The following is a 57671-nucleotide window of genomic DNA, read 5'->3' as shown; positions in this document are numbered from 1 at the left end:
CAGCCACCGCCACCAAACCCGAAAGAGAAGTTACACTCACTTGCCATCGCAAGTTCGGCTGTTTCACCAGCGGCTAGAGTGACCATCGGGCTGTAATCTTTGGCTTCACCTTCTTCCACTAAGCGAGAGATTAATGGTAGTCCACCATCTTTACTTTGTGTTTCGACCATTTCGCCGGTAAACCAGTCGAAATACTCAGTTGTGGTTGTCTTACCATATTGGACCGGATTAAACAGAATAATGGGTTCACCAAGGTTTGCTAAAGCGTCGCGGTCGGTGCCAAAAAGCCAGCCTTGGTTTTGGTCAAAGTCCTCTAAGCTCGCCATGTTTTCGCCATGATATAAGTCATCGAGACAGTATTGTGCGACAAAGTTTTGGCCATGACCTGTGACATACGTGGGTAAGCTAGATTTTGTGTAGCGGCCATAATGATCGGTCCAGTCGTACTCTTTGTTAAAATCAATGTAGTAGGAATGTGGCTGACCATTTTCATCAACTTCAATAAAACCACTCATGACCATTTGAGTCGCTTCATCCCATGCATAAGGATCGCCATTAACTGCTTTATCGAGTTCGTTGTCGATAACAAACTGCTCTTGGTAAGTACTCCAATAGACAAGTGCTGCACCCGCTTTATCAAAATGGTTCGCCATCCCGACATCATTCGGTTCAAAGAAGCGGCCAGCAACAACCATTTTTTTACCTGACGAACACATCGCTTCATCATAAATACCACCAGCAACCGTGTTGAGCATATTACCTTTGGTATGCTCTTTGCCGACATTGATGTTGGGTTGGTGTTTCATGGCAGGAAACACGGCAAATGTTGTTTCTGTTTCACTGTCATTGGTAAATTGCTGTGCATATGCACCAGCTGTTTCGCTAAATTTTTGAGTAAACTCAGTACCGTATATTTCTTCATACGTATCGAAATGACGGGTGATAGACGTTTTCGCGCGTGGTTTGGCAAGCCAATTCACACTCAGTGTTGGTCGTTCTTCAGCCATTAATTGCAGCTGGCCTGAAAGCTCGATTTTTTGCCAATTTTCAATCGTTAAATCACTGCCCATTTTCATCGGCCAATTAGCCAGCTTGGTGTAATCAACAACCATAGTGACTGGGAAAACGACCGTTTGTCCTGCAGGGACACTGATATTGGCTGGGTGCTCCCAAGTCAGGGCCATGTCGCCATCTTTGCCCATGCTTGTTAGGGCAACATCGTATGTGACGGTTTCTTCTGAAAGGTTTTTAAGCTGTACTTGTTTGGTATAACGCTGCGTGCCAGTGCCCTCTGAAAAGCCAAAACTGAGGTTAGGCTGATATGAGCCTTTTTCCCACACAACCGCTGCAGAAGCTAATGCGTCTTCAAGGTTTTCAGCGCCGCTACCAATAAGCGTTAATTCACCTTGCTTGTTGTTTAGATCCATGACTTTGTTGTTGGCTGTATTCATGAGCAATGCTTTGATTTCAGTCATCGACAATGAAGGGCGTTTTGATTTTAATACCGCAGCGGCGGCAGCCATGCGGGCAGCAGCCATGACAGTGTCAGATTGGGTGTCCATTTCATCACCACCACCGACAACGGCGACTTCGATATCTTCAGCGTAGCTGACCATATCAGGTTTACTGAATGTTGATGCACCACGAACTGGGCCATATGGAGTCTTTTCTGTGACCATCATATTGCCTTCTTCGTCAGCAACCATGCCACCAACTGTTAATGCACTCGGCGCGGCGCCGCGCCATGTCATATTAAAACTATTGTCGTACCATTCTCCGCCATTACCAGCATTAACTACCACTAAGCTACCTAATGCCGAAGCCATTTCAATTGCATAAGCTTCAATCACTGCACCTGATACGCCATCATCATGCTCAGCATAAAATGCATTACCACCTAATGCATCGACGACAATGATGTCTGCTCGATCGTCAAAACTGCCATCTTGATTTGGGTCAAGAGCGTATTCTAGAGCCAACATAAATGTGCTTGAAGTTTCTGATGACAAGCTATAGCCGTAGCCATATGGATCTGACACATTTGAGGTTTTATACGCTGCAATTTTGGCTGCAGGCGCTAAAGCGTGAACAACGCTGGCAAGTCGAGTACCGTGGCCTGTATTGTGTGTCGCGCCGTCGTAATCACGGGTAAAATACACATTTTGGTCGATTGGATTTGGATCTAATCCCCAGCCTGCATCACTGGCTAAGTCCATCCCTTCAACAACCACATCGGTTGGAAACCCATCAAATGCATTAACGGCATTCTCCATTGCTGTTGCATAGGATTCATCGCTGCCATCGCCGCCAAGTCCTGTATGGGTATAATCAACACCACTACCAATGATGGCAACTTTAACGCCTTCACCCGCTGTCATGTCGTCAGAAAATGCTGGCGCAGAAGCTGGAGTGATAGAGTTAATCGAAGGACTTGTTGCTGTACGAAGTGCATTTGTTGGCACGCTAATAGGTGCTGCAGCCACAACCACGGCTTGTACACCATCAAGTTGTTTAATTTTTTCAATATAGCTGCTGTCGGCTTGTACTCGAATAAAGTTACCTACGAGTTTAGAACCAGGAAGCGTCTTGATATTGCCATCAAGTGCCATGATGTTATTAATCACTTGCTGCTGGCTTGCTTCTATTTGTTGTAGGCGCTGGGCAAATTTACTTTTGTTGTTGATAGTTGCTTTAGTTAACGACCCTTTATCAGATAAGTAAACATATAAGGTCGCATTTTCGGTTTGTTGAGCTGAGGCTGAGTAAGGTGACAACACATCAGACTGACTGGCAACGACGCTAGCTGCTGGCATCATTGAGGCGATTGCAATGCACGTCGCTAGTTTTGACTTGGTAAATGACATAGGGTTTCCCTTCAAATTATTGTTTTATATTTTTGCTTAACTTCATTTCTTTTTATTTCAAATAGAGTTGCCGCACTCTTAGGCTCATTGAGTCAGAATTCCTCTGCTCAATACTCGTACATAGGTTTTCATTGAAACCACCACAAAGCTCAAGCAAATGGGCGTTGATTTTGTTTCTTTTATCTTTCAATAATTTTTCATTTACTTAATAAACAATAAGATAGCATCTGTTTTTTATTGTTTAATTTGGAGAGTGCACCATAAAACTGTCATGAAGCCCTGTTATGGAGTTAAAAGAGAATATATCGCTAAAGTTGGATACATTTAGATACAGTTTGTTTTTGTAAGTTTATGATTAAAAAGGAATTGAAATAAAAGTGAAGCTTAAATGAAATGGAATAGTCGCTGTATATTTGCCTCAGATTATTATCTTCGAGTATCAAGGTTACAGACATCGTTATTGCTGCGAAATGTTGTCGTTAACAGCATGATTTATTGCCAAGCAATGGCTAACGAAAACAGATAAAGACGCGATAGATAATAATTAGAACGAGGAAGATATTGTGACATCGATATATAAGAAAAGCTTAATTGCAGCAGCGCTAACGCTGGCATTTAGCCCTAACTTGCAAGCGAAAGTGGTTGATACCCGAGGTCTTGATACCGATAGTGGTCAGCGAGGATACCAACCAACGACCAAGAATCCACGTCAAATTGATAACCTTTATATGGTGTTATTAGATGACCAGCCCCTAGCGACTTATCACGGTGATAAAGGGGATCTTAAGGCCACAAGCATTTTAGCTAACCCATCAAATTCCCGAGCTAAAACAGGCGTGCTGAATGTTAACAGTGCAGTGAGTCAGCAATATATTCAATACCTTAATACCCAGCGTAGTAAAACATTGTCTCTGGCGAAATCAACATTGAACCGCCAATTGGCTGTGCATGACGAGTATCAAATTGCCTTAAACGGTTTCAGTACTGAGTTATCAGAAAAAGAAGCACAAATGCTGGCCTATGTTGCGGGTGTAAAAAGCGTTCAAAAAGTCGAACTACGTCATTTGAATACTGACTCTGGKCCAAAGCATATCCAAGCGCCAAGTGCTTGGGATGGCTCAGCAACAGGCGTTTCTAGTATGGGTGAAGGCATCATCGTCGCAATCATGGATACAGGGATTAACCATACAAGTGCTTCTTTTGCTGATATTGGTGGTGATGGTTATGACCACACAAACCCACTTGGAGAAGGTACCTACTTAGGTCATTGTAGTGATTCTGATTTAGCGCATTATTGTAATGACAAATTGATTGGTATTTGGGCGCATGAAGCGCTTTTAGACGACTATACCCCAGAAGGGGACGACCGAATTGGTATTGACCATAATGGTCATGGCTCTCATGTGGCTTCAACCACAGCAGGTAACATCGTTAAAGATGTGACGGTTTATAACGCCGTTGGCGAAGAAGCTGAATTTAGCTTTGGTCAAATTAGTGGTGTTGCCCCTCATGCCAATATTGTGTCTTATCAAGTATGCGCCGCCGATGCAGGATGTTGGCCTGATGTCACTGCATTAGCGGTTGAGCACGCAATTGAACATGGCGTTCAAGTTATCAACTATTCAGTCGGTGGTGGCGCAAGTGACCCATGGAATGATACTGATGCATTAGCATTTCTTGCTGCGCGAGAAGCAGGTATCCATGTTGCGGTCGCAGCAGGTAATGACGGCCCTGGCGCTGAGACCGTTGGTTCACCGGGTAATGCGCCTTGGCTTACCACCGTCGCCGCTTATACACATGATCGTAGCTTCACAGACAAGGAAGTCACCTTTACAGGCGGTGATTACGATCTTGAGCCATTAATAGGTAAAGGCGCAACAAGCGGTATCTCTGGCGAAATCATTAGTGCTGCAGATTTAGGCATGGCAGGCTGTCTTGAGCCTTTTGACGCTGACACAGTAACCGGAAAAATTGTTGTATGTGAGCGAGGAGATATAGCAAGGGTAGCTAAGGGGACTAATGTTCGTGCTGGTGGCGCTGCTGGTTTAGTCTTGATTAACTTAGAGGGCGGCGCTGAGACAGTCGATGCTGATTTACACGTCTTACCCGCAGTACATTTAGATGCTGATCAAGGTGCACTACTGACGGATTGGTTATCGTCTGGTTCTGATCATACTGTGAGTTTTAATGCGTCAGTACTTGAAAGCGATCCTGCTAAAGCAGATATTGCGGCGGAATTTACCTCACGAGGCCCTGAGTCAATAATGAACCGTTGGCTTACACCGCATATTTCTGCTCCTGGCGTTGAAATTTATGGGGCGAATACAGAGTACCAACCGTGGCGAGATACTGGAGATAAAACAGAATCTCCGACGACCTTTATGAGCGGTACTTCTATGGCGAGTCCGCATATTGCTGGTGTATATACCTTAATTGCTGCTTTAAAACCGGAGTGGACACCGGCTCAAGCTCAATCTGCTTTAATGCTCAGTGCTGAAACAAACACATGGATGGAAGACGGTGTGACGCCATCCAGTTTATTTACAGGTGGAGCTGGCAGCGCACGTGTCGCAGATGCATTAAACGCTGGCTTGGTGATGGATGTATCGCATGAAGATTATACGTTAGCAGATCCTAGTTTAGACGGCACACCCGAGTCATTGAACCTACCTTCAGCATTAATGAATAACTGTATGATGGCCTGTTCGTGGACAAGAACATTCACAGCAACAGCATCGTCAACATGGACTGTGGGCGAGTTATCTCAAACCCCTGGTTTGTCTATCTCTGCAACCCCTTCAAGTTTTACCCTTGCAGCTGGCGAAAGTATTAGCTTAGATATCACTGCAGCCATTGGTGAAGGCTATGCGTCAGAATATGGCATGGGATATTTAGTATTAACGCCAGAAAATACCGCGCTAACTCCCGCCAAGATGCCGGTAGTGGGGAGCTTTGTTGCTGGCAGTATGCCTGAAATAGCGCAGTTAACCACAGGGCAGAATAAAGGTAGTGCTGCGATTTCTGGCATTAAGACCGTCGGCTCAAGTGATATTCAGGTTGGGGTCTTTGAGTTAGCTGAAGTTGAAGTGATTGAAACAACCATACCTCGAGACGACAGCGATACATCGAACTGGCCAACGAATGTGTATAACGATAGCAGTAAGTATTATTCGCAATTAGTGAACATTACGCCGAACACTAAGCGTCTTATTGCACGTGTTAAACATACCAGTTCACCGGATTTAGACTTATATATTGGCCGTGATAGTAACTATAACGGTAAGCCTGATAATGCACGGGAAATGGATCCTTTAACGTGTATGAGCGCAACAGAAACGGCTTATGAGTTATGTGAAATCAATGACCCAGATCCAGGTTCTTACTATGTCACAGTGCACAACTATGGTGATACGTCTGCGCCGTCAGATGTCGAAGATGATGTGGTGATTGAACTCGCTGTCATTGGCAAAGATGATGAAAGTGTAACTGTTGACTTTAAATCTGCTGTGGCAGCCGATGAGGATATTGGGTTAGTCCTTAACTGGGATAAAACACTTAAATCTGACACGCTTTATACGACTGTAGTTGAAATTGGTACCGGTGTGGATGCTGCAGATAACGTGGGATTAATGCCAATTGAGTTATACCGAAAAGCAACCTATGCCCAAAGTCAGCTGGATGTCGAATCAGCAGATACTGGCGATATGATCACATTATCTATTGTGCTTGCAGACAATGACACTGATGAGGAACGCACCTTATCAGTCACTGCTCAGTTACCAGTCGGTTTGGTTATCGAAAGCGACAGTCATCAAGGGAGTGTTGATGGTGAAATGGTTTCTTGGGAAGTGGTGCAAGCGGCCAATGAAGCTGAACAAGAGATTGTCGTGGAACTTGATACACAAGCATTGGTGATGAGCCAAGACTTGGTATTCAGTGTCTCGCATACTCTTAATGAAGTGAGTCATACTGAAATGCTAGCGCCTGTAATGTTAAGTGGTGTACCTGTTGCCAAAATCAATGGTGAACAATCCATTTCGCTGACAGCTGATGAAGGCACGACAGTGAGCTTATCTGCAAGTGATAGTACCGCGCCTAATAGTGATGATGAGTTAACTTATGCTTGGAGCCAAGTGTCAGGCCCTGTGGTGATCTTCGCAGATGCAATGGCCATGGATACCGATGTAACGCTGCCAGCGGTTGATGCTGATGCCAGTGCCGTGATTGAGCTAACGGTCAGTAATGGTGTTAAAACAGCGGTAGCTGCAACAGCAACTATTGCTGTGACTGCTGAAGTGATAGCACCAGAGCCTGAACCTAAGTCTGATTCAAGCGGTGGTGCAATGGGATTATGGTTATTTGTGCTGGGCTTGTTAGGCCTTAGACGCAGAAGTTAATCTCAGCGCATCTTTATCTAAATTCTAAACTTTATATTTAAGCCGCTTCAATGATGAAGCGGCTTTTTATTTGTGTACGCTTTATGTGATTTTATCTATAAATTTGTCAGATTAAGTCTAGATTAATTGAGCTTAATCATCTTTTTTAGCTGGTTTTTATCATATTGTATGTCTTATTGGTTTTAACGTGTTTTGAATAAATAAGAAAAATAATATGAAGCTAAAACATAAGTTTAATCTCATTATTGTGCCAGCGGTTGTGTGTGGTTTTATGTTATTGGCAACACTGACTATTTACTTTAGTTTGACCACCATGAAACAAACGGCTGAAAATACAGTAAGTGGTAATAGTGCATTGCTGCAAAAGAACATTGATAGTTGGTATCAGCATAACCAAGGTATTATTAGCGCACTCATTCGCAGCCCATATATACGTGAAACGTTACAAGCTAATAATGCTCACATTGACAATCGCATCTCGACAGGCAATAACGTCTCGCAGGTTGCTGAGCAACTCTCTAAGCACTTTGCGGCCTTAGCTTCTGAATTTCAATTTAGAAACCTCGCTTTACTCAATAAACAAGGTGTCGCCATCGCAGCAAGTAATCAGCAGCGTATTGGCCAAAGCTATCAGCAGCTTCCTTATGTTAACGCTGCATTTAACCAAGCAGATATTGTTATCTCTAACCCGAGAAAAAGCCGAGTAGACGGTAAGTTATTGGTCACTTTTGCGAAACGGGTTCAAGGTGAAGGGGTGTTATTTGCCAGTATCCCACTGGATAATTTTTACCATGACTTTGTTGATATTAGCCAACATGATGAGCATAGCTATGCGTTTATTTTATCAGCGCAATGTGAGCTTATTGCTCACCCATTAATAGACAGTCAGCGAACGTTTGCGTCACACCAAGCATTGTGCAAACAACAAGGTGGCATCGTTGATTTTGAAGAGAATGGGGTCGCGTATCTTGGCTCAATCAGGCAACAAGCCAGTACGGGGTGGATCATTGTCAGTGCTACCGATAAAAAAGTTATGGCCGCAAGCCAGTCTCAATTAATACTGCTGAGCAGCATTGTGGCCTTAGTTTCATCATTATTGATCACAGGGCTTATTTTAGGGTTAGTGAATGCAATAACCAAAGGGTTAGGGACAATGGTCACCGCAGTCGATGATTTATCGGTAGGAGATAGTAATCTGACCCACCTTGATGCCAAAAAGTGGCAAGCATTATTACAACGCACTGATGAGCTAGGCCATATGAGCCAGTCAATGAAGCAATTAATTGAGATGCAAAAGCGCCAAGTTGCTGCGGCTGAAATTATCGCATCTGGTGACTTAACTTGTCAGCCGTCGGTAGCCGGTGAGCGAGATCTGTTAGGGCATGCGTTGGTTGAAATGGTGCATAACCTCACCTTGTTGACGGTATCGGTAAAGCAAAATACCCAGCAAATTATCAGTGCGACAGAAGATCTGAATCATCACAGCAACAGTCTGGCACAAAGTGCCACTGAGCAGCTAACGTCAGTAGGCTCGATCAGTGCAGCGTTGCAAGAAATAGACAGCCAGATCCATTTAACAGCTAACGCAACAGAAGAAATGAACCAAAAAGGTCAATCCGCTTATTTAGCTGCTAAAGCTGGTAATGATCGAATGCAAGCCTTGAGGGTCGCTTTACAAGATATTCATGTTTCAGGTGAACAAATTGCCACTATCATGCGAGAAATTACCCAGATTGCTGAACAAACTAACTTAATTGCACTTAATGCAGCCATTGAAGCGGCACGGGCAGGAGAGTTTGGTCGAGGGTTTTCTGTGGTGGCAGATGAAGTGAGAAACTTAGCAAGTCGCAGCGCTGAAGCGGCTGATAAAACGGTGAAGTTAGTGCAAGTGTCGTTAACTAAAATGGATGAAGGAAATCTCGTTGCAGAGCAAACTGGCATCGCATTCAACGATATTGTGGCTCACATGAGTTATTCAGCAGAGCAGCAAGATTTTATCGCTCAGGCAAGTAAGGAGCAGGCGTTAGCAACGTCGGAATTAACAGAAGGCTTGGCGCAAATAGATGAAGTTGGCCAACAAGTGGGTATAATTGCTAATGAAGTCTCTGAACAGTCTCAAGGACTGTCGCACTTAAGTACCAATTTAAAAGCTGCGAGTGATAAATTTACTATAATAGAAACTCACTAATGGAGTTATCGATATAACTCAGGTGATGTGATTGTGGCTGGCTCCAATCTACCTCTATGAAAGTGCTCGCTAAATTGGCATAGGTACAGGTAAAGCAACAATCATATCCCGGTGTATATCGGTCGCGGCAAAAGGACTTATTGCCATGAAAGTGTTTCTTAATGTTTTCTTATTTCAGTTTCTTTGTATGTTCATTTGGCTAATACCTGTCGCTGGTGCGATGGCAAAACCCTATTCTTTTGTTGGTATCCAAGGGCTAGCAGAGCAGGAAGTCGGTGCCAGATTATTTGATGGATTTTGCAAAAAGTACCAATTAAATTGTGAAATTGAAATGTTGCCTGCAAGCCGAGCTGAGCTTAATGTGTGCGAAGCTAAAAGTGCCGGTGAAATCATGCGCATATGGGAATATGGCATTGATAATCCCGATCTCATTCGCGTTCCCACTCCTTATTACCACTTAAAAACGGCATTACTGGTTCGCAGTGATAATCGCCTCAATATTTACTCGCTAAAAGATATCGTCGATGTCAATGTGGGAGTGATCCGTGGTGTTAAACATACCGAACAAATTGACGTAAACCCAGATAAGCTATTAAAAGTGGCGTCTACTGAACAACTCATGCAGCTTTTAGTTAAAGGTCGTATTGATGTGGCGGTGACCAGTCGTTTAGATGGTGCAAGTACATTGAATAAGATGAATATCGACAATGTGATGATATTGCCTGTAGAGCTACAAACTTACCCCTTATATGTGTATCTGAACAGCGAATATGCCCATTTGGCTCCTATATTGGATAGCGCCATTAACGACAGCATTAACGCTGGATTAATGGAGCAATGGCAGGTAGTCGCTGAACAATCCGTGATATCAAAAATTCATTAGCTTTTTCACTCATTCATTGGTTATGCTGACGTTATACCGTTAAAAACGTGAACTAACTGAACATATTACGGGGTGATAGCTTATGTTGAATAAAATGATAATTGCGTTGGTATCGTTAATGTTATTGGGATGCAGTGCGTCAGAGGCAAGCAAACAAAAAGCTGCACTTTATCAATTTGATGAGCTGACTGAAGTCACCAGTATTGATAACTTTAGGATGGACGGTTGGCGAACTATGGACAATCGCACAGTGTTTGTTGATAGTCGACCAAAACAAACTTACCTCATTGTGTTAAGTGGGGTAAATACGAATTTAACGTTTGCAAAGGCCTTGGTTATTACATCTCGCATGGGTAAGGTGACAGTTGGGTTTGATACCGTATCAACTGGCGACGCTCCGCAATTTAAAAGTCAAATTAAGAAAATTTATCAAATCGATAGCAAGGAACAAGAACAGCAAATTCGTGACAAGATTGCTGGATTTGAAAACATCAAATAAGCCTTTCAGCTGTTAATGTTCAACAAGGGAACTGGTGTACTCAAGTTGAGTCGCAGAGGTTAAATAGTGAAGATCTTATTAAAAACGGTTTTTTACTTGAAAACGCCATTCCCAGTCATCGACTTTCTCCCCACTGGTAAAAGGCACGGCTAAATCAATATGACCTACGCTACCATAGCTTGATTTTGAGGAGAAAACTCGCGCACCAATGCCGACACTGCCTATAGGGGAGCTGACCTCGTTGTTTTCATCAGGTCCGCCAAAGGCTTGCCCTATATCAACAAAGGTTGCCCAACCTAATTCAGCTAATTGGTAAAGGTTGATGTTGGGATAATACCTAACTTCACCTGTGAGTAACCATTGATTATCACCATATTGGTAATCATTGGGATACCCCCGAACTCCAGTGTCATCACCTAAAGCAAAAGGTTTATCAAGGTAATTGTTTTTCGAGATTGCCAGCCGAGTTTTAGCGTAGGCAGTCCATTTAGGATGAATTTTATAAAAGTACTCAGCTTGAGCGCTAACATTATAAAAGTCTTTTTGGCTGGTATTGATGCTAGCTTGGCCACTGAAATTGAGTAACAGTAAGTCTTTTTCTAGTTGATAACCTCGGCTAGAGCTAACATTAAAATGGTAGCCGATATTATTCCCCTCACTAACATCATTGGTTTCAAAACCAACTCGAGCATAATGGCGCCAGCCTAAATTAAAATCCTCATTATTGTTGATCAAGTGAATATTGGTAAAAACCTGATAGTCATCTTGCAGGTATTCATAACCTATCCAAGGGTAAATAAAATCTCTATTTTGAGGTAAAGGGCCATCGGGGAACGTGTCACTGGCTGCAAATTGATGTTTATCCTGGGTAACACCGAGCGTTACTCTTGAAAGATCTGCGTCTGTTTTATTTAATAACCAACCAAAAGACAAGGCGGCATAATCAACGTTATGTTCGAATTCATTAACGTCTTCACCATTTTGTCTCAAAGTATCAATACGTTGATCTGTTAAGTACTCTGCAAAATACTGATCCTTTGTGTCCAATGAGTAAAAAGGCTTAGTAAAGTACAAGTGGGTTGCTTGGCCATCACTGTTGTCATAAATATTGGCAGATACAGTGGCATGTTGAATAATTTTGAGTGGGGCGGTAACGCCAAATTTATAACCCGTTCTATCAGCATTAGATTGATACTTAAGGCGAGTTTTAATCCCAAGTCCCATTAAGTTATCTTCTTTAATCCCGACTGAATATTTGGTTTCACCGCCACTCGAACTCAGACTAAATGTGGGGAGTAGCGACCAGTTATCCCAGGTTTCAACCACCACGGTTTGCTCATCGGAGTCCGCATCGGGCGCTTTCTGAGCAACATATATTTTTGCATCACGTAAGTAAGGTTCAGCACGCAATAACCGTTGTGCTTCTGCAAACGTTTTTTGAGTGACTTGTTCACCCTCTTTAAAAGTGAGCTTGTCGAGAATGGTGGGTTCAGTGGTATTAATGTGTAGCCAATTCGCCCAATGATGGATAAAAAAGGCATCAGGGTCACTTTCGTCAAAAATAGCATTACTCTGCACGATAATGTTATCAACAGTAATGGTGTTATTTTGATTTGCTGTCTCACGGTCTTTATCGCTTTGATTGGGTACAGTTAGCGGTGCTTGTGAGGCTAATGCAAGCACGGGAGACATCATGATGACTAACATAAAGCTCCAAGCGCAATGGGTAAGCTTTATTGATGCGTTCGTTGTTTTTATTATGGTTACCTATACTTATTTTAATGGCCACAAATGAGAAGTCTTGAGTGCTATGTATAATTGAATTAGCTAATTAAGTTATTGACCTAATAGTAATTAATCATTGCACGATCATTTTTAGTGCAAAGGTTTAGTGGCTAAGATTAAGTATGGCGGGTATTTGAAATTTCGCAGATTATTTACAAAAATTATTGGTTTGACTGAGAGAGTCAATAAAAAAAGGAGCCTCATCATGGCTCCTTTTGGGTATCAGGGGAGATAGTAAGCAAGGTTTAGAAGCGACCGACAATACCGATACTTGCGCCAAAGCCATCTACATCAGAATCAAGTACTTTAGATACTTCAAAAGTTGCAGAGAAGGCGTCTGACATACGCAACCAGTACGCTGTCTTAGCTGCAAAATCATTATCTGAACCGTCGTCAACATATCCAAGCCCAACAGACCAAGCTTTAGTCACATACCAGTCAGCATTCAAATTGAAGATGTCGTCATTGTCAGTGTGAGTCCACATAGCACCTAAATCGATGCCTGTTGTGGTTTCAAAGGCTAGAAAACTGCGAATTTCAGCACCGTAGAATGACTCAAAATCATCACTGCCATCGACATAGAATGCCGCGACTTTCGAGCTGTCATTGAAGTAGTAACCCGCATCGAATTGATAAAGGTTGCCACTGAAATCGCCGATTTCAAAGCGATTGTATTCAGCACCAACAAACCATTTTGAGTCAAATACATAAGTTCCATCAATACGAATTGTGTCAGTATCTGCATCATCAAACATTGAGTAACCAGCACCAATATTAGTGGTTTGCGCTAAAAAACCATTCAATGCATATGGGCCATTATCTTGTGATACTGGCTTGATGTAGTAGCGGTAGTTTAGATCCCAAATACCATCGCCGAATTCTTCAGTATTAGCTGAATATTCAAGACCAGCTTCGTGTTGAAACGGAGCATCTTGTGCTGCGATTGCAGGAAGTGCGAATAGACCAGATAGTAGTGCTAAAGCGGTAACGTTTTTCATCAATCATTCCTTTATTTGATTATTATCGCTAGGTGATTCAAGCAAATAAGGACATGGAGATATCAAGGTAGGTTGATTCATCCATTGAACCTGAATTACGGCCTAACATCATAGTCGGTGCCGCATGCTTTCCTAGCGGCGCAGAAGGTAATACAAATCAGAATAAAAAGAAAATAAAAAATACGAAATAACATAAAATTAATTATTTATCATGATGTTATTACGTAATAAATAGTGTATTTGACTGGTTGAGACATACTTTGAGGTAAGGGAAGGTCAAACCGTGTGCTCCTATATTAATAGGGATGACATGCTTTGACCTTAACGCTGAGATTAAAGGCTACGTTTAGGAGGCACAATCACGTTTGCAAAAATTAAACCTGCAATAAGCGACATAAAAATTAAAAATACCTGTGTGCCTAAATGAGCCTGGTTTAGCATGGTCTCACCTGAGATCATTGCATTTAAACCAATATAAGTTTTACTACCAGGAACCAAAATAACAATACCTTGAAGCAGTGCAATTGATACGGGTGCTTTCATCCAACGAGCATAAAGGTTTGAATAAATGCCAACAGCCAGTGCGCCAACAAATATACCAATTGACTCCCCTAGGTAAAGACCGCCTAACATAGCCGAGAAATACGCCACAATACCTGCGCAAATTCCCCAAGGTGAGTCTTTGATACGTGCTTTAAAAATGATAACCAACGCCATAGACAGTAATGGAACGGCTGCCCATGAGGCATAGCGAGGGAGTAAATCGGGTTCAATATACACAGATTCACCAAACATCACTTTACCCAAAGTCATGCCGAGTACAGCACCAAAATACAATTTAAAAAGCAGCATGATCGCATCCATGATCCTTGCTGTGCCTGATATTAAATCTCGAGCGGCAAGCTCAGCTAAACCAAGGGTGAGCGCTAAACCAGGGATAAAAATAATGATCCCTGACAAGATGACCACGGGTATAYTGATGCTGGGATCAACCACCGCTGCAATACCACAGGTTAAAATCGCGCAGACTACAGCCGCTAACGGTTCAAGCATTTCAGCGACACGTTTAGATTTTTCTGCCCAAAATACCAATCCATAAACTAGCAAGCCCAGCATGCCAGACCAAAAAACATCGTTCCAGCTGGTATCCATTAGCATCGCAAACGCGCCAGCACTTACCCCAAAGGACAATAACGTTAGCCCATGACCGTAAGGGTTAGGTTTATTGGCAATTTCTTCTAAACGCTCGAGTGCTTCACTCAGGGTACGTTGCCCTGTACTAAGTTCTTCAACCAAATCAAAGGTGCGCGCCAAAGAGCCTAAATCCAAGTCACCGGGTTTAACCCTGGCAACATGGTTATATTCTTGTTCGGTATCGTGCTGCAAGACGAAGGTCATTGAGGTGGGTGATATTAAAAAGTATCCCTCAATTCCTAAGGTCGAAGACACCGTTTGTAAGTGGGATTCAAGACGGTAAGCGGGCGTACCGAATTTATGCAGGGCTTTGCCTAATTTTATGATAAATCTGCGTTTTTCAATGAAGTTGTCATCGTTCATTAGGCGTGCGTCACTCTAGTTAACATGGGTAGTAGGTCAATGGCGCGAATAGTAACCGAAATGAGGTTGGCTGAATACCTAAAAAGCAGCAAAAAATTGTTAAAAAGTTGATAATTCCATTTTGTTTCAATGTGTATAGAATGAATACTCGATTGTAGTCACTATTTGGCTAAATGCCGTAAAAATAATAAAAAGGAAATATCACACATGTCATTGATGATCTCAGGGTTTTACGCAAGTGTCACTGCACTGTTAGCCATAGGTTTATCAATAAGAGTGATCAAGCAGCGTCGACTGAATAAGGTTGGGGTTGGCACTGGCGGCAATGCTGATTTAGCGTTAGCAAAGCGTGTCCATGAAAACTTGCTAGAAAATGCGCCCCTTGCATTGATTTTATTTATGTTGGCAGAGTTTAATGGCTTGCCCGCAGCAATATTGCATTGCTTTGGTACTGTGTGGATTGTCGCAAGGTTATTACATGCTATTGGCCTCACTTTAGGTAAAGGTGGCGTTCACTTTGGCCGAACGTGGGGAGTATTGATGACTTGGGTAGTAATTGTGGGCTTAGCAATTGTAAATATTGGCTTTTTTATCGGCCTATAATTTTGTTAAACGTAATAATTTATAAAGTCATTGTTTTTAATAGGGTTATATCCCTATCTTAAAACAATAAAAACACCATAAATGATGTTTTTTTAGTCACACTTGCTGTGGTGTAACTGCTATACTCCGCCTCCAGAAAAAAGTTGGCTGGGTTGGACTAAACTTGATGTAGTGCAACCCACCAAATTGATGATGTTTTAATGTAGGCAAATTTCATGCAAGTTGAATCCACGTTATTTAATTACCCTAGATACTGGGCCGAGTGCTACGGCACAGCGCCGTTTCTTCCTATGTCTCGTAAAGAGATGGATCAGCTTGGTTGGGATAGTTGCGACATTATCATTGTCAGTGGTGATGCTTATGTCGATCACCCAAGCTTTGGCATGGCTGTTATTGGTCGTATGCTCGAAGCACAAGGTTTTCGCGTGGGTATTATTTGCCAACCTGATTGGTCGAACAAAAACGACTTTATGAAACTGGGTCGTCCCAATCTATTTTTTGGTGTGACAGCGGGCAACATGGATTCAATGATCAATCGCTACACGGCAGATCGCCGTATTCGTAGCGATGATGCTTACACTCCAAACGATGAAGGCGGTAAACGCCCTGATCGCGCAGTCACCGTTTATACCCAGCGTTGTAAAGAAGCCTTCAAAGAAGTGCCTGTTGTGATTGGTGGTATTGAAGCCAGTTTGCGCCGTATTGCTCATTATGACTATTGGTCAGATAAAGTGCGTCGCAGTGTTATTTTTGATGCCAAAGCCGATATCCTAATTTATGGTAATGCCGAACGTCCGCTGGTGGAAGTCGCTCACCGTATTGCTAACGGTGAGAAAATGGCTGACTTGCACGATATTCGTGGTACCGCAGTTATTCGCCATGAGCCATTGCCTGGCTGGAAAGGCATGGACTCACGTAAATTGGATCAACTTCATAAAATCGATCCTATTCCCAATCCTTATGGTGCAGATGATGTTGGCTGTGAAAAACTGTCAGGGCCAACTGATAAGAAAATTTTTGATAACGATGCGCCAAAAGCTATCAGTGTCCAGCCGCCAAGACCCAAGCCATGGGAAAAAACTTACGTACTATTGCCAGCCTATGAAAAAGTCGCTGATGATAAATATTTATACGCTCATGCATCACGTATTTTGCATCAAGAGCAAAATCCAGGCTGTGCGCGTGCGTTATTTCAAGCCCAAGGAAATCGCTCTGTTTGGGTCAATCCGCCAGCTTGGCCATTGAATACTGACGAAATGGACGCAGTATTTGATTTGCCGTATCAACGAGTGCCGCACCCAAGTTACGGTAAGGCGAAAATTCCTGCATATGACATGATTAAAACCTCGATTAACATTATGCGAGGGTGTTTCGGTGGTTGTTCATTCTGTTCGATTACAGAACACGAAGGGCGCATTATTCAAAGTCGTTCTCAAGAATCCATTATTAAAGAAATCAAAGATATTCAAGAAAAAGTACCCGGTTTTACTGGGGTTATTTCAGATCTAGGTGGCCCAACGGCGAATATGTATCGTCTTGGCTGCACGAGTGTAAAAGCGGAAACAACGTGTCGTCGTTTATCCTGTGTTTATCCAAGTATCTGTGGTCATTTAGGGACAGATCATAAACACACCATTGATTTATACCGAGCAGCACGTGACGTCCCAGGCATTAAAAAGGTACTGATTGCCTCTGGAGTACGTTATGACTTAGCCACAGAAGATCCACGCTATGTTAAAGAGCTGGCTAAACACCATGTTGGTGGCTATTTAAAAATTGCCCCAGAGCATACCGAAGATGGCCCACTCAGTAAGATGATGAAGCCGGGTATGGGCAGTTATCATAAGTTTAAAGAGTTATTTGATTTTTACTCTAAAGAAGCGGGTAAGAAGCAGTACTTGATCCCGTACTTTATTTCTGCGCATCCTGGGACTACAGATGAGGACATGTTGAACCTGGCGTTATGGCTTAAATCAGAAAAGTTTAAGCTAGACCAAGTTCAGAATTTTTATCCATCGCCAATGGCTAATGCGACTACCATTTATCACACTGAGCTTAACTCACTTAAAAATGTGAAACACAGCAGTGAAGAAGTGACTGTACCGAAAAAAGGTCGTCAACGTCGCTTACATAAAGCATTGCTACGTTATCACGACCCAGCAGGTTGGCCGCTTATTCGTGAAGCACTTGTTGCCATGGGCAAAGAGCATTTGATTGGCCACGGCGTCCAGCATATTGTTCCGCCAGAAGCACGTAATGAGCGCAAAGGCTATGGTGGCAAGCAAGGTGCTAAAAACCGTGGCAGTAAGAGTGACGACAGTAAAAAAGCTTTCACCCGTTTTTCTGGTAATCAGTTTGATGATAGAAAGTCATCAGGCAAGAAACCCACACCTGCGAATAAAGCCAAGTCAGAAGGCGGCACTAGTGGAAGCGGGAAGTCATCTGATAAGGGTAACAATGCAGGCAAAGGCAAAACTGGCTGGTCACAAAAGAAAAAGCCGTTTAGCGCTAAAGGCACTGGTGGCGCAGGCCAAAAGCAAGGAAAACGCCCTGCGAGAGCGAAATAATATAAGGCATGGCTATTGTTAGCTCTTTGACTTAACCTTGTTACATTAAAACCGTCTTTATAGACGGTTTTTTTTCAGGTTTAATTAAACAATCACTGTTAGTGTGATGTGTGAATAAAAATAACGAGATCGATACTAAAAGGAATAATAATGAAAAAAATATTGATCGCTGGTGTAATCAGCAGCATGGCGCCTGCTATTGCAATGGCACATGCCCCTAAAGACAACCCACAACATCAATATTTTGATGCAATCGCTGCTTATTGCGGTAAAGCGTTTGCCGGTGAAGTCACTGCAGGTAATGAAGCAGATTCAGCATTCAGTAATAAAGCATTAGTGATGCATGTTCGTGAGTGTAGCGATACAGAGCTTAAAATTCCTTTTCATGTTGGCGATGACCATTCACGTACTTGGGTGATTACCAAAACTGAAACAGGCTTGCGTCTCAAGCATGACCATCGCCATGAAGACGGCACTGAAGATAAAGTGACTATGTATGGCGGCGATACTGCTGATATGGGCACTGCTACTCAGCAGTCATTCCCAGTTGACCAAGAGTCGATTGATAACTTTAATGAAAACGGTTTAACGGCGTCAGTAACTAACGTGTGGCACATGTATATTGAGCCAACCACATTCACCTATCGTTTAACGCGTGAAAACCGCGACTTTAGAGTGGACTTTGATTTAACCAAGCCTGTGGCATTACCGCCAACGCCTTGGGGTCATGAGTAATTGTCGCTGAACCCATAAGCTGACATAGTAAACCCATATGTTGACATAATTAACCCGTAAATTGACATAGAAATAGGCTTTGTAGCTTAGTTACAAAACCTATTTTATTTATTATCAATTACTTATTTGTAAAATAACCCATAAGTTGACAATGTTTTTCCTTGGCGTACACTTAATGTTCAAATATCGCATGGAATTTGAACATGTACATTCGAAATTTACGTAAGCCTTCACCCAATAAAAACGTTTTTAAATTCGCGAGTGCAAAAGTGATCGAAACGGTAATGTGTGAGAGCACATTGGAGTTCGATGCATGTTTCCATCATGAATATAATGAGACTATCGAGGCTTTTGGCAGTCAGCCTGAAGGGTTTTATTACTATTTTGAGGGTAAAAGATTACCTTATACACCTGACGCGATACTTCGCTATATTGATGGAACAACAAAGTTTCATGAATATAAGCCTTACAGCAAGACATTCGATCCTGTTTTTAGAGCAAAGTTTTTCGCTAAAAAAGACGCTGCACGAGAGCTTGGAAGAGAACTTATTCTAGTTACAGATAAGCAAATTCGTGTAAATCCTATCTTAAATAATCTCAAGTTATTGCACAGATACTCCGGTATCTATGGTGTGACCGATATTCAACGTGAGTTGCTCCAGTTGATTCGAAAGTCAGGTAAGTTGCAACTTCATGATATTGCAAGTGAATATAAATTTCCGATAGCAGAAACCCGCTCCTTTCTCTATTCGTTAATCAATAAAGGCTTGATAAAAGCAGATTTAAATCAAGATGATCTTTCTTGCAATCCATCTGTTTGGTGTAATGGATGATGGACTTTGAAGATGAATTTACTGAGTCTACATCCGTCAAAAAGCCAGCCTCCCCAGCTCAATATGTCAAACTAGTTGATTCAGAATTAGTTAAACGTGATCTTGATACTTTCCCCGACTTCCTTAAAGAAAAAGCTCTCGATAAATACAAACTAATTAGTGTTATAGAACTGGAAAATTCTGGAGGTTGGACTCAAAAAAAACTAGACCCAATTCTTGATAAGCTGTTTGAAGGTAATACTGAAAAACGACCTAATTGGCGTACCGTAGTTCGTTGGCGGAAGAGTTATATTGAAAGTAATGGTGATTTAGCATCCTTAGTAGATAAGAGCCACAAAAAAGGGAATAGGTCTAAGCGAACTGAAGGCGAAGAAGTTTTTTTTGAACGGGCGTTACTTCGGTTTTTAGATGCAAAAAGGCCCAAAGTGACAACAGCTTACCAGTATTATAAAGACGCCATCACCATTGAAAATGAAAACATTGTTGATGGGCAAATCCCTATTATTTCTTATAAAAGTTTCAACCAAAGAATTAAGTCACTGCCACCTTATCCGATAGCTGTAGCTAGGCATGGTAAGTTCAAAGCTGATCAGTGGTTTGCATATTGTTCTTCTCATATACCGCCAACTCGGATTTTAGAAAGGGTTGAAATCGATCATACTCCACTTGATTTAATCCTTCTCGATGATGAACTTTTACTTCCTCTCGGAAGGCCCTATCTGACTCTAATCGTTGATGTTTTTAGCAATTGCGTTTTAGGCTTCCATTTGAGTTACAAAGCTCCCTCTTATGTTTCTGCGGCTAAAGCTATTGTGCATGCGATAAAGCCTAAAACTCTTAACGATGTTGGAATAGAGCTTCAGAATGATTGGCCTTGTTATGGAAAATTTGAAACCTTGGTTGTTGATAATGGAGCTGAATTTTGGTCAAAGAGTTTAGACCATGCTTGTAAAGAAGCAGGTATAAATATTCAATATAACCCAGTTCGTAAGCCATGGTTGAAGCCGTTTGTTGAGCGTTTCTTTGGCATGATTAACCAATACTTTTTAACCGAGATCCCAGGAAAAACGTTTTCAAATATTCTAGAGAAAGAGGACTACAAACCTGAAAAAGACGCCATTATGCGCTTCTCAGTATTTGTCGAAGAGTTTCATCGTTGGGTTGTCGATATTTATCACCAAGATTCAGACTCTCGTGACACACGTATTCCAATAAAGCAGTGGCAGCATGGTTTTGATATATACCCACCGTTGCAGATGACAGTGGAAGAAGAAAAACGTTTTAATGTGCTGATGGGGATTACTGATGAAAGAACATTAACTCGAAATGGCTTTAAATTTGAAGAGTTGATGTATGACTCAACTGCATTAGCGGATTATCGTAAGCACTACCCGCAAACCAAAGACACAATAAAAAAACTCATAAAGATAGATCCTGATGATCTGTCCAGTATCCATGTTTATCTAGAAGAGTTGGGTGGGTACCTAAAAGTGCCTTGTACAGATACTACTGGTTATGTCAGTGGCTTGAGTCTTCACGAACATAAAGTCATAAAGAAAATTAATCGTGAAACAATACGCGAGAGTAAGGATAACCTTGGTTTAGCTAAAGCTCGAATGGCAATTCATGCTCGAGTACAGCAAGAGCAAGAACTCTTTAATAAATCTAAAACTAAAGCCAAACTTCCTGAACTTAAGAAAAAAGCTCAACTAGCTGATATCAGTAACACAGGTCAAGGTACAATTAGGCTTGAAAAAAGTGACACACTTTCAGCAATACCCAACAAACCTGAGCCTAATATCAGTGATATTCTCGATAACTGGGATGATGATATAGAGGGATTTGAATGAATACCTTAACTGCTCACCAGATGGAGCAATTGAGAAAATTCAGTGATTGCTATGTGATGCATCCTCAGGTCAGCGTTATTTTTAATGATTTCGATGAGTTAAGACTAAATCGAAACTTTCAGTCAGACCAGCAGTGTATGTTGTTGATCGGAGATACAGGTGTAGGTAAAAGTCATCTGATTAACAACTATAAAAAACGAGTGTTAGCTAGTCAAACATATAGCCGTACTTCTATGCCGGTATTAGTTACCCGGATCTCAAGTCATAAAGGCCTTGATGCGACTCTGAGGCAGATGTTAACTGATTTGGAATCATTTGGCAGCCAACAACGAAAAGGGAAGAATTATAAAATAGATTTGAAAACTCAATTGGTTAAAAATTTAGTTAGAGCGAATGTAGAGCTACTTATTTTCAATGAATTTCAAGAGTTAATAGAGTTTAAAACACCTAAAGAGCGTCAAACAATAGCTAATGAATTGAAATTCATTAGCGAAGAAGCAAGAGTTCCAATTGTCTTAGTTGGTATGCCTTGGACTGAACAAATCGCTGAAGAACCACAGTGGTCATCTCGCTTAATACGTAGAAGAAGGCTTGAATATTTTAGTCTCCAAAAAGACAGTAAATATTATCGTCAATATCTAATAGGCTTAGCCAAGCATATGCCTTTTGATGAGCCTCCCAAGATTGAAGATAAACATATTGCTATACCATTATTTGCAGCCTGCCGAGGTGAAAATAGGGCATTAAACCATCTACTATCAGAGACATTAAAACTTGTAATGGTAAATGGTGATCGCAGTCTTGATATTAGGCATTTAGCTCATACTTATAGAAAACTTTATGAGAGTCATGAAAGTGAGGCAACTTCGATTTTTGTTAACCCATTTCTTGAGCCGCTAGATAAGGTGCTTATTTCAGAAGTTGTTAAGCCATCCCGATATAACCCCAATGCGATGACTCCTGAAGATATGTTGATTCCTCGTGAGTTTTCAGAACCATTCACACTAGCTCAACTACTCAGTAAATGAGCATCAAACATCCTTACTATTCGCTCTTTGTATCCACCTAATAAGGCTAAATTATAGTGATTTTCTTGTTCAATATCTGACAAGTATGGTGGCGTATTCTGTTCTGTTAATCTCGATAAATCAGATATTTGAAGATTGACACTTCCCTCATGGTCAATTTCGGTAGAGCTTGAATTATCTGATAATGCTAAGTTTATCGGTTGCTGTTCTTTTTGGTTAAAAATTACAGCCATTTCTGGTAGGTCTTGTCCTATACGATAAGCAAAATCAGTAAGATTTGCTTCAGCTAAGGTAAATAGCCAAGCTTGTTGAGACTCATTGGAGGTGACTCTCAATATGCGGCCTAACACTTGGCGGTAATGCATTTCGGTTTTAATTCTACTTAAATGACAACAGACTTGCAGTCGTGGAATATCAGTTCCTTCAGAGATCATCCCAACGCTCACTATCCATTGAATATTGTTTTGCCTAAATTCCTCAATCGTGTGTGAAGGGTGCTTTAATTTAGAGGTGACAATACAGGCTGTTTGCTGGAAGTCTTTAACGAGAGTTTGATATAGCTGCTTAGCATGCTTAATCGAAGAGGCAACAACTAACCCGCCAGCTAGTGGTGATTTATCACGTATTTCTTTTAGTTTGCTGACACCTTGTTTCAACATGTGATGATTAATCTGTTGATTATTAATTAATGCTTGATAGCTAAAGCTCGAGCCTTCTAGTAACTCAGTTATTGAAGCAAACTCTTTTGACTCTTGGCTGCAGTCTAATTTAATTTTTTCATTGTCAATTAATGCTATTGAAGGATGCCTGCACACTCCATCAGCAATAGCTTGGTTTAATCCATAGACAAAATCACAATGTATGGTGTTATCGGGTTCAGTAAATCTTGATAACACGATAGGAGCAGCATCTGACCGCCAAGGCGTGCCAGATAAAGCCAATGTATATTTGGCTTTGTTTTGAATATTCACTAAAACCTCTTCGCCCCATGCGTTGGCATTATGAAGTTCTATGCCTTTTAAGTGGTGAACTTCATCCATAATAACCAAAACATTATGAGTACTAAGAAGCTGCCAAAAGTCAGGTGATAATGAAGGCATAGATTGATATGTGTAAACGCTGCCAATTGCTCCCATTAAACCATCAAAACGTTTTTGTAATCTTCTAGAGAACGTTATTCGAATGCTTTCATTTACTTCTGAGGAGGGTGAGAAGCATAAAACAAAATCAACTTTCCCCATTTCAATCAGCCTAGCTGCTAACTCAGCAGCCATAACCGTTTTTCCTGCTCCAGGAGTGGCTAAACACATAAAGTGGTTCTGTGTTTTGTAGGTCTCTAGTGCCTTTTTAACGCAATCATGCTGCCATTGCCTTAATTTCATAAAGTTAATTCTCTAGCGTGTTGATGCAGGCTTCTACTGCTTTAATTTTACCAACCATCGATGAACTTTGATTTCGGGCATCCATATAGCGAGAGTACAGGTTGAGCTTTGTTTCAGGAAACTCACTAAAAAGCCTTTTAAACTCTTCCGCTTCACCAATATGTCCCAGTAAATCAATCTGGTATTGGTTAAGCGTGGCTTTTAGTTTTTGTAACTTAGAGCAGTTGTTAATCATGGGCTTTTTTGAGACAGGCTTACGTGGAGTGCTTGCACAAAGACAGCTTTCATCAAATAAGGGCGTTTTGATAAATAAGACTTTTTTGCCATCAATATGTTTTTTTATGAAGTGAGCATTACAGAGTTTAGTCAGCGTTCGGTGTACTAACTGACTAGCATCTTTATTTTTTGTGTCAGGAAGCTCTTTTATGAACATTATTTTCAACTCAATAGCAGTAAATTGAGTTAATGTTTTACTTTTTAATATCTGTATAAGTAATTTGTGCATACGGATGTTTAATTTAGTCACGGATTTTACCAATTATTAATTATTTCAATGTTTAACGTGCCATTCCGTGACATTTTTATTATTTTTCTCCACTACAAAATTCCTTCATACAGCTCTAGGTTTAAACTAATTTTGCCAAAACTTGACAACTAAGCTTAAAAAGCTAAGGATTCCTTAGTATACCTTAAGTGAAAAAACTAAGACAATCTAAGTTATCTAGGAACAGACAATAATGAACTCGTGTCAGAAAAGCAGATTAATCCACTGCCGCTTAGGCTTAAGCAGGCAAGAAAAGCGATGGGCATCAGCCAAAAACAACTGGGCATTCTATTAGGGATGGAGCCAGGTACGGCGAGCGCACGAATGAACCATTATGAGAAAGGCAAACACACCCCTGATTACACCACGCTAAAAGCGATGGCGGATGAACTAGGTGTGCCTGTAGCTTACTTTTTTTGTGAGTCAGAAAGCACAGCAGAGTTGCTGTGCTTGCTTGAGAAGATGACAGAAAAAGAAAGAGAGTTGCTAGTTAAAAAGGTGAAAAATGAATGAATGCCATTTTGAATTAATAAATGGCACCACTCTGGTTTGAACTTGCTGGCTAAAAAAAATTGTTATTATAGGTTTTTAACAATAGTAAGAGCATAAAAATTACGGGTTTGTAAAATTAATAGCCGTTAACTTGAAAAGATTCCTGCTGCAATAGGGTGGATACTTTCAGGATGAAGCAACTGATTTGATTTAGCCTTTAACACTTCTGAACTTTTGACTTTTGCAACTTGAAATAACTCCTTTAAGTCATTTCTATTATTGTCAAAATATAAAATATCATCAGTTTTAAGCCAGTCACAGAAGTCTTGTGTATTCAATGCTGCCTCTTTACCTTGGTCAACTTGAAACGCTACTAATTCTTGTCGCTGTCTAAGACCGAGAGTATTTTGCCACCTTAAATATGAACATATAATAGCGCCTTCAAGTTGAGGCGTGCTGCCAATAGAGGCTGTGAGTCCACCGAATTCATATGATTTAGCTTTTTTAAGTAAGTACTTAAAAAGGAAGTTATCAAGATCCATCATCTCACAATTTCCACGACTTGCATGAATAGTACGGTCAAAAGTAATCTGCCATCTGGTTCTTCTTACACCTAGTTCAGTAGCAATAGGTTCATTTAGCTTAATTTGCCAGATAAGGTTTTTATGGGTTTTATCTACAACTTCGATATCCAATAAGTTAAACATTCCAGCAGCAAAAAACATTACGTGTTCCGATGTGATATTCAGCTCTTCTTTAGCCTCTTTAGGATCAAACCCCGCAGCAAATTCGAATAACTCTCGCTGTTTACTTGCTGAATTTTTTGCTTTTTCTAACGCTTCTTCTATACGCTCTCTTGTGCGAGTAATACCGTCACTAGTCGCTTCTAACAATATATCTCCTACATCTACAAGGTCTGCTACTTCACCCATTATGTCCTCACTTAAACGTTCATTGTATTCTCCACTCAATGAAGATAAGTCTCCCACAACTTGGTCAATTCTTTCATGCATTAGCTCCATGATTTGATCATCCATCGATTCAGGAGAATAAAGGTTAAAGACTACTACACGATGTTTTTGACCATAGCGATACAAGCGCCCAATGCGCTGTACCAATCGCATTGGATTCCAAGGCAAATCATAATTAATCATAATGTGACACTTATCTTGAAGGTTGATACCTTCACCACCGGCTTCCGTAGAAATTAAGAACTGACCTGAATCTTCAAAGTTTCTGATTGCCTCTCTGCGAACCTGATGCCTCATTGAGCCATTAATCAAATCAACACAGCCATCTCCATACTGATCCTCAAGTGCTGCTTTTAGATACTCTTGCGTAGAGCGATACTCAGTAAATATTAATATTTTCTCAGATTTGTTACTTGCCAGTATCGATGGGACCAAAACCTCTTTAAATTCCTTTAGCTTTGGATCACTTAAAAGTACTTGTTCACTCTCTGCAATTAGAATATCTAGTTGTTCCAGCTCACCGTCAAAAAACTCTTTTCCCTGAGTAGTCAGCTGCTGCTCTTCTGCTTCACCAGAATAGCGTTCATCCTCTATTAATAGCTCATCAACACTAACTGCATGAGACTCTTCAATAAGTCTTAGTTTTCTATTATGAAGTGCTTTATTGATCGCTTTTGCACTGGATGCAGCTAACTTTCGGTAAACAGTCATAACAAACCCAATAGCATTACCTGCTTGCCCCATCTCACTGGCTGTTTGGTAACCTTTTCTTAGATATGATTGAAGCGAGCGATCAAAATCTTTCAATGCTTCATCATGCGTAACACGTATTGCTTTTGTGGTTTTACCTTTGAAAATAAAGTTACCTTCTAAGTCGGTTACATCTGACTTATTGTTTCTAATGATCATTTCAGACAGAATTTCAGGGTTTAATGCTAATGTTTCAATCTCTTCTTTTCTATCTGGATTTAGTAGCATCAATAAGCTTTGAAACTTATCTGGTTTTCCTTGGTGGGGAGTAGCACTTAATAGCACCATAGCTTTTGTTTTGGCTCTCAAAAAATTAGCAAGTTGGAATCGATTCGAGGCATCGTATTTCATCCCATACTGCCTTCGGCTAAGGCGATGGGCCTCATCAAAAATAACAAGATCCCAATTCTCTGCTCGTAGTAACTTGTCTAAATGATTATCGTCTTTGAACCTATCAATCGATCCAATCACGTGCTTATACATTCCCCATTCGCGCCCTTCATCTATATTGAAGTTTTCGCCATATATCCGGAATTCACTTAAGCCAAATTTATTATGGAGCTCTTCTTTCCACTGTGAAGTCAATCCTGCTGGCGTAATTAACAACACTCGATCAGCTTGACCTCTTTGCTCTAGAGCTTTGAGTAGCATTCCCGTTTCGATAGTTTTGCCTAAACCAACATCATCGGCAATCATCCAGTTGAGGTGGCCTGAAGCTAGGATATGGTGAACTAAATGTACTTGATGCGGTAAAGGGTCAATATCTAGGCGGGATAGTGAACCAGTATTTTCATTCCAATTCTCAATCGCGTGGGCTAGGATCTTAAGCTTAAATTTTTCGGGTGCCGTTAGATCGCTAAAGTCATTGGTACAAAATCGGTGTTCTACTCCTTTTATCCAAGACAGTCGTTCGAAAGGTAGCCAGCGAGTAATTGATGATTCTGAAAAGTTGACTAATACTTGATGAAATCCAGCGACCTCTCTGGTTTTGAGAACAATTCCCTCTTCTAAACATAACTCTACTTTAGACCCCGGGGTATGTTGTACCTCCATGCCTACCATGAAACCAGAGCCTACAGATGAAGCTGAAACTAATGTCTGACCATACTCACGGTTCTGCCAATTGACCTTTAATTTAATTCCATCAATGTTTTCCAAAACTTGACGCACAAGACCGCGACCATATTTTTCGTGTAATACCCAGCAACCTCTAACGGGTTTAAGTCTTTTTTTCACATGCATGGTCTATTCCTCATTGTTCTATTATGCTTTTTGGATCCAAAGTTCTGATAAGCAGTCCTCTGTATAATCGTCACTCAGGAAAGAGTTTTTACAAACAAACTTACTAGTTAAATCAATGCCCATGTCTTTAAGTGATGACATTTCATCGGAGTGAGGAAGGTATGACCACGGTGCATCTAAACCGTCAGAAAACTCAGGCAAAGTAAAGCCTTGAAGCATCGAATCCATATTTCTTCTTTGTAGTCGATAGCTAAATAAATAGTGATTAAAAGCGGGGAAACAGCGTCTCAGAATAGTATGCCCGTACCAATACTCAAACTCAGTTTCTAAGAAATCATATATTTCTTCAAAAACAGGTAAACCATCAAACAAACGAACTAATCGTAAAGCTTGTTTCCAACTACAGTGTTTATAGGTTGAATCTGCACTCTCACCGCTAACCCAGGCTTTTGAAAATGTAATCCAATATCGTGAGCTATCCTTCCATAAAGTCTTAACTTCAAAGGCTAGTTCTAATTCTTCTACTGTTGCACCAGACTGTACTTCTTTTATCAATGTGGCTTTTGTGTTGTGCCAACCAGGTCCGCTGAAAACAGAAACTAAAAATGGTAATTCACTTGAATGCCAACCAAGCTCAATAATGCAGTCCACAGCTACAAAACGAGCTCGATCCTCAAAAGTAAGAATATTTTCTAAAACAATATTATCTTCATTGTTATCTACATCATTAGTTGGTTCATCATCAACCCATAAATCATAAATTTCTAACTCATTGTTATCAGTTGAAAATAATTCATCCTCGGGAACATCTTTTGAGTAAATAAATGTAGCATTCTCTATGCCATCATCTGAATGTTCTTCATATATTTCATCGTAGAATCCATCTAGCTCCACCTCTACATCATTTAAAACCTCTACATCATCTAAAACCTCTACAGGTTTCTGCAGTTTTTCATTTTCTAGTTCGGTGTTGTTCGTGAGGGAGTTAGTACTTAAAATGGGTTTACAACTTTCTGGTATTGTAATTTCAACTTGCTTTAAAGGTGAGGAAGATGTATCGCTCAAGTCGACTTCATCCTGCAAATCATGTGGCTTGAGAGGGACATGTTTTTTCTTAGAACGATGATATATCTTAGCTTCTACTTCATCAGGAGAGGGGGGAACCTTTCTGTTCAAACTCAATATTTTTCTAGTTGATTTTCTTTGCAGAGTACTAGGGCTTTCAAAACTGTATTCAGCATCTTCTAACTCACAGGATTTATCTGCTAAAAAAGCAAAGTCATTTTCATTGGGCAAATCTAATTCAGAATGAATAACTGATGACGCTAAATTATTAAAAGCCGCTTCAGTATATTCCTTTGCTTTGGCATGGTTTCCAAGTTTGTAATGAAGGCTGCTCAAGATGCTAATTAATTTCTCTGAGTATGGCTTTTCGATATACGCTTGCTCTAATAGCTTAGTAGCCAGCTTAATCTCACCTCTGTCGACTAAACTTGCAGCCTGTTTTAGTATATCTGCTTCGCTCAAAATGGATATCGGTACTGTTTCATTCACCTAAATTACCACCATTTATAATCAAGAATATTCTTGCTCCCTTTGTTGAAAATAGGAACAAAACTAAATAACTCTTCTATCCCGCACCAAGAATTAATATCAAATTAATTTGAGAGGTGAAACAGGCTCATTAACAACTCATTACGGATAGCTTATGCACTCTGACTTTCTTCAACCACCGCATTGCCATTCACTTCACGAATAACACTAAACAGTTCTACTACAGTGCCCTCATCAAAGAAGCCGTAGGCGCTTTCGCCGTGGTTATCGGTAAACGGTGGTGCAAACAACTGTGACATATCTAAGATGCCGTTATTAACTAAGTAGTCGATCACTTGGTCAATAAATTGAATCTGCTGGGCGTTGTAAGACTCTTCATCGAGGAAGCGACTGAATGCTTCTTTGGCGGCATTCATATCTAAACCAATTAATTCTCGAATGAATTCCCCTAGCGGTTTTTCCTGTAAGATTTTCTCTTTATAGGTATCAACATCATTCATGCCGCTAGCGTCCAATAGCAAGCCTTCTAGGACGTCTAAATCGACTTGAGTGATGGCTTTATTACGCTTGAGCTTCTGAATCGTTAATTGGTCTTGATGGTCTTTAATGTACAGCTCAATCTTCTTACGGTACTGCGCTAGATCGACGCTTGGGCTGCTATAAACCCCCGTTACGTCACGGATACCTTGAAACTCATCTTCAAAGTTGGTGTATACCTTCTCTTTTTGCTCTTTATCCAAAGCAAACATCAAGTTTCGTAATCGGCGGCGCACATCTTCTAGCGTACTTAAATGAATATCCTGCCAAAACTCTTGTGTCTGAATATCTTGTAGTAATTGAAGTTGCGCTTGTACCGCTGGAATTGTCGATTTGGCTTCTAGCTGTTCGGCAAACTCAATCATACGAACTCTGCTAGTTTCAGGCAGCATGCCTTTTTCTAATAGTGCTAATTGCATGGTAAGCACTAAGTTATCGAATCGATGGGATAAATGATTAAGCTGCTCATCTGGATTGAAGGCTTCCGCTTCCGTTGGTAGCGCCGAAATTTGGCTCTCTAGGTCGGTAAACTTAGTGTCATCGATATTATCCCAGTGATCACGCTCTAAGAACGGCTCTACCGTTTGACGCTTCGGTCTAACGATGAAGTTATCAAGGTTCATACCTGAGACTAAGTGATGCAGCATATCCAGTTGATAGCTGTTTAACTCGGCATAACGCTCATGGTCTTCAGGGCTGTGCTCTTTAAACTCTTCGTTCTTCAATTTACTGTTAAGCAGCGTACTAAGCAGGACACGCTTCTCGAACACTTGCTGAGTCACGGGTTTTGCCGCGCCAACTGGTAGACCTTCTGGGTTCGCGTCGAAGTATTCAAAGTTCTGACAGTAATCGAATACCTTAAAGGTTGTCTTGTCATCATTCGGGCCAAAGAGGTCTTTACACAAACGTGTGCCTCGGCCAATCATTTGGGTGAATTTCACTTTTGAACGGATGACTTTGAAGAATACAAGGTTAACCACCTCTGGCACATCAATACCGGTGTCGAGCATGTCTACTGAAATTGCGATGCGGCAAGTTGGGTTCTTGGGGTCAAACTCATCAATTTTGTTCTCGTCACCACCAAACTCATCAATCAGGCTTTGTGCGTAGGTCTCTTTAAAGGTAATGACACGAGCAAGCTTACCTGACCATTTGGGGTAATTCTTGTTAAACATCTTCTCTAGGAAAATGGCATGATCATTATTGGCAGCAAAGACGATGGTTTTACCGATCACATCACCGCCTTCAACGTGAATACCACCATGCTCATTCTTACTCATCAGTTGAGCAAACATTTTCTCTGCGGTGTCTTCATTGAACAGGAACTTGTTTACTTCAGAGGGTAACACTTCCTCTCTGTCGGTCAGCTCTGCTTTGTTTTCCCACTCTTCCTGCTCATCTTCAGAAAGCTCTTTAAACTTCACTCCCTCACGCAAAAACTTGGTGGCGACTGAAATTTTTGTTGGCGGTACTAGGTATTTTTCATCGTAGGCTTTTTCATCTTCGTAGGCGTAGGTTGGCATGCCTTTTTGCAGGTCAAAGATGCCATAGGTGTCTTTTTCTACTTCATCTTTTGGCGTTGCGGTTAAGCCTACTAAGAAGCCATCGAAGTATTCGAATATTTGTCGATACTTGGAATAAACCGAACGGTGCGCTTCATCGACAATAATCAAATCAAAATGACCTACACCAAATGGGCGCTCATCGGCTCCTCTGTCTAGCAGGTTCTTCATGGTTGGATATGTCGAGAAATACAAACGGCTGTCGATGTTATTCTTGCTCTGACCTGAATCGAGAATAGAACAGCTAACGCGAGGCAGTAGCTTAACGAAGTTCTTCTTGGCTTGGGAGAGCAGCGCATTTCGATCCGCTAGGAACAGTACGTTCTTAACCCAATCGTTTTTTACCAACAGATCAACAAGGCTTATCACGGTACGGGTTTTACCTGTACCTGTTGCCATCACAAACAAGCCTTTGCGCTCGTGTTCTACTTCAAAGTCTTGTAACAGTTTAATAATGGCTGATTTTTGATAGTGACGATTGGTAATGTCATTGCTAATAATGAGGTTGGCACTGGGCGTTATTTTTTCAGAAGTATCTTCTTCAAAAAATGGCTTACGCTCGCTGTGGCGCTTAATCATTAGTTCAAGCTCAGCTTTGGTGTAAAACCCTTGCACCTGACGTGGTGGATAAAACTTGTCATCCCATAACCACGTCTCATAGCCATTGGTGTAAAATATTACCGGACGGACACCATACTTTGTTTGTAAACAATCGGCATAGAGCTTGGCTTGTTGCTGGCCGTCTTCTGGTGAGCGACTGGTTCGTTTTGCCTCTACCACCGCTAAGGCTGTGCCATTATCGCCCCACAATACATAATCTACAAAACCGTTGCTCTTGGGGTTGGCATCGCTGATTGGCATAGTAGTGACTTTGTATTCTCTATCACGGCTATCTTTAAGTGGCCAACCTGCCTCATCTAATAAAGCATCAATTAAATAATAGCGAGTTTCTGCTTCGTTATAGTCATGCTTGTCTTGCTGGGTTTCTGCTGACTTTTTGGCGCTAGCAATTTGTTTTAATAAATCTTCATTGGCAGCCTTTAAGTCAGCGTTTTCTTTAAGCTGTAACAGATAGGCTTCACGCTCAACTTTGTCATCTTTAGCTAGTTGTTTTTCAAGCTCTTGAACACGCTTAATGCTGCTCATGGCTTTGGTGACTAATGTGGCATCGATGGCAATTTTTTGCGGTATTAAGGTTTCATCAAAGGGGTTGATAATAAACTGGCTGCGTTCCAGATTTGGGGTATAGCTACGAATAAACCAATACAAAACGTGGTGTAGCTCTTTTACCGCTTGCAAAGCATCACGTTGTGGCAGCGTTGTTTTACTGTGTACTGCTTCGTTACCCACTTGGATAATAAGCTTAAGCTTAGGGAACAGGTTAGTGGTGAGGTTTTGTTTAAAGCCTTTGTCATGAATCAGCGACATCAAAGTGGCATCATGACGAGGGCGGGTAAGCCAATTATCAATGTCAAATACGGTTTCAACCATCAGCTCCAAGGCATTACGAGCATAAAACCCTGCAATGCGTGGATCGGACTTGATGTTACTCTCAGCATTTTTAGCACGAGTTTGAATCTCGGCGCAACGCGTCGTGTACACATCATTACCGCCGTTAAGGGCAACATCCATAAAGCCGAAGTTGCTCGTTGAACCGTTCACCGTATCTGACATTGAAGTTCCTTTTTACATCATCATTCTTACTGATAAGAGTTTTAGTATTCGTTATAGGTTTAGTTCGCCTTTGAAGGCTTTTTGCATGAGAGCGTTAAATGATTGTTCATAGTCATACGCTGCTTTATTATTTAGTAAGATATTTTGCTCTATAGTTTTAATAATTAACTCAAAGTCGTTTTGCAGCGTACTAGGCGGAACCCCGACCTTGATAGACTCTAACTTTGTAGGAGATGTATGTTTAACCTTTGTGCCTGTAGATGATGAATGAATCGCTAATCGAACAGACTTATTGTTAAAGAGATATGAATAAAAAACTGTATTTTGCTCATCATCTTTAAATTTAACTAAACCTAGTCTTTGATTGTGCAAATACTTATTTGATTCAGGGACTAAGATAGAGCTACCAAGTAAGCCAGCTGCTTGTTCCGTCATAGCTAGTAATAGAGCATCTTTTTCTAGTATGTAGCCAGTTGGGATATCACCAGAATAGTATTTCTGCTTTTCACCACGATCCCAATAGCCACCTTCTTCTTTAAAGTTACCAGGGGTAAGCAGAACATAGTCTCCTTCTGATGTGAAATATTCGCTTTTAAAGGCATAACCATGATTAACAGATAACATCTCGCTTAATTCACGCTTATCCCAACCCTTAGGGTTCGTCACCGGATCACCAAACATGTCAATAAACACTGACTGAGCGAGGCTGTTTAGCTCTTGCTCCATTTGCTGGCAGTCTTTACGAAGTTGGTCGGCTTTTTCTAGCACCGCTGCGATTTGCTTTTGGGTTTCTAGTGGCCAATCAGGAACATCAATATCTAATATTTTCTTAACTGATAAGTGTTTAACTGTAACAAAGGGGGTATCGTCCCATATTTTTTTTAGCCTCAAGGGCAACAGATAGTAGAGAAACTCCTTACACATTTTGGTTGGATCAACTTCGATCTTACACACTCGCTGATTTAATAATGCTCGCCCACCACTCCAATACTCTGTATTGAAATCTCCATCCATCCCAACTAAAACATCACCATCTGCTAGGATAAATTTGTCATCGTATTCTCCTGAATAATAAGTATCAGAGTAACCTCGAACAACATCCCGAATCCTGACAATTGGCATTCCTTCTGTTCCGAATAAATTCGATTTAAAGGCGAAACCAGATAACACATTACATAAAGATCCTAGTTTCACAGTCTTCAAAGCAACTTCTCCAACTCAACTACACCCTTCGCCATCTTTTCTTGCAAGGTTTTAATTCGTTTCAGGATGTCTTGTGGCGCATCATATTGCACTTCTTCGTACACGACTTCTTTGTACCGATTCAGGCTTAGGTCAAAGTCGTTACTGGTAATGGCATCAACTGGCACCATAAAGCTCTGCTCTGTCTTTTTGCGTGTGTATTCAGGGCTTTCGCTGTTTGGTGTGTTGTCTTCATTGGTTAGGGTGTTAAAGCGTGCAATGATATCGGCGATGTTGCTTTGCTCGTGCGTAGCCGTTTCACCATCCTTGAAAAGCTGTGTACGTTTATCATCTAACGAGAAACCGTCAGCCTGCATGTCGTAGAACCAAACGTTATCTGTACCGCCACTGTTGGTTTTGGTAAAGATAAGAATCGCGGTACTCACCCCTGCATAGGGCTTGAATACACCAGAAGGCAACGAAATAACCGCTTCGAGTTTCTGTTTAGATACGATTTGCTCACGAATGGCTTTATGCGCTTTAGTCGAACCAAATAGAACACCATCAGGGATGATCACTGCGGCGCGACCACCGACTTTGAGCATGCGAAGAATTAGGGCTAAGAACAGCAGCTCCGATTTTTCAGTTGGCTTTTTCTTTTTGACCTCAACCTGAATCTCGTTGCCATCTTCGTCAATTTCGGTTTTGAACTTAGGCGCTGTTTTCTTAACAACTGGATTCTTACCTAATGCACGCAGTAAGTCTGGTGCAACGATATCGAAATCAACTGAGCCTTTAAACGGTGGGTTGGCAAGGATAAGGTTGTAGGCTTCAGAGATATTCTCATCACCTTGGTCTTGCAAGCTATCACGGTAGTGCACACTTGGATTTTCAATCCCGTGTAGCAGCATGTTCATTGCACCAATGCGCAGCATGTGTTTATCAAAGTCAAAGCCAGTAAACATTTCATTGTTAAAGTGCTTACGGTTAGCTGGCTTGTTCACCTCGGCAGCGTGATGCTCTTCTACGTACTCAACCGCCGCCATTAAGAAACCACATGTCCCTGATGATGGGTCACAAATGGTATCGCCCACTTTTGGCTCCATCAGTTCGACCATCATTTGGATGATGTTACGCGGAGTACGGAACTGGCCATTCACGCCTGATTGTTGCAGTTTGCTTAACAGGTACTCGTACAAGTCGCCTTTGGTGTCTTTGTCGTTCATGTCGATAGCACTTAGTAGCTGTACGACCTGATCTAATAGCTTAGCTGACGGGATCATGAAAATGGCATCTTTCATGTGCTCAGCGAAGCTACCTTCATTYTGCAACGATTTGATTTTAGGGAACACGCGATCACGAACGATTTCCATCATTACGTCTGGATCTTTGTCTTTGAAGCTACTCCAACGAAGGGCTTGCTCTTCAGGCGAAAAGGTTGGGTTGTTTAGCGGTAGACCTGTCGCTTGGCTACGACGCTCAGCCGTCTTTTGCAGTTCATCTAAACGACGAATAAACAGCAGGTAGGAGATTTGCTCAATTACTGAGATTGGGTTAGCGACACCGCCTGTCCAAAACATTTCCCAAACTTGGTCGATCTGATTACGAATTTTGCCTGTTAGCATTGGTTTTCTCTTGATATTGCAATAATCTAAGCACGTTAATACAGCTGCTTTATTGTGTGCACATTGATTAGTTGCTTTGAATAAATCTAAGGCTGGTCATCGCCTTAGATAGAAAAATAATTGATCTCATCATATCAGCAAAAAATGGCTTTGATATGGTTATTGGTCAAGTTTTTGTCGCGGATTTTAATTTATTAAAAACAGATTGGAAACGGTAGAGGGAAAGGTTATATGGCCGCAATACGATTAGTGTCATCATGCTGCATAAAATGCAATGCTGGAATTGATATATCTATTGATAACTTTACCTTTTATCAAGCAGAAAGAGGTAACCATTACTTATACTGCGAGAAGTGTGATTCACCTTATACACCGTTACCTAATCCTTATGAAGAAATGGATAGAGAACGAGATAAGGCTGAGTTGGCAAGGTTAAGTAATCCTTGGAGGACTTTGGGGATTTTGACTTTTGGAGGGTTAGCTGGCTATTTTCTTGTACATATAATGCTCTAAGTTCTCTGTATGTTAAATACACATTGTATTTCAGCGTAAGTAATACTATTTTTATTAATTAACACTTTATAAGGCCGTTATACAATGCAATATGGATGTTTGCAGTGGTATTAATTCTTATGGTCTTGCTCTACTGATATATCAAGGAAGAGAAATGAAATCCCCCATAATATTGATGACTCTTTTGAGTTTAGCAGCCTGCGGTTCTTCTACTTCGCAGGATGACCCCATCATCGATTCAACTCCTGTTGCTACTACGCCATCTAAGCTTGATGCGCATCATTTAGCTTGTAGACGAGCAAGTGATGAGCAACTTAGTTTCATAAGTCAAAAAGTCACTAGCCACTCTGATTTAAAAGGCGTGTTGTTTTACTTTCATGGTGGGTTGAGTGGTGAAGATTATATGAAAGACACCTTGGGCCCGCTGTTACAAGAATCTATTTTTAGTTCTGAAGCGCTTAATGGTTATTACCCTATTTTTATTAATTACGATGCTCATCCATATAAAGATGGCAATTTAGGTAAAAGCTTTGTTGAACTTCTAGAAGAAGCTGCTAAAGACACTGCCTTTAATCAAGCTGGACTGAAATTTAAAAGTAAGATGGCTGCTGATGCTGCTCAAAAGAAATCACAAAAAGGACTTGATGCTTTGAGTTCTGATGAAGCAGCTGCTGAGGTTGCTAAAAGTTATTTAAATCAAGTGTCATCTAATTTGAAGAATAATAATAAATTTAACTCGATTACTGTTGATAGTGATGAATACTACTACGCTATTCTAGAAGATGACTTTTTAGCACAGAAGATAAATGATGATTTAGTTAAACTGGATCAAGACTTTCGTGAGATTGAAGCAGAGCTTGCTAATTCCCCGATTACCTCATTAAAGAATAAAGATATTCAAAAAGGTGTCATTGGATTTTCAACCAGTGTTGTTATTGCTAAGTCACTTGCGCGTATTGCCTTAGGGACGAATCACCAAATAGTACCCACTTTTGAAGAGGAGGCTTTTAGGGCGTATAAAATCGGAGGCTTGAGCATTCAAAAGGTTGCTACGGCACATTGGAATACTGTCAAAAAGAACTCTCAAGAGTGTTTTGCCGATGGTTCTGCTGGTGACAGGTTGGTAAATACGTTATTAAAAGCTGATATTCCAATTCATACCATTTCACATTCAGCAGGTTCTATTCCTACAGGTCATTTGCTCAAAAAAATGAAAGGAAAGTCGGAAAAATTGGCCTCTGTTAATTTAATTGTGCCTGCAATCTCACAAGAGGGATTTAGCGACATTTACCTTAAAAATTTAGCAGGTGCAGACAATATTTATGGTTATGTTTTGAGCCGAAAGCAAGAGGAAGTGGACAGTATTGTTTGGGGGATTTATCCCGCCTCACTTTTGTATGCTGTATCAGGTGTTGCCGAAGGAGCTTGGCATAACGATAAAATGTTGATGATAGAGCAGCATATGAGGCCAACAAGTAGAGTATATGGCAGTTGGTTCCATAAAATGTTTACTGGGGATAAGCCAAAACCTGTGTGGAAATTTTTAGCTGATAATAGCGAGAACTGGTATTACTACCCAAGTAAGCAATTACCCTATAGCACGGATAAACCTGGTAAGCGATCATCCCACGAGTGCACTAAATATCCTTGGGTTTCGCCAGAAGTCGCGACCAGTATAATTAAAAACATCTCTGGAATGACCGTTGAAAATGTTAGCCAGCCTAACTCGCCTGAAACAATTAAGGATGCTCAAAGCCTTAATAAAAAATGTGGTTTTATATAGCCTTGAATTAAATTGAAGTCTTAGGTTACACTGAAACTAAGGTTTCCTTAGTTTTGGTGTTTGATGGCATTTCTATTTTCTCCCAAAGTACGTGCATACTCTGATGAGTCATTAGAGAGTTACCTGTTACGAGTTGTAGCTGAGAACTTCTTTGACTCATATGAACAACTCAGTTTAGCCATTCGTGAAGAGTTACATGAACTTGATTTTGAAGCTCATGGCGCATTTCCTATAGAACTAGAACGCCTTAATGTATATCACGCCAAACACAATAGCCACTTCAGGATGCGGGCGTTTAGTTTGCTTGAATCCCTTCTTAATCTGCCACCTCATGAGCTACAAAAGCTAGCACTACTTCGCTCGAACAAAAGGTTTGTGGGAGGTATGTCGGCAGTGCATCGTAATGGGGTTGATATTCCGCTAAGTTTTATTCGTTACGCTGATGATGGTATTGAGACTGTGCCTGTTTGTCCTCAATGCCTGAAAGAAGAAGCTTATATTCGCCAGGTTTGGCATTTGAAACCTGTTAATGTTTGTGCCAAGCATGAGTGCGAACTGCTTCATCACTGCCCTGAGTGCCAACAACCTATCAATCACATTGAGAATGAATCGATTAATCACTGCGCTTGCGGCTTTGATTTTACGACAGCTTCGAGTAAGAAAGCTGATAACCAAGAGGTTGCATTAGCCCGTAGCTTGTTTGAAGGCGATGCCTTATCTAACAACCCTCTGTTATTTATGGGCACATCAGCGACTCAACGATTTGCTGCTTTGCTTTGGTATAAAAAACGTCATGCTAAAAATATAGAGTGTAAGTTGGATGAGTCTGTAAATTACTTTGAAGCTTGGCCTAAAAACTTTTATCAAGAGTTAGATGAGTTTGTAGCTGGTGCTGAGCTGAAGCTTATTGATTTGTTTAATCGAACGTCTTTGAGTTTTATTTTTGGTGAGTTGATTTTACAGTCTCAATGTTTATTGCCAGAAGATAAAACACCACATTTTATCTATATGGGGTTAATGGAATACCTTAGCAAGCTAGTTGAGTCACATCCTAAGTCTAAAAAGCCTAATGTGGCTGATATGTTGGTGTCTGTGGCTGAAGCTGCAGTTTTGCTCTCTACCAGTCATGAACAAGTGTATCGGCTTTATCAAGATGGCATTTTGACCTCTGCTATTAGGCAAAAAATCCGTACCCGAATTGATCCTCATATTGGTGTGTTCTACCTAAGACAAGTTATCGAGTACAAAACTAGTTTTGGCAACGACAAACAAGGAATGTACTTATCAACATGGTAGATAAAAACACGTTTCAAGAATTATTAAATATTGATGATATTTCTGAGCGGAATATTGCGATAAGACGGGTATTTACTGCTTATTCTGAGCCGATAGAGGTGTCTGGTTTTGAGGCTGATGTGTTAGTTATTTTACTAAACCTAACCTATCCAAGAAAGAATGTTGATGACCTTTTAGATATTAAGATTGCTCGGAAAACACTTAAAAATGATATTCATTTTGATGAGTGTATTGAAGAGGTTAAATGGCTGCATACGCATAATTTGAAATACCCTGATATTAGGGTGAGTAAGCAAAGGCTGAACGTACCCGTTCCAATTCTATATCCCAATGTATTAAGCGGTGCAAATTGTACCAAAACGTTAGGTTGGTCTCATGATAGTGCTAAGGTGAATAAATCAAAGTTGTTTGTGAGTCCTTTTATTTGGCAAGGCGATGTTTGTTGCCTTGCTACATTATTATGTGAGCCTCCAAAAGAGTGGCAGGTAGCATTTAAGTCTTTAGGGATGCCTGTAAAAGAGTTTTTGAATGTTTGTGGCAGGGTACGAGACTCATTAAAAAATGAAATCCCCTCAATTGTTGATAAACACTCGATTCAAGTGCGCCTGCCATATAGAGACGGATACCTGTCTATTACCCCTACTATTAATCATGCGCTTCAGTCGGAAATTCAACAAGCGGCAATGGCCAAATTAGGTCGGTTTACCAATATGGAGTTTACACGACCTGCAAGTGTCAGTGAGTTGTCGGCTTCTCTTGGAGGGAATGTAAAAGCACTACATTACCCGCCAAAGGTTGGAAATGTTATTTACGGTTTGAGTGATTCGTACCTGTTGAGAGTGCAAGCTGGTGAAGCAGTTTTAAATCAAGTAGCACTATCGAAACCTCAATTTAAAAATGCGTTAGAAGGCCTTTTATCAATTAATTTTGAATTGGCTTTAAAACAGCGCAGGCAGCAGAAAGTCGCAAGCATGAGGCTTATTAGAACAACCTTTGCCGAATGGTTGTCACCACTGCTGGAATGGCGTTTAGCTGTGCAAGAAAATAAGATTGATATGAATGAGCTTGAATGCATTTATGGCTCAATTGAGTATCAGTTTTTATCCTGTGACAATGAGAAACTGGTTGAGCTACTTATTCCCATATTTAGCTTACTCAATAATGTGCTTTCAAATTCAAATACGTTACAAAAATATGCTTTTCATCAGAGATTGATGAAGCCATTAAAAAACAGTTTGAAGTGGTTATTAGCAAACCTTGTTGAAGACTCGAACGTTGCAGCAATAGCGCTGGATGAAGAAAGCCAACAGCGGTATTTGTATTTGAAAGGTATACGTGTTTTTGATGCTCAAGCGTTATCTAATCCATATTGTGTAGGGATCCCTTCGCTAACCGCTATGTGGGGGATGATGCATAATTATCAACGTCGATTAAATGAGTTACTTGGTACGCATCTTCGAATGACTTCTTTTTCGTGGTTCATTCGTCAGTATTCACCTGTAGCGGGTAAGAAACTGCCTGAATACGGTATGCAAGGCGTGAATGAAAACCAATTTAGGCGTGCTGGAATTTTAGATAACAGACATTGCGATGTGGAGTTTGATGTTGTTATTCACATTGATGGACATGAAGAAGACTTAGAACGTCTTGAACATTCAGAACGTGCGATTAAAGCGAGTTTTCCAGCAAGCTTTGCCGGTGGTGTTATGCATGCTCCAGAGATAGATGCAGTAGATGACTGGTGTGAGTTATTTAGCAATGAGGTATTACTTTATTCGAAGCTAAGGCGGCTTCCTGCGTCAGGTAAATGGATAATGCCCACCAAACACCAATTAGATAGTCTTGATAATCTATTTCATTTACTAAAGCTGAACGCTTCATTGTGTCCGGTTATGTCTGGTTACTTACTGTTGGACTCACCTATAGCCCGTAAAAACGCGTTAGAACGTTTACATTGTTATGCTGAGTCTACTATTGGTTTGGTTGAGTGTAATACTGCGATTGATATAAGGTTGCAGGGAATAAGTCGTTTTTTTAGGCGGGCTTTTTGGATGCTCGAAATAAAAGAAACTTCTATGATAATGAAACGGATTTAAGGAAGCTTTATGGAGTTATGCAATGTTTTAAAATATGACCGTTCTTTGTTCCCGAGCAAAGCTGTTTTCTTTTATAAAACAGCAGAAAGTGACTTTGTCCCTCTTGAAGCTGAAATAAACCGAATTCGTGGCCAAAAGGCAGGTTTTACAGAAGCATTCACTCCTCAATTTAAACCCAAAAACTTAGCACCGCAAGATTTAGCACACTGCAACCCCCTCATTATTGAAGAGTGTTATGTCCCACCGAATATTGAACATATTTATTGTCGTTTCTCATTAAGAGTACAAGCAAACTCCCTCAAACCTGCTGGTTGTAGTGAACCTACTGTATTCGCTTTACTTGAAGAGTTAGCTGCCACATATAAAGCATGCGGAGGCTATAAAGAATTAGCGATTCGATATTGTAAAAACGTGCTATTGGGAACCTGGCTTTGGCGTAATCAAAATACGGGTAATTCTCAAATAGAGATTAAAACTAGCTCTGGTAATTGCTATCAAATAGCTAACACTCGTCAACTTGCTTGGGATAGTTGTTGGCCTGAAGAGGCTCAGCAAGTATTAGATGAGTTAAGTGAAGAATTACATGTAGCGTTAACAGATCCTGCGGTATTTTGGGATGCCAATATCACGGCAAAGATTGAAACAGCTTTCTGTCAAGAGATCTATCCAAGCCAGTCATTTGGTGAAAAAGTGGCACAAGGAGAGGCATCAAAACAATTTGTTAAAGTTAAGTGTATTGATGGCCGTTATGCCGTTAGTTTTAATTCAGTAAAAATTGGGGCCGCGCTGCAATTAATTGATGATTGGTGGGATGTTGATGGCTCAAAGCGATTACGTATTCATGAGTATGGTGCCGACAAAGAGTTAGGCATAGCGCGGCGCTCACCTGAGTCTCAACAGAGTTTTTATTCGCTGTTTATTAATACTGAGTTTTATCTTAGTGAACTTAAAGATCAAGTTTCTAAAAGGAAACCTCAGATTAATAACAATATTTATTACCTATTTGCTGTTTTGATCAAAGGCGGTTTGTTTCAGAAAAAAACAGAGAAAAAGAAAGCCCAACCACAAAGTGGAAAAAAGATAAAAGCTAAGGGGGATTCTTAATATGGATACCAAAAGGTTTTATTTTACGGTGCATTTTTTACCTAAAGAAGCCAATTTAGCATTACTTATTGGGCGATGTATTTCAATTATGCATGGCTTTATTTGTAAGCGTGATATTCAAGGCGTTGGTGTCAGTTTACCTGCATGGAGCGATGCATCAATCGGTAACGTCATCGCTTTTGTTCATGTTGATAAAACTGTTTTAAATGCTCTTAAACAGCAATCATACTTTCAAGATATGCAAGAGTGTGGGTTCTTTGAAGTCAGTGTCGTTGAGGTTGTTCCCGACGGATGCAATGAGGTTCGATTCAAGCGCAATCAAAATATAGCTAAAATATTTGTTGGCGAAACTCGAAGAAGGTTAAAACGCTTGAAAAAACGAGCTTTAGCGAGAAGTGAAGAATTTAATCCATACAAAAGCCCCAATCCTAGAGAGCGTGACGCATTTCATCGAGTTCCTATAAGTAGCAGGACAAACCAGCAAGATTACATACTTCATATTCAAAAAGGTGTGGTTGAAAAGTGTTATGGAGCATCGTTTAACCGTTATGGATTTGCCACTAACGAGCACTTTGATGGTTCGGTTCCTGATCTATCTTATTTAGTTGGTATTGATTAACCCTTTTTTATGGCCGCATTTTAAGTTTCTGAAATTATTGAATAATAACTTCTACAATTTTGCAAAGGTTAAAAACGCTTGTTTATCGTTATCTATTGATTTTAATTATTAAATTTTGATATGTTGATTGTGACCTGCCGAATAGGCAGCTGAAAAATAGAGTGCCAAAGCACGAGAATAAAACAGACAGTGACCTGCCGAATAGGCAGCTGAAAAGATTAGTTTAGTCGGGGCTTCCGAGCTTGATAGGTGACCTGCCGAATAGGCAGCTGAAAAACGCGATAATTGTGACTTACGAGTCGACTTTGAGATATCTGCCGAAAAGGCAGTTAAGCCTCTTCTCATCCTATGGGAAGGGGCTGTTATTGATTTTTTGTTGCTTGTATTAAATGACTAAACACTTTGAATAAAGGAAATAGTTCTTATGAGTAAGATATTAGATGTTGTGCATAAAAGTGCTGCTGGTCTTCATAAGGCTGGTCTTGTAGATCAAAACGCAATGGATGAGTTTGATGTGCTCTGTTTACAAAAAGAGACGGAGCAACCTATAGATACTAAAACTAGCTACGTCTCTACTGAGAAAAATAAAAGCCTGTAGTGGTCAACTAATATTGGTCACGAGCTTAGAGTTTAACCAAAACAATCGTTCCGATTCATTAAGTGTCAGTCCGCCGTTATATTGGTGCGGGCGAATCTGACAATAATATCCAATTATGTATCGTATTATTTCTTGCTGAGCTTCTGCAAAGTTACGATATCCTGTTGGTGGTATCCATTCTGTCTTAAGGCTCCTAAAAAAGCGTTCCATAGGACTATTATCCCAACAATTCCCACGTAGAGATAAACTTTGTTTGAGCTGATATCGCCATAATAGTTGCCGATATCTTCTGCTTGTATAGTGAGTCCCTTGATCGCTATGGAACATAACACCTTTAGGTTTACCACGACCTTCATAGGCCATCGAAAGCACTTTGCCCGTTAAACAGCTATCAGGTGATAACGACATAGCCCAGCCAATGACTTTACGAGCAAATAGATCAATCACAACCGCTAAGTACATCCAACGGTTACCAGCCGACACGTAGGTGACATCACCAACCCAAACTTCATTCGGAGCAGTGACAGCGAATTGTCGGCCTAGGTGATTAGGGATTTCAATGTGTTCTAGTGTCGCTTTTCGGTATTTGTGCTTAGGTACCTGACAGCTAACTATACCAAGCTCCTTCATCAGCTTAGTGGCACGATAACGGCTTAATGAGATACCTTGCTGACTAACCATATCTGCAATTGTTCTAGCACCTGTCGACCCATTACTTGCAGTGTGTACTTCGCTGACTAGGCTGCGAAGCTTAACCTTATCTGCGTTAATGGTTGTTGGTCTCTTTCTCCAATACTTGTAACTACTACGATGAATACTGAACACTTTGCATAATGTATTTATGCTGTAGCTCTGCCTGAGTTTCTCAATTATTAAGAATTGTTCAGTGAGTCCGACATCAACAGAGCTGTGGCTTTATTTAATATTTCGTTGTGCTCCTGGAGGTGAGCGAGTTTCTTTTTTAACTCTCGAATTTCAATTTGTTCTGGTGATATAGGTGATGCTTTAGGTTGCTTACCTTGTCGCTCTTCTCTCAATTGCCTAACCCACTTATCCATGGTTGACTTGCCCACATTCATAGCTTGAGCGGCTTCAACAATTGAGTAACTCTGATCTAGCACTAATTGAACTGATTCAAGTTTGAATTCTGCGCTAAAAAGTCTTCTTGTACGTTTTTTCATAGTGTCACCTGTCAACTTATGAGGTGATGATATCACCTCTAACTAGGTGGCCAAATTAACTATGCCACTACAATATTTAGCTAACGGTTTATTAAGTTTAATTATTTCCCATTAAATCTTGAGTTAAATGAGAGTCTTTTATAACTCTTGTAATCTGCGGTCTTTAGTTAGGTAACAGTGTAAATACTTCTTTTTCTGTCTAGTTTTACAACTTGTTGCTACTTATCATTTTGGTAGTGATGAAAATTACATTTGATAATCATTTATAACCATTCCTAACGTACCATAATATTTGTTGATACTTCTTAATAGTTAATAATTCGAAATAAGTTTATAAGTTGTCAGTTTGTTACTAATATTCCTGCGTTTTGTCTAAGGTGTTTCAATAATGATTGAATCTGGTTGCGTGGCTACCTGTTCTTCTTCTCATTGTATTAATTGTGATAAGTCGAACCGGCGAGTTTGGAAAGAAGGCTTTTCTGTAAAGCTTAATAATAACGGCAGCTTGGCCTTTTCCGAGTCTGTTCGACTTTATTTACCTGAGGCTGATGAATTTAAAGTTTGTACTGAAAAAGTATTACGACTTCTTTGTGTTTTATTAGAGCATGCAGAAAAGGTTATTTCTAAGGCTGACCTTGAGTCAGTTATATGGAGGGGGACCCCTGTTGGAGCTGGAAGTATTCCCGTTCTTATTAACCAACTGAGAATACTCCTAGAAGACTCCCCGTGGATTGTTGTAACTGCACGAGGGAGAGGTTATATGATATTGGAGAGAAAAAATGAGCAAGTTTGATAATTGTCAGCTTTTAAACAGTGTCTTTATGGATCAAGTGATCTACCTTGGTCAAGATCTTCTCAACTCCAAGGTTGATTATAAATTGGAAGAAATTTACGGGGAAGATGGTGTTATTGGTTATGAGGTGCTAATTGATAACGTCGGTAGTGTTAAAGATAGACTATTTAATGCTGGCCTATTGATGGACCGACTGTTTTATTTTATTGAGCAAAGTGCCTGTTTTTATAAGTCTGATTTTGAAGGTAAAAGTTTGTTTGTAAATTTTGAAGTCTATGAACTTTGCGATTCGAAGTTGCTTAAGAAGATTGTTGAGTTCTCTCAATTATTAAAATCTCGCGGTATGCAATTAGTTTGTGAAATCACAGAAAGAAATTTGTGCGCGCCATGTCGAGTTTATGAACAAGGTTTACTGTTTTTAAAGAAACATTTAGTTCATTTATGCGCTGATGATTATGACTGGGCTCTAGGTGACTATAGAAGTCGGGACTTACTTAGATTATTCAACTCTGTGAAATTGCAAGTTCCAAAGGATGAAGCTTGTTTGGAAGGTTTCTCTAAAAATCTATATTGGAATGATTTTTCAAATAAGTTTGAATTCATTGTCTTCGAACAAATTGAGACTGTGAATCAATTGCATAGTCTCAAATCCTTAGATATTGACCATGGTTATTACCAAGGATATCTATTCGAAAGCAATCGCATCAAGCTTTCAGCATTAGTGTAGTACCTCTCATGAAAAATAATATTAAACTTCAGAGCGTTATTGCTTTGAGCTGGGTGATGTCTGCCTGTTGTGTCGCCTCAAACGATGATATTGAAGTGGGGTTGAAGTTATCTTTTCAACAATACCAAAATAATCTGACTTCACCTAGTACATTTGCTTATGGTTTGTTCTTTAACACCTCCATTAATCAAGATATATCGCTTGAGGCTGGCTTGTATTCTTTTGGTGAGGCGCAAGAGTTAAATGGTAATAAAGGTGGTTTTTTTGTTGGTGAGTTATCAGCGTTATACCATTTTGATTTAAATAATGATGATCCCGATCGCTTTTTTGTAAAAGCGGGGCTATCACCTTGGGTGGGTTATTTGACGACTCCGGCAGATGAAACCAATTATGATTTTGGCTTTTCACCTATTTTGGGTGCTGGATATCAGTTTTCAATGTCGGATGATTGGTCTGGGCGCATTGAGTACCAATATTTTCCGAATTTGGGCAAAGACAATGTTGGTCAGGCTGATTCGCATTTGCTCAGTTTTTCATTTATTTGCTGCTCGGCGCCTAACAAAGTTCATTATAGCAGCGCAAAGCCTGTTATTTACCCCAAGCCTCAAGAGGTGAAAAACCTTACTCGTCATACACCGAAAGTGGATGTAATTAACGTTGTAAAACAAGAAAAAGAGCTCGCTAGCGTCCAGCGAGAAATTTTCGGTTCCTGGTATTTCGATAATAACTCATCGCAACTGCATATCACTTATCCAATGGGTGCATTGAATAAGGCGCGAGAGTATATCCAAAACGATTGTAAGTTGGGCAGCATTAAAGTCTATGGCTATACCGATGGCACTGGCGAGGCTGACTATAACGCTTGGCTCGCTAATAAAAGAGCTAGGCGAGTGAAAGATTATATTAAGGGTGCGCTTGGTGGGCAATTAGGAACTGCAGAGGTGAAAGCGCTTGGAGCGCAAAGAGAGCATGCTTTATTACTTGGTAACGTCGCACCATATGAGCGTCGTGTCGATTATGTATTGTTGTTTAGTTGTAAATAATTACACAAAGGTTAAAAGGTGTACTTTTATGTGTGGTCAATTGTCGTATTCATTAAGAACTTTTTTACTGCTTTTCATGTTAGCTATAATGTCAGTTGGCTGTAGTGATGGTGAACGCAACTTTCTTGATGGCAATCCAGCGGCAATGATTGATGCTGTTGAGTTACTGGTTGGTGATGAAGTCTCTGAGGTCAGTCTTTTTGTCGGTGAAGAACGTAATGTTACAGTCAAAATTTATTATTCCGATGGAACGACAGGGGTCGTTCCTTCATCAGAGTCCGAGCTTACTTTTTCTAATCCTCAGGGGGAGTCTATTGATCCTCAAGCGTTCATCGAATTAGTGCAAAGTGGCGACGATATTCGAATTAAAGCACTCGCACCTTTAAGCGATTTGTTTTTAACGGCCAAGTATACCCGTAATGGAGCTAGCTACGCTTCCCAACCCGTTAAGCTAAATATTTTAAATAGAGAGGTTAAGCGTCTTCAGTTGACGCCACCTGAAGTCTCTTTAGCGAAAGGTTTTAGCCAATACTACACAGTGGCTGGTGTTTACAGTGACAACACAACCAGTATTTTGGATGCATCGGCTGCGTCACTATCGATTGCAGGGAGTTCGAAAGACAAGGACGTCAYCATTGATGGCCATAAAGTGACGGCGACGGCATCGGGTAAGGAAATCACGGTTCAGGCGACATTGATGGCTGATACATCGGTGACGGCGACGGCAGTGATTAACACCACAGCTGCTACGTTAGAGCAAATTGTCCTATCTAATGCGGGTGAGAACCAACCGTTATCAGCAACGGTGACACTAATGAAAGGTGGCGAGCTACCGACACGCGTGTACGGTTTGATGACTGACAGCGTTGTACAGGAACTTGATGCCAGCAACATCACTTACACAACGGGTAATGCTGGTGTGGCGAGTTGGGATGGCACGAGTATCAAAGCCAATGGGGCAGGCGATGCCACTTTATTTGCTCACTATGATGCAGATGGTGATGGAGTAGCTGATTTTGATAGCCAGTCGGTGACGGTTAAGGTATCGGGCGCGAGTGTCTCAAGTCTGAGTATTACACCAGATCCAATTAACCTTCTGCTAGGCAGCAGTCAAGCGATTAAGGTTGAGGCCTTGATGTCAGATAACACCACAGCCGATGTGAGCAATGCTGCGACACTGACGGTTGAAGGTGGCGCGAGTGAGATTGCCTTTGACTCAACGGTGAGCAATTTGCTTATCGGTAAAGCAGGTGTGTCGAATGCCCGCATTAAGGCGAACTTTGGTGGTCTGGATACCTTTGCGGATGTGAATGTGATGGTAGTGGCGTTAGATCGCATCAGCATTAGCCCGAAAGTGGTGACCATGAACGTGGATGACACTCAGGTCTTCAGTGCAACGGCGCATTATGCGAGCGGTCAAACGGCGCAATTAGGTGCGCACGATTTGAGCTGGGTCGTGAGCGGCGATGCAACGGCCACCATAGTAAATGGTGAGCTTACGGTGTCGAGCGCGGGTGATGCCGTGGTGACAGCCACACTTAACAGTGATAGCAGTAAATTTGATACGGCGAACGTGTCAGTGCTATCAGGCTCGGTGGAACGTGTTGAAATGGTGTTAGCGCAAAGCACATTGGCAGTAGGYCAATMTATATCAGCAGTTGCTAATGCATACTATACGAGCGCGCCAGGTGTGCCGGTTGATGTGACAGCAAAAGCCATTTGGGATGTCGAAAACAAAGATGTGGCTTTGGTGATGGGTGGTTATATCCGTGGTGAAGCGGTCGGTGACACTAAAATCAAGGCAAGCTTTGGTGGTGTGCCAAGCAGTCAAGTTGCGCTGAGCGTGACGAATAAAACATTGGATAGTATCCAGTTAGTGCCGGGTAATATCACATTGGGTAAAGATCAAAGCCAATACTACACAGTGGCTGGTGTTTACAGTGACAACACAACCAGTATTTTGGATGCATCGGCTGCGTCACTATCGATTGCAGGGAGTTCGAAAGACAAGGACGTCATCATTGATGGCCATAAAGTGACGGCGACGGCATCGGGTAAGGAAATCACGGTTCAGGCGACATTGATGGCTGATACATCGGTGACGGCGACGGCAGTGATTAACACCACGGCGGCAACGCTAAATGGGGTGATTTTAGTTGAAGAAGGAGAGACGACACCATTAACCGCTAAGACCATGCTTATTGGTACAACCCTCAAAGTTAAACTTATCGGTGTCATGTCAGATGGTACATTACAGGAGTCTTTATCTGGCGATGTGTACTTTGCCACTAATGATAGCCAAGTAGTTAACAACGTTATCTTGACCAATCAAACATTCACTGCCAATAAACCTGGCTCTACAACTATTTATGGTGATTATGACGTAGATGGAACAGGTACGAAAGTGCTGACGTCGCTTAACAAGCCATTAATTAACGTTCCATCTGCAACAGTCGATAGTGTCGAAATCACCACTTCAGATGCTGATAGAACGTTTGCGGAGGGGGTAACAGTACCTTTACGTGCAGTTGCTCACATGAGTGATAGCTCTGAAATAGATGTTACATCAGCATCACTATGGCGCTCGGATGACACAGGTGTTGCTGAATTTGCAGACGTAACCTTTAAAAACTATGTCTATGGTAAAGCAGCAGGCGATGCAAATGTGACGGTGACTTTTGGTGGAGAGACTGACACCAAGGTCGTTAACATCACAGATGCTACTTTATTGAATATATCTATTGAACCTGAGGAAACATATATTCTTGATGGTGAACAGTTGCAATATAAAGCAATAGGGATATTTGATAATGGAGATGAAGTTGATCTCACTGAGCAAGTCACCTGGACGACAAGTGGTATGTACGCGCAATTTGGAACCACACCAGGACTGCTTACAGCTCATTCCTCGGGTCGCTACTCCATTACCGCTCTAAAGGACACGAGTTATGGATTTGCGGCTGGTTCTGGTGTACTTCATGTAGCCAACGAACAAATTGTTAGCGCTGTTTACAATTCGCTTTCGCCTATTCCTACTACAAGTTCTTCTATGGAGGCAGCTAGCTTGTCAGCGGGAGCCGAATTACAGCTATATGCATCTGTGTATTACAGCGATTTTACTCTCGTGGATGGAACGAAATCGGTTAAATGGCAGGTAGTGCCTCTAAACACAACTGATTTAATTGGTTTTGTTGATGATGATGGTGTTTTTCATGCACTGAAAGAAGGTAAAGCTGAAGTTTATGCGACATATGGCGGAAAACGTACTTTTTATCCTATACAGATTGATGTTACCGCAGCTGAGCTGACAGGGTTAACAATTAACCCGACCGCACCATCTATTGCAGTGGGCCAAAGTCAGCAATTTACTGTATGGGGTGAGTACTCAAACGGTATACCAAAAGATTTGACACAACTCGCGACTTGGGAGCTCCAAGATGCTTCAGGTAACTCGACATCATTAGCGACCTTAGAAAGCCCAAAAGGGCTGGTGAAAGCAAATGGTGAAGGTGATGTTGTTGTCAAAGCAACGGTAGGCTCAGAGTCTGTCACAACTCCGCTAGATATCACAGCGCTAAAACTTTTGGATATTCAGCTGAATAATAATGAGACTTTAATTATACCGTGGGGTATAGAAGTCGCGGTTCCAATTCAATGTTTATACTCAGATGGCCTAATTCGTAAGTGTGACATCGCTGCTACTGGTTTTACCTTCCATTCAGATAGGGATTCCGTAGTGAGCTGGGTTGGAACGAGTGGTAAGGTTAAGGCTAACACTAGCTCCGACACTACATATCTATCTGTGTCATGGTCTGATGGTACCAATACTGTTGATTCAAATCGACTCAGTGTTGCTGCTCTAAGTGCCTCCATCAAAAGTGTCAAAGTTGAACCAGATGTGGCTGAAATACATAAAGGCTTAACACAATCGTTTACAATAAACGTCACTTTCAGTAATGAACAGACAAGTATTGACGTACCCGCAACAAGCTGGCGCTCTCTTGATACTGATATTGCTACAGTTTCAAATAGTGGTGTTGTCACAGCAGAATCGGAAGGGGTAACTGAAATTGAAGGGTGCTACAGCACAGAATGTGGCAGGGCCTTCATTGTGGTTAAAGATAGAAAGCTCTCTTACCTAACAATTATTAACACTGCTTCGTTTAATGTTCATGAACTTACCACTATGAGAGTTACCGCGACGTATGAAGATGATCCTACTGGCGTTGTAGATGTTACCGATAAAGTGGTTTGGGAGACAGATTTATCTGAAGTAGTGGTCGTGGGCGGTCAAGCTTATGGACTAAAAGCTGGAGATACTGACATCACTGTACACTTTGGTGGGAAAGAGATAACAGAAACTGTTACCTTAATTGACCCAATCGATGACTTTGTTGTGACAGTTGTTAGCACGGAAGTCTTTGTCGGCGATACCGTAGATTTTACTGCAAAAATCGTCTCACGACTTGGTGTGGATACCGATGTCCGCAGTTCATCTGTATTAACCGTTGCGCCCTATACTGACTCAGGTCTAGAGTGGAATAGTGGCGTATTAACAGCATCGGCACAAGGTAATGGTCGGTTCCGTGTATCTTTTAATGGCATGACGAAAGAGGCGTCAGTGCTCATTAGGTATGTGACACTTGGTAAGAGTGGGCTTTGGTATGGTAGTGACTCATATATACAAAAAGGTGAATCGATCCCTGAGGCGCAGGCTTACTGTTCATATTGTACTCATCAAGATTTTGATTACGTGTGGATTGTAGATATGAATCACGATGATCATTTTGATATCAGTACATCCGCTGGGGACCATGTATACAAGCAAGATGCTTTTGCACCTAGCCTTGAGGAGTACGGGAAGGTGGTTCGTTTGATTGCGAGTCATGATGAGGTAAATGAAAATATCATCAATACATATGAGCCACCCGAGTTATTACGAGTGCTTGAAGTGGAATCTACTAGTAGCTACGTCACTCCAGTAACCTTTTATGAGGTTGGAGGAACTTATGGCGTTGTTAGCAACGATTATTCTTATAACTCTATTACTGGTAGGGGGGATCACTTTTTTGTAAATTATTTGAATTCAACCGGAACGGGCCCAAAGCGGTTTTGGTATAACGGTAATAGGTCTATTGTAGTTGAAACCTATGACGAGGGATTCAAAGCTTTCGGTGGCAGTAGTTATGGTGGGGTAATGCCCGCCGGCACTCAGTCAGCGCTTGATAGTGCAAATGGTGTTGAAATCTACGCCAGCAAATACTTCGGCTTTGCTGCTGTAGATGGAAGTGGCGAGTTACTTACAGAATGGCAAACTGAGAGCACATCAAAGTCGGGTTCGGACATGAATTTCGATGACCTCAAATCAAAAATGACATCGCCAATTACTAGTATCGAAGTAAATAAATGGGGCTATGCAGCTATTCTTGAGAATGATACCGCTGTGGTTTGGGGGGCGAATATTCAAAATGCCAATTACAAAGGCGATGGAGAAACCTATGCAAATGTAAAGGCTATATATCCATCGATACAAAACGACTTTTTAATAAAGCATAATGATAACACCACGACAATAGTAGGGCCTAGTGCAAGTGCTGTACCGTCATCAAGTCAAAGCATCTTAGACTCTGGTGATTTTATACAGGTTTGCCCACTGTTAGATGGTTTTGTGGTACTGATGGAAAATGGTATAGCTCTGCCAATTGGTTTAAATCAAATTACCAATACATCAGATTATGGAATGTTACTTCAAAGGCTAAATTCATATAGAAATGTGTCTATCAATGGTGTCTCTGCATTACATTGTGGCAGTATACGTAGCATTGGTGAGGTAATGGTAGAGCTAGATGATGGACGTTTGTTGAATTTGTCAAATGGTGGAGCGGATGAGTTAAATGACGTTGAGGCACTTGTTAAAGTGAATGGGGATGGTTTTGTAGGGATAACTGCTGGTGCAACACTTGAAAGTTACATGGATACTTATCCAACCGCAACGATAGATTCGTTCAACATGCATGGTTCTGTCGAGGAAGTTATCACGTTTGGAGCAAATATATTTGATGCAAATTTGATAGTTAAGGCTAATGGAATATATTATTTTAGCGTAGACAGTTCAGCAGTGGACGTTCTTGGTGAGGCTTCTGATATCATTGAAATTCATTCCAGCTACGATGGAGCGTTAATTGTATTTAAAGATGGTGTATCTAAGATTATAAGGACAAGCCCTGCGGAGCTTATAGGTGCTAATAGCAGCTTCAAATCAGAATCAATAACTTCGAACTAGCTATGATAGTGTCGAGCGAGTATTTTTAATAATATAGCGGCAGTTCAGTTTAACTAAGCTGCCGCTTTTTTCATTAATTATTGAAGAATACTATTCGCCTACTCGCTTTAATGCGCTGTTTAGCTTAGTGACCTACAGTCTTTTCAGATTCTCGTTGCAATACTGTTAAAGAGCATTTAATCTCAATTTATGGTTCATAAGATACCTTCATATTAATGCCAGTAAAGTTCGATATTCTTTTGAAGTCGTTTCGCTCTAGAGTTGGTGCTACACAGGAAGAGTTCGTTGAACTGTTGCAGCGCCAGCCTGAGTATGAACGTTTAACCGCAGTGTCCTACCATCGATGGGAGTCGGGTAAGGTCAGTCCACCGTTAAAGAAACAAGCACAAATATTACTTTTATTGAACGCAAATACTGAATTGGCGGAATTATGTGCCAGTTCTATTGTTTTTTTACAAAGCTTTAAAAAACAGCTCAGTTTACGCTGGGGGGGGAGTTTTGAGGGGGTTGATAATTGCTACGACTCTATTTTTGAGGAGCATATAGCAATTAAAGATGTTTCGGGTTATGACAACTTTCCTGAAGAAGCTAAGGCATTACAGGCCAAATTATATGATAATTTTGATGAGAATATACAAATCAATATTGAAAAGCTATTACAAGATAGTTCAAGAAATTTTGCATTCATTGCCCAACAAAATGAAAGGTTATATGGGCAGCTTGCTTTTCATCTTATCAGTCCTTTGAAACTTCAAGATTACTTTGAGCAGATGCATTATAACGTTATCAACCCAACCCTAACCATGGCTGAAAATAATGAAAAAGAAGATGTTTTGTTTTTATCTTCTTTCCACTCATCAAAAAAATCGGTGTATTTATCTTTTGTTAAAATATTGATAGAGACAACTTTAACTTTTACGAAGATACCAAAATATACCTTTTTCAGGCTTTATAGCGCCCCTTTCAATAATTTATTTGTTGAAAATTTTAACCCTATTCTTATATCTACAGGGGGGAGAAATTATGCGCGAGTTAAGTTACATAACAAAAATTATGACTGGCTTGGCTACCTCATCCCCACACACTTACTACTGCTAGGTTACGGCTCGGTTTTAGAAGAGCTTTCATTTTAAAAACTCAATTTGATTGACTTAATAACCTAATATCACCCGATAACGCGCGAAAATCTATTGTAGTGGCATAGTGAATTTGTCCACCTAGCTCTAATTAGATGCATGTTGTTTTATTACAAATAAGGATTTGTCAGCTTATGGTTATATTTTATGTCTGGATATGATTATATCTTTAAGTTAAGTGGTTGAAACTCGGCTAAGGGTTATGTCAACTTATGCTTGCAGCGACAGTAATGTCGCTGAAAGCGTGCATTGGTATTAGATAAGTAGAGTTAACTTTGAAATTCTGCTGAAAATGATTAAAACCTCTTCTCATTATGCGGGGAGAGGTTTTTATAGATTGATAAGATAGGTGGGCAAGGTAGTATTGCGCAGCAAGGTGGGGGGAGTAGTGGTACCAATGTAAGTGGTGGGGGCTACAGCCCAGAAAGTGAATGTAAGATGTCGTGTCACGGTGCTGATGTTAGTGGTCACCGCCAAGGAACTGATGCCGAGTTGCTACCCTTGTATATAACGGCTATGGGAATTGAAATTCTAGTCCCTATCCTCCCCAAGGCCTTAACAATAACCAAGGCTGACAAGCTTGCTGATGCTGGTGAGGCGGGACTCAAGATACTGAGAACTAGTGATGATGCGGTTAGTACGCTGCAATACGCAAGCACTGTCAGTAAGCAGAAGCAAATGAGGCATATTGCAGGAACTGCTCCAGCAAACAAAAGCTACCTTAATTCGTTAGATGATGCTCAGAAAGTGTTAGATAATTTTAATTCGGGCAACTATAAGCTAATAAGCGAGAACATAAAGCAAAGTACGGTTACTATACGGATTGAAAGTGTGTCTGGTAGGTATATTAATATTGGAAACCCTAACGGTTTACCCGATGTAAATAAGGCTACAAATGTTTTTATGATTCAGTCACTGAAATCACCTAAAATCGTCCCGGTGAATCCTAATAAGGCACTATGAATAGAATGAATGTTAATCAAATCGAGTTGTTATTATCAGTACAAAGAGCACTTTTATTTAGTGTTACACCGAATATAAGGTTGATTTTTATTGAAATGCACGCAGATGATTCTTTGAAAATGCTGGCGTATGTTGACTCTGAGCCAACTGAAGATGAATTAGATTTATTGTACTCTGCGGCAGGAGAGGTTTGTGGAGACTTTGTTGGACTCAATGAAAGTGATGTTCAGTTTATTGTTAGTGCTGAGAACTTTGAGTCCCTAAAAAAACTAAAGCACTTGGTGTATGCTAGAGCGGAGTGATATGAGTGTATAAAGCTTGACTAAAAACCCAGTTTAACTAACTGGGTTTTTCAACAATACTAATAACCTTCAATCTCCACCACTTCAACTATCCAACTCCCTATCAGCAAGCATTAGACGGTTTTAAATTGCTACTAAGGCAAAAAATACATAGACACCCATAGTTAATGGCATCAATCGTGACTTCCTACTAAGCTTGATTTGAGCATTAAACAAGGAGGTTATGATGCCGCGCCCTCGTAGAAACCAAATTAGTCTTGAAGACACCCCTTATTATCATTGCTGTAGCCGCGTGGTTCGCCGCGCCTTCTTATGTGGTGATGATAAATACACAGGTAACAACTATGACCACAGACGTGGATGGATTGAATCACTCATTCTTGTATAACATGGCCACCCATTATAACTGGTTAAATATTAAACACTGAACTAGGCTTTATTTACCCTTTTAAAATGGTACTTGAAGATGGCTAGACCAAGACAAACCCTCGTGAGCTTAGAAGATACGCCTTACTACCACTGTTGTTCGCGTGTGGTACGTAAGGCGTTTTTGTGTGGTTTGGAAGCTTAACATGGCCACCCATTATAACTGGTTAAATATTGAACGCTGAACTAGGCTTTATTTACCCTTTTAAAATGGTACTTGAAGATGGCTAGACCAAGACAAACCCTCGTGAGCTTAGAAGATACGCCTTACTACCACTGTTGTTCGCGTGTGGTACGTAAGGCGTTTTTGTGTGGTTTTGATAAATCGACAGGTGAAAATTTTGAGCATCGCCGTGAGTGGGTTGATTCACGTATTGTAGAATTGGCGACCATTTTTGCGATTGATATTTGTGCTTATGCAGTGATGAGTAATCATTTACATGTGGTGTTAAAAGTTGATGCTGATAAAGCGAAGCTCTGGACAGATAAAGAGGTGCTGCTCCAGT

At 40.8% G+C, this 57671-nt stretch carries 37 protein-coding genes and 2 pseudogenes (1 of these 39 running past the window's edge); 27 read left to right on the top strand and 12 right to left on the bottom strand.

Annotated features, from left to right (window positions below):
• Nucleotides 1-2864, bottom strand: the 5' portion of a protein-coding gene (locus A9267_RS19135) for a S8 family serine peptidase (protein ID WP_065110370.1). Its footprint begins 784 nt before the window's first position; only the first 2864 of its 3648 coding nucleotides appear in the window; the start codon lies at nucleotides 2862-2864; the stop codon falls past the left edge of the window.
• Nucleotides 2865-3427: 563 nt separating this feature from the next.
• Between A9267_RS19135 and A9267_RS19130 the strand changes: the two genes are divergently transcribed.
• The 4 genes from A9267_RS19130 (at nucleotide 3428) to A9267_RS19115 (ending at nucleotide 10831) form a co-directional block, all read left to right on the top strand.
• The gene (locus A9267_RS19130) at nucleotides 3428-7261 is read left to right on the top strand and encodes a S8 family serine peptidase (protein ID WP_065110369.1); all 3834 of its coding nucleotides are present in this window, start codon (nucleotides 3428-3430) and stop codon (nucleotides 7259-7261) included.
• A 214-nt stretch (nucleotides 7262-7475) separates the two neighbouring features.
• Nucleotides 7476-9449, top strand: a complete 1974-nt coding sequence (locus A9267_RS19125; RefSeq protein ID WP_065110368.1) for a methyl-accepting chemotaxis protein — start codon at nucleotides 7476-7478, stop codon at nucleotides 9447-9449.
• A gap of 145 nt (nucleotides 9450-9594) precedes the next feature.
• Complete coding sequence (locus tag A9267_RS19120; protein ID WP_055025528.1) at nucleotides 9595-10332, top strand: substrate-binding periplasmic protein; 738 nt, start codon at nucleotides 9595-9597, stop codon at nucleotides 10330-10332.
• 82 nt (nucleotides 10333-10414) lie between these two features.
• Nucleotides 10415-10831, top strand: a complete 417-nt coding sequence (locus A9267_RS19115) for a DUF6491 family protein (protein ID WP_065110367.1) — start codon at nucleotides 10415-10417, stop codon at nucleotides 10829-10831.
• Nucleotides 10832-10909: 78 nt separating this feature from the next.
• Here A9267_RS19115 and A9267_RS19110 read toward each other — a convergent pair whose 3' ends face one another.
• From A9267_RS19110 to A9267_RS19100, 3 genes are all read right to left on the bottom strand, one after another.
• A complete protein-coding gene (locus A9267_RS19110) occupies nucleotides 10910-12538 on the bottom strand; it encodes a ShlB/FhaC/HecB family hemolysin secretion/activation protein (protein ID WP_082972464.1) in 1629 nt (542 codons plus the stop codon).
• 323 nt (nucleotides 12539-12861) lie between these two features.
• Nucleotides 12862-13614, bottom strand: coding sequence for a putative porin (locus tag A9267_RS19105; RefSeq protein ID WP_055025526.1), 753 nt, complete (start codon nucleotides 13612-13614; stop codon nucleotides 12862-12864).
• Nucleotides 13615-13947: 333 nt separating this feature from the next.
• A complete protein-coding gene (locus A9267_RS19100) occupies nucleotides 13948-15171 on the bottom strand; it encodes a threonine/serine ThrE exporter family protein (protein ID WP_065110366.1) in 1224 nt (407 codons plus the stop codon).
• A gap of 207 nt (nucleotides 15172-15378) precedes the next feature.
• Here A9267_RS19100 and A9267_RS19095 point away from each other — a divergent pair, with 207 nt between their 5' ends.
• The 6 genes from A9267_RS19095 (at nucleotide 15379) to A9267_RS19070 (ending at nucleotide 22787) form a co-directional block, all read left to right on the top strand.
• The gene (locus A9267_RS19095; protein WP_065110365.1) at nucleotides 15379-15774 is read left to right on the top strand and encodes an MAPEG family protein; all 396 of its coding nucleotides are present in this window, start codon (nucleotides 15379-15381) and stop codon (nucleotides 15772-15774) included.
• Nucleotides 15775-15989: 215 nt separating this feature from the next.
• Complete coding sequence (locus A9267_RS19090; RefSeq protein ID WP_065110364.1) at nucleotides 15990-18341, top strand: YgiQ family radical SAM protein; 2352 nt, start codon at nucleotides 15990-15992, stop codon at nucleotides 18339-18341.
• A 186-nt stretch (nucleotides 18342-18527) separates the two neighbouring features.
• Nucleotides 18528-19076 carry a hypothetical protein gene (locus A9267_RS19085; protein WP_231919233.1) on the top strand — a complete coding sequence of 183 codons (549 nt, stop codon included), beginning with the start codon at nucleotides 18528-18530 and terminating at the stop codon, nucleotides 19074-19076.
• Between the two features lie 203 nt (nucleotides 19077-19279).
• Nucleotides 19280-19909: a TnsA endonuclease N-terminal domain-containing protein gene (locus A9267_RS19080; protein ID WP_065110362.1), complete on the top strand. Its 630-nt coding sequence runs from the start codon at nucleotides 19280-19282 to the stop codon at nucleotides 19907-19909.
• Entirely contained in the window at nucleotides 19906-21759 is a 1854-nt protein-coding gene (locus A9267_RS19075; protein WP_065110361.1) for a Mu transposase C-terminal domain-containing protein, read from the top strand. Before A9267_RS19080 ends, A9267_RS19075 begins: the two co-directional genes overlap by 4 nt.
• Complete coding sequence (locus A9267_RS19070; RefSeq protein ID WP_065110360.1) at nucleotides 21756-22787, top strand: TniB family NTP-binding protein; 1032 nt, start codon at nucleotides 21756-21758, stop codon at nucleotides 22785-22787. Before A9267_RS19075 ends, A9267_RS19070 begins: the two co-directional genes overlap by 4 nt.
• Here A9267_RS19070 and A9267_RS19065 read toward each other — a convergent pair.
• Both A9267_RS19065 and A9267_RS19060 read right to left on the bottom strand, forming a co-directional pair.
• Nucleotides 22769-24169, bottom strand: coding sequence for a DEAD/DEAH box helicase (locus A9267_RS19065; protein WP_065110359.1), 1401 nt, complete (start codon nucleotides 24167-24169; stop codon nucleotides 22769-22771). The two genes, A9267_RS19070 and A9267_RS19065, sit on opposite strands and share 19 nt — an antisense overlap.
• 4 nt (nucleotides 24170-24173) lie before the next feature.
• Complete coding sequence (locus A9267_RS19060) at nucleotides 24174-24695, bottom strand: hypothetical protein (RefSeq protein WP_082972463.1); 522 nt, start codon at nucleotides 24693-24695, stop codon at nucleotides 24174-24176.
• A gap of 219 nt (nucleotides 24696-24914) precedes the next feature.
• Between A9267_RS19060 and A9267_RS19055 the strand changes: the two genes are divergently transcribed.
• Nucleotides 24915-25226 carry a helix-turn-helix domain-containing protein gene (locus tag A9267_RS19055; protein WP_156669207.1) on the top strand — a complete coding sequence of 104 codons (312 nt, stop codon included), beginning with the start codon at nucleotides 24915-24917 and terminating at the stop codon, nucleotides 25224-25226.
• Nucleotides 25227-25351: 125 nt separating this feature from the next.
• Here the strand turns inward: A9267_RS19055 and A9267_RS19050 are convergent, their stop codons facing one another.
• The 5 genes from A9267_RS19050 to A9267_RS19030 all read right to left on the bottom strand — a co-directional run bounded on the left by A9267_RS19050 (nucleotide 25352) and on the right by A9267_RS19030 (nucleotide 36302).
• Complete coding sequence (locus A9267_RS19050) at nucleotides 25352-28168, bottom strand: DEAD/DEAH box helicase (RefSeq protein WP_065110357.1); 2817 nt, start codon at nucleotides 28166-28168, stop codon at nucleotides 25352-25354.
• Nucleotides 28169-28189: 21 nt separating this feature from the next.
• Complete coding sequence (locus A9267_RS19045) at nucleotides 28190-29722, bottom strand: hypothetical protein (protein ID WP_065110356.1); 1533 nt, start codon at nucleotides 29720-29722, stop codon at nucleotides 28190-28192.
• A 152-nt stretch (nucleotides 29723-29874) separates the two neighbouring features.
• Complete coding sequence (locus tag A9267_RS19040) at nucleotides 29875-33495, bottom strand: DEAD/DEAH box helicase family protein (protein WP_065110355.1); 3621 nt, start codon at nucleotides 33493-33495, stop codon at nucleotides 29875-29877.
• 51 nt (nucleotides 33496-33546) lie between these two features.
• Nucleotides 33547-34689, bottom strand: a complete 1143-nt coding sequence (locus A9267_RS19035) for a restriction endonuclease subunit S (RefSeq protein ID WP_231919231.1) — start codon at nucleotides 34687-34689, stop codon at nucleotides 33547-33549.
• A gap of 5 nt (nucleotides 34690-34694) precedes the next feature.
• Entirely contained in the window at nucleotides 34695-36302 is a 1608-nt protein-coding gene (locus tag A9267_RS19030) for a type I restriction-modification system subunit M (RefSeq protein ID WP_065110353.1), read from the bottom strand.
• 231 nt (nucleotides 36303-36533) lie between these two features.
• Between A9267_RS19030 and A9267_RS19025 the strand changes: the two genes are divergently transcribed.
• From A9267_RS19025 to A9267_RS21845, 7 genes are all read left to right on the top strand, one after another.
• The gene (locus A9267_RS19025) at nucleotides 36534-36815 is read left to right on the top strand and encodes a hypothetical protein (protein WP_065110352.1); all 282 of its coding nucleotides are present in this window, start codon (nucleotides 36534-36536) and stop codon (nucleotides 36813-36815) included.
• A gap of 91 nt (nucleotides 36816-36906) precedes the next feature.
• Nucleotides 36907-38598 carry a hypothetical protein gene (locus tag A9267_RS19020; protein WP_156669206.1) on the top strand — a complete coding sequence of 564 codons (1692 nt, stop codon included), beginning with the start codon at nucleotides 36907-36909 and terminating at the stop codon, nucleotides 38596-38598.
• A 63-nt stretch (nucleotides 38599-38661) separates the two neighbouring features.
• Nucleotides 38662-39894: a TniQ family protein gene (locus tag A9267_RS19015; protein ID WP_065110350.1), complete on the top strand. Its 1233-nt coding sequence runs from the start codon at nucleotides 38662-38664 to the stop codon at nucleotides 39892-39894.
• On the top strand, nucleotides 39888-41990 hold the full coding sequence (locus A9267_RS19010) for a type I-F CRISPR-associated protein Csy2 (protein ID WP_065110349.1): 2103 nt from the start codon (nucleotides 39888-39890) through the stop codon (nucleotides 41988-41990). Before A9267_RS19015 ends, A9267_RS19010 begins: the two co-directional genes overlap by 7 nt.
• A gap of 9 nt (nucleotides 41991-41999) precedes the next feature.
• On the top strand, nucleotides 42000-43094 hold the full coding sequence (gene csy3, locus A9267_RS19005) for a type I-F CRISPR-associated protein Csy3 (protein ID WP_065110348.1): 1095 nt from the start codon (nucleotides 42000-42002) through the stop codon (nucleotides 43092-43094).
• A 1-nt stretch (nucleotide 43095) separates the two neighbouring features.
• The gene (gene cas6f, locus A9267_RS19000) at nucleotides 43096-43713 is read left to right on the top strand and encodes a type I-F CRISPR-associated endoribonuclease Cas6/Csy4 (protein ID WP_065110347.1); all 618 of its coding nucleotides are present in this window, start codon (nucleotides 43096-43098) and stop codon (nucleotides 43711-43713) included.
• A 424-nt stretch (nucleotides 43714-44137) separates the two neighbouring features.
• Complete coding sequence (locus A9267_RS21845) at nucleotides 44138-44311, top strand: hypothetical protein (protein ID WP_156669205.1); 174 nt, start codon at nucleotides 44138-44140, stop codon at nucleotides 44309-44311.
• A gap of 3 nt (nucleotides 44312-44314) precedes the next feature.
• Here A9267_RS21845 and A9267_RS18995 read toward each other — a convergent pair.
• A protein-coding gene (locus A9267_RS18995) for an IS3 family transposase (RefSeq protein WP_156669204.1) occupies nucleotides 44315-45492 on the bottom strand; the annotation gives its coding sequence in 2 pieces (ribosomal slippage) (nucleotides 44315-45225 and nucleotides 45225-45492; 1179 coding nt in all).
• A 388-nt stretch (nucleotides 45493-45880) separates the two neighbouring features.
• Between A9267_RS18995 and A9267_RS18985 the strand changes: the two genes are divergently transcribed.
• From A9267_RS18985 to A9267_RS18945, 9 genes and pseudogenes are all read left to right on the top strand, one after another.
• The gene (locus A9267_RS18985; RefSeq protein WP_065110344.1) at nucleotides 45881-46285 is read left to right on the top strand and encodes a winged helix-turn-helix domain-containing protein; all 405 of its coding nucleotides are present in this window, start codon (nucleotides 45881-45883) and stop codon (nucleotides 46283-46285) included.
• Complete coding sequence (locus tag A9267_RS18980; protein WP_065110343.1) at nucleotides 46272-47012, top strand: hypothetical protein; 741 nt, start codon at nucleotides 46272-46274, stop codon at nucleotides 47010-47012. The genes A9267_RS18985 and A9267_RS18980 overlap by 14 nt, the downstream gene beginning before the upstream one ends.
• A gap of 8 nt (nucleotides 47013-47020) precedes the next feature.
• Nucleotides 47021-48055: an outer membrane beta-barrel protein gene (locus tag A9267_RS18975; RefSeq protein ID WP_065110342.1), complete on the top strand. Its 1035-nt coding sequence runs from the start codon at nucleotides 47021-47023 to the stop codon at nucleotides 48053-48055.
• Between the two features lie 28 nt (nucleotides 48056-48083).
• A complete protein-coding gene (locus A9267_RS18970) occupies nucleotides 48084-54338 on the top strand; it encodes an Ig-like domain-containing protein (RefSeq protein WP_065110341.1) in 6255 nt (2084 codons plus the stop codon).
• Between the two features lie 215 nt (nucleotides 54339-54553).
• The gene (locus tag A9267_RS18965) at nucleotides 54554-55471 is read left to right on the top strand and encodes a helix-turn-helix domain-containing protein (protein WP_065110340.1); all 918 of its coding nucleotides are present in this window, start codon (nucleotides 54554-54556) and stop codon (nucleotides 55469-55471) included.
• 441 nt (nucleotides 55472-55912) lie between these two features.
• Nucleotides 55913-56437, top strand: a complete 525-nt coding sequence (locus A9267_RS18960) for a polymorphic toxin type 50 domain-containing protein (protein WP_065110339.1) — start codon at nucleotides 55913-55915, stop codon at nucleotides 56435-56437.
• 5 nt (nucleotides 56438-56442) lie between these two features.
• Nucleotides 56443-56739 (top strand): hypothetical protein, encoded by a 297-nt coding sequence (locus A9267_RS18955; protein WP_065110338.1) that lies wholly within the window; start codon nucleotides 56443-56445, stop codon nucleotides 56737-56739.
• Nucleotides 56740-56965: 226 nt separating this feature from the next.
• Nucleotides 56966-57118 (top strand): annotated as a pseudogene (locus A9267_RS18950) (transposase); the annotation flags it as partial.
• Between the two features lie 270 nt (nucleotides 57119-57388).
• Nucleotides 57389-57671: pseudogene (locus A9267_RS18945) on the top strand (transposase); the annotation flags it as partial.

The organism is Shewanella sp. UCD-FRSSP16_17 (genome assembly GCF_001675935.1).
Taxonomy (GTDB): domain Bacteria; phylum Pseudomonadota; class Gammaproteobacteria; order Enterobacterales; family Shewanellaceae; genus Shewanella; species Shewanella japonica.
The sequence above is the reverse complement of the archived record's forward strand: the minus strand, read 5'-3'. Positions and strand labels throughout refer to the sequence as shown.

What these genes read in the sequence shown, in the direction of transcription:
- A9267_RS19125 (WP_065110368.1), top strand. Translation starts at nt 7,476, where the DNA reads ATGAAGCTAAAACATAAGTTTAATCTCATTATTGTGCCAGCGGTTGTG.
- A9267_RS19120 (WP_055025528.1), top strand. Translation starts at nt 9,595, where the DNA reads ATGAAAGTGTTTCTTAATGTTTTCTTATTTCAGTTTCTTTGTATGTTC.
- A9267_RS19115 (WP_065110367.1), top strand. Translation starts at nt 10,415, where the DNA reads ATGTTGAATAAAATGATAATTGCGTTGGTATCGTTAATGTTATTGGGA.
- A9267_RS19110 (WP_082972464.1), bottom strand. Translation starts at nt 12,538, where the DNA reads ATGTTAGTCATCATGATGTCTCCCGTGCTTGCATTAGCCTCACAAGCA.
- A9267_RS19105 (WP_055025526.1), bottom strand. Translation starts at nt 13,614, where the DNA reads ATGAAAAACGTTACCGCTTTAGCACTACTATCTGGTCTATTCGCACTT.
- A9267_RS19095 (WP_065110365.1), top strand. Translation starts at nt 15,379, where the DNA reads ATGTCATTGATGATCTCAGGGTTTTACGCAAGTGTCACTGCACTGTTA.
- A9267_RS19090 (WP_065110364.1), top strand. Translation starts at nt 15,990, where the DNA reads ATGCAAGTTGAATCCACGTTATTTAATTACCCTAGATACTGGGCCGAG.
- A9267_RS19085 (WP_231919233.1), top strand. Translation starts at nt 18,528, where the DNA reads ATGGCGCCTGCTATTGCAATGGCACATGCCCCTAAAGACAACCCACAA.
- A9267_RS19080 (WP_065110362.1), top strand. Translation starts at nt 19,280, where the DNA reads ATGTACATTCGAAATTTACGTAAGCCTTCACCCAATAAAAACGTTTTT.
- A9267_RS19075 (WP_065110361.1), top strand. Translation starts at nt 19,906, where the DNA reads ATGATGGACTTTGAAGATGAATTTACTGAGTCTACATCCGTCAAAAAG.
- A9267_RS19070 (WP_065110360.1), top strand. Translation starts at nt 21,756, where the DNA reads ATGAATACCTTAACTGCTCACCAGATGGAGCAATTGAGAAAATTCAGT.
- A9267_RS19065 (WP_065110359.1), bottom strand. Translation starts at nt 24,169, where the DNA reads ATGAAATTAAGGCAATGGCAGCATGATTGCGTTAAAAAGGCACTAGAG.
- A9267_RS19050 (WP_065110357.1), bottom strand. Translation starts at nt 28,168, where the DNA reads ATGCATGTGAAAAAAAGACTTAAACCCGTTAGAGGTTGCTGGGTATTA.
- A9267_RS19040 (WP_065110355.1), bottom strand. Translation starts at nt 33,495, where the DNA reads ATGTCAGATACGGTGAACGGTTCAACGAGCAACTTCGGCTTTATGGAT.
- A9267_RS19025 (WP_065110352.1), top strand. Translation starts at nt 36,534, where the DNA reads ATGGCCGCAATACGATTAGTGTCATCATGCTGCATAAAATGCAATGCT.
- A9267_RS19020 (WP_156669206.1), top strand. Translation starts at nt 36,907, where the DNA reads ATGGATGTTTGCAGTGGTATTAATTCTTATGGTCTTGCTCTACTGATA.
- A9267_RS19015 (WP_065110350.1), top strand. Translation starts at nt 38,662, where the DNA reads ATGGCATTTCTATTTTCTCCCAAAGTACGTGCATACTCTGATGAGTCA.
- A9267_RS19010 (WP_065110349.1), top strand. Translation starts at nt 39,888, where the DNA reads ATGGTAGATAAAAACACGTTTCAAGAATTATTAAATATTGATGATATT.
- csy3 (WP_065110348.1), top strand. Translation starts at nt 42,000, where the DNA reads ATGGAGTTATGCAATGTTTTAAAATATGACCGTTCTTTGTTCCCGAGC.
- cas6f (WP_065110347.1), top strand. Translation starts at nt 43,096, where the DNA reads ATGGATACCAAAAGGTTTTATTTTACGGTGCATTTTTTACCTAAAGAA.
- A9267_RS21845 (WP_156669205.1), top strand. Translation starts at nt 44,138, where the DNA reads ATGAGTAAGATATTAGATGTTGTGCATAAAAGTGCTGCTGGTCTTCAT.
- A9267_RS18985 (WP_065110344.1), top strand. Translation starts at nt 45,881, where the DNA reads ATGATTGAATCTGGTTGCGTGGCTACCTGTTCTTCTTCTCATTGTATT.
- A9267_RS18980 (WP_065110343.1), top strand. Translation starts at nt 46,272, where the DNA reads ATGAGCAAGTTTGATAATTGTCAGCTTTTAAACAGTGTCTTTATGGAT.
- A9267_RS18975 (WP_065110342.1), top strand. Translation starts at nt 47,021, where the DNA reads ATGAAAAATAATATTAAACTTCAGAGCGTTATTGCTTTGAGCTGGGTG.
- A9267_RS18965 (WP_065110340.1), top strand. Translation starts at nt 54,554, where the DNA reads ATGCCAGTAAAGTTCGATATTCTTTTGAAGTCGTTTCGCTCTAGAGTT.
- A9267_RS18960 (WP_065110339.1), top strand. Translation starts at nt 55,913, where the DNA reads ATGTCGTGTCACGGTGCTGATGTTAGTGGTCACCGCCAAGGAACTGAT.
- A9267_RS18955 (WP_065110338.1), top strand. Translation starts at nt 56,443, where the DNA reads ATGAATGTTAATCAAATCGAGTTGTTATTATCAGTACAAAGAGCACTT.